Annotated in this window: 51 protein-coding genes and 1 pseudogene (1 of these 52 only partly in view); 26 read left to right on the top strand and 26 right to left on the bottom strand. The window is 71.5% G+C overall.

Features of this window, described 5'->3' with window-relative positions:
* Both AB0F88_RS41885 and AB0F88_RS41880 read right to left on the bottom strand, forming a co-directional pair.
* A protein-coding gene (locus AB0F88_RS41885; RefSeq protein WP_362697347.1) for a helix-turn-helix transcriptional regulator crosses the window boundary here: on the bottom strand, positions 1-809 show its 5' portion. Its footprint begins 58 nt before the window's first position; the window shows 809 of its 867 coding nt (coding positions 1-809); the start codon lies at positions 807-809; its stop codon lies beyond the left edge, outside the window.
* Positions 796-1398 carry a hypothetical protein gene (locus AB0F88_RS41880; RefSeq protein ID WP_362697344.1) on the bottom strand — a complete coding sequence of 201 codons (603 nt, stop codon included), beginning with the start codon at positions 1396-1398 and terminating at the stop codon, positions 796-798. The genes AB0F88_RS41885 and AB0F88_RS41880 overlap by 14 nt, the downstream gene beginning before the upstream one ends.
* A 204-nt stretch (positions 1399-1602) precedes the next feature.
* Here AB0F88_RS41880 and AB0F88_RS41875 point away from each other — a divergent pair, with 204 nt between their 5' ends.
* Positions 1603-2436, top strand: coding sequence for an oxidoreductase (locus AB0F88_RS41875; protein ID WP_362697341.1), 834 nt, complete (start codon positions 1603-1605; stop codon positions 2434-2436).
* A 187-nt stretch (positions 2437-2623) separates the two neighbouring features.
* Here the strand turns inward: AB0F88_RS41875 and AB0F88_RS41870 are convergent, their stop codons facing one another.
* The gene (locus AB0F88_RS41870; protein WP_362697338.1) at positions 2624-5401 is read right to left on the bottom strand and encodes an AAA family ATPase; all 2778 of its coding nucleotides are present in this window, start codon (positions 5399-5401) and stop codon (positions 2624-2626) included.
* Between the two features lie 214 nt (positions 5402-5615).
* On the opposite strand from AB0F88_RS41870, the gene AB0F88_RS41865 reads away from it, so the two are divergent.
* The gene (locus AB0F88_RS41865) at positions 5616-6086 is read left to right on the top strand and encodes a VOC family protein (protein WP_362697335.1); all 471 of its coding nucleotides are present in this window, start codon (positions 5616-5618) and stop codon (positions 6084-6086) included.
* Between the two features lie 40 nt (positions 6087-6126).
* On the opposite strand, the gene AB0F88_RS41860 is transcribed toward AB0F88_RS41865, so the two are convergent.
* Together AB0F88_RS41860 and AB0F88_RS41855 are read right to left on the bottom strand one after the other, a co-directional pair.
* Positions 6127-7560 carry an aldehyde dehydrogenase family protein gene (locus AB0F88_RS41860; protein ID WP_362697332.1) on the bottom strand — a complete coding sequence of 478 codons (1434 nt, stop codon included), beginning with the start codon at positions 7558-7560 and terminating at the stop codon, positions 6127-6129.
* Between the two features lie 117 nt (positions 7561-7677).
* Positions 7678-8505: a helix-turn-helix transcriptional regulator gene (locus tag AB0F88_RS41855; protein ID WP_362697329.1), complete on the bottom strand. Its 828-nt coding sequence runs from the start codon at positions 8503-8505 to the stop codon at positions 7678-7680.
* A gap of 120 nt (positions 8506-8625) precedes the next feature.
* Here AB0F88_RS41855 and AB0F88_RS41850 point away from each other — a divergent pair, with 120 nt between their 5' ends.
* On the top strand, positions 8626-9720 hold the full coding sequence (locus AB0F88_RS41850; RefSeq protein WP_362697326.1) for an RDD family protein: 1095 nt from the start codon (positions 8626-8628) through the stop codon (positions 9718-9720).
* The gene (locus AB0F88_RS41845) at positions 9707-10741 is read left to right on the top strand and encodes a TAXI family TRAP transporter solute-binding subunit (RefSeq protein ID WP_362697323.1); all 1035 of its coding nucleotides are present in this window, start codon (positions 9707-9709) and stop codon (positions 10739-10741) included. Before AB0F88_RS41850 ends, AB0F88_RS41845 begins: the two co-directional genes overlap by 14 nt.
* Before the next feature lie 158 nt (positions 10742-10899).
* On the opposite strand, the gene AB0F88_RS41840 is transcribed toward AB0F88_RS41845, so the two are convergent.
* Together AB0F88_RS41840 and AB0F88_RS41835 are read right to left on the bottom strand one after the other, a co-directional pair.
* Positions 10900-12411, bottom strand: a complete 1512-nt coding sequence (locus AB0F88_RS41840) for a HAMP domain-containing sensor histidine kinase (RefSeq protein WP_362697320.1) — start codon at positions 12409-12411, stop codon at positions 10900-10902.
* 6 nt (positions 12412-12417) lie between these two features.
* Positions 12418-13101, bottom strand: a complete 684-nt coding sequence (locus tag AB0F88_RS41835; RefSeq protein WP_362697317.1) for a response regulator transcription factor — start codon at positions 13099-13101, stop codon at positions 12418-12420.
* Positions 13102-13274: 173 nt separating this feature from the next.
* Between AB0F88_RS41835 and AB0F88_RS41830 the strand changes: the two genes are divergently transcribed.
* The 5 genes from AB0F88_RS41830 (at position 13275) to AB0F88_RS41810 (ending at position 18603) form a co-directional block, all read left to right on the top strand.
* Complete coding sequence (locus AB0F88_RS41830; RefSeq protein ID WP_362697314.1) at positions 13275-14312, top strand: tripartite tricarboxylate transporter substrate-binding protein; 1038 nt, start codon at positions 13275-13277, stop codon at positions 14310-14312.
* Position 14313: 1 nt separating this feature from the next.
* Positions 14314-14775, top strand: coding sequence for a tripartite tricarboxylate transporter TctB family protein (locus AB0F88_RS41825; protein WP_362697311.1), 462 nt, complete (start codon positions 14314-14316; stop codon positions 14773-14775).
* Positions 14776-14795: 20 nt separating this feature from the next.
* Positions 14796-16301: a tripartite tricarboxylate transporter permease gene (locus tag AB0F88_RS41820; RefSeq protein ID WP_362697308.1), complete on the top strand. Its 1506-nt coding sequence runs from the start codon at positions 14796-14798 to the stop codon at positions 16299-16301.
* 170 nt (positions 16302-16471) lie between these two features.
* Entirely contained in the window at positions 16472-17005 is a 534-nt protein-coding gene (locus AB0F88_RS41815) for a PH domain-containing protein (RefSeq protein WP_362697305.1), read from the top strand.
* Positions 17002-18603, top strand: coding sequence for a PH domain-containing protein (locus AB0F88_RS41810; protein ID WP_362697302.1), 1602 nt, complete (start codon positions 17002-17004; stop codon positions 18601-18603). The genes AB0F88_RS41815 and AB0F88_RS41810 overlap by 4 nt, the downstream gene beginning before the upstream one ends.
* 10 nt (positions 18604-18613) lie before the next feature.
* On the opposite strand, the gene AB0F88_RS41805 is transcribed toward AB0F88_RS41810, so the two are convergent.
* Positions 18614-19048: an Rrf2 family transcriptional regulator gene (locus tag AB0F88_RS41805; protein ID WP_362697299.1), complete on the bottom strand. Its 435-nt coding sequence runs from the start codon at positions 19046-19048 to the stop codon at positions 18614-18616.
* A 130-nt stretch (positions 19049-19178) separates the two neighbouring features.
* On the opposite strand from AB0F88_RS41805, the gene AB0F88_RS41800 reads away from it, so the two are divergent.
* Both AB0F88_RS41800 and AB0F88_RS41795 read left to right on the top strand, forming a co-directional pair.
* Positions 19179-19928, top strand: a complete 750-nt coding sequence (locus AB0F88_RS41800) for an SDR family oxidoreductase (RefSeq protein ID WP_362697296.1) — start codon at positions 19179-19181, stop codon at positions 19926-19928.
* An 85-nt stretch (positions 19929-20013) separates the two neighbouring features.
* Complete coding sequence (locus AB0F88_RS41795; RefSeq protein WP_362697293.1) at positions 20014-20682, top strand: phosphotransferase; 669 nt, start codon at positions 20014-20016, stop codon at positions 20680-20682.
* A 164-nt stretch (positions 20683-20846) separates the two neighbouring features.
* On the opposite strand, the gene AB0F88_RS41790 is transcribed toward AB0F88_RS41795, so the two are convergent.
* From AB0F88_RS41790 to AB0F88_RS41780, 3 genes are all read right to left on the bottom strand, one after another.
* A complete protein-coding gene (locus tag AB0F88_RS41790; protein ID WP_362697290.1) occupies positions 20847-21818 on the bottom strand; it encodes a hypothetical protein in 972 nt (323 codons plus the stop codon).
* 111 nt (positions 21819-21929) lie between these two features.
* On the bottom strand, positions 21930-22829 hold the full coding sequence (locus AB0F88_RS41785; protein ID WP_362697287.1) for a helix-turn-helix transcriptional regulator: 900 nt from the start codon (positions 22827-22829) through the stop codon (positions 21930-21932).
* A gap of 148 nt (positions 22830-22977) precedes the next feature.
* Positions 22978-25017: a cellulose binding domain-containing protein gene (locus AB0F88_RS41780; protein WP_362697284.1), complete on the bottom strand. Its 2040-nt coding sequence runs from the start codon at positions 25015-25017 to the stop codon at positions 22978-22980.
* A gap of 317 nt (positions 25018-25334) precedes the next feature.
* Between AB0F88_RS41780 and AB0F88_RS41775 the strand changes: the two genes are divergently transcribed.
* Both AB0F88_RS41775 and AB0F88_RS41770 read left to right on the top strand, forming a co-directional pair.
* Positions 25335-26168 carry an alpha/beta hydrolase gene (locus AB0F88_RS41775; RefSeq protein WP_362697281.1) on the top strand — a complete coding sequence of 278 codons (834 nt, stop codon included), beginning with the start codon at positions 25335-25337 and terminating at the stop codon, positions 26166-26168.
* Positions 26161-26751 (top strand): TetR-like C-terminal domain-containing protein, encoded by a 591-nt coding sequence (locus AB0F88_RS41770; RefSeq protein WP_362697278.1) that lies wholly within the window; start codon positions 26161-26163, stop codon positions 26749-26751. The genes AB0F88_RS41775 and AB0F88_RS41770 overlap by 8 nt, the downstream gene beginning before the upstream one ends.
* A 112-nt stretch (positions 26752-26863) precedes the next feature.
* Here AB0F88_RS41770 and AB0F88_RS41765 read toward each other — a convergent pair whose 3' ends face one another.
* A complete protein-coding gene (locus AB0F88_RS41765; RefSeq protein WP_362697275.1) occupies positions 26864-29338 on the bottom strand; it encodes a DUF4132 domain-containing protein in 2475 nt (824 codons plus the stop codon).
* A gap of 1 nt (position 29339) precedes the next feature.
* Positions 29340-29735 carry a hypothetical protein gene (locus tag AB0F88_RS41760; protein ID WP_362697272.1) on the bottom strand — a complete coding sequence of 132 codons (396 nt, stop codon included), beginning with the start codon at positions 29733-29735 and terminating at the stop codon, positions 29340-29342.
* A 324-nt stretch (positions 29736-30059) separates the two neighbouring features.
* On the opposite strand from AB0F88_RS41760, the gene AB0F88_RS41755 reads away from it, so the two are divergent.
* Positions 30060-30866 carry an IclR family transcriptional regulator C-terminal domain-containing protein gene (locus tag AB0F88_RS41755; RefSeq protein ID WP_362697269.1) on the top strand — a complete coding sequence of 269 codons (807 nt, stop codon included), beginning with the start codon at positions 30060-30062 and terminating at the stop codon, positions 30864-30866.
* A gap of 153 nt (positions 30867-31019) precedes the next feature.
* Here AB0F88_RS41755 and AB0F88_RS41750 read toward each other — a convergent pair whose 3' ends face one another.
* The 5 genes from AB0F88_RS41750 to AB0F88_RS41730 form a co-directional block, all read right to left on the bottom strand.
* Positions 31020-31973 carry a zinc-binding alcohol dehydrogenase family protein gene (locus AB0F88_RS41750; protein ID WP_362697266.1) on the bottom strand — a complete coding sequence of 318 codons (954 nt, stop codon included), beginning with the start codon at positions 31971-31973 and terminating at the stop codon, positions 31020-31022.
* A gap of 4 nt (positions 31974-31977) precedes the next feature.
* Positions 31978-32340 (bottom strand): hypothetical protein, encoded by a 363-nt coding sequence (locus tag AB0F88_RS41745; protein ID WP_362697263.1) that lies wholly within the window; start codon positions 32338-32340, stop codon positions 31978-31980.
* Positions 32337-33200: an extradiol ring-cleavage dioxygenase gene (locus AB0F88_RS41740; protein ID WP_362697260.1), complete on the bottom strand. Its 864-nt coding sequence runs from the start codon at positions 33198-33200 to the stop codon at positions 32337-32339. Before AB0F88_RS41740 ends, AB0F88_RS41745 begins: the two co-directional genes overlap by 4 nt.
* 29 nt (positions 33201-33229) lie before the next feature.
* The gene (locus AB0F88_RS41735; RefSeq protein ID WP_362697257.1) at positions 33230-34054 is read right to left on the bottom strand and encodes a citryl-CoA lyase; all 825 of its coding nucleotides are present in this window, start codon (positions 34052-34054) and stop codon (positions 33230-33232) included.
* A gap of 114 nt (positions 34055-34168) precedes the next feature.
* Positions 34169-35353: a CoA transferase gene (locus tag AB0F88_RS41730; RefSeq protein WP_362697254.1), complete on the bottom strand. Its 1185-nt coding sequence runs from the start codon at positions 35351-35353 to the stop codon at positions 34169-34171.
* 205 nt (positions 35354-35558) lie between these two features.
* Between AB0F88_RS41730 and AB0F88_RS41725 the strand changes: the two genes are divergently transcribed.
* A complete protein-coding gene (locus AB0F88_RS41725; RefSeq protein ID WP_362697250.1) occupies positions 35559-37019 on the top strand; it encodes an amidohydrolase family protein in 1461 nt (486 codons plus the stop codon).
* Positions 37020-37065: 46 nt separating this feature from the next.
* On the opposite strand, the gene AB0F88_RS41720 is transcribed toward AB0F88_RS41725, so the two are convergent.
* Entirely contained in the window at positions 37066-37641 is a 576-nt protein-coding gene (locus AB0F88_RS41720; RefSeq protein ID WP_362697247.1) for a hypothetical protein, read from the bottom strand.
* A 385-nt stretch (positions 37642-38026) separates the two neighbouring features.
* Here AB0F88_RS41720 and AB0F88_RS41715 point away from each other — a divergent pair, with 385 nt between their 5' ends.
* Complete coding sequence (locus tag AB0F88_RS41715) at positions 38027-38419, top strand: DUF3592 domain-containing protein (protein ID WP_362697244.1); 393 nt, start codon at positions 38027-38029, stop codon at positions 38417-38419.
* Here AB0F88_RS41715 and AB0F88_RS41710 read toward each other — a convergent pair.
* From AB0F88_RS41710 to AB0F88_RS41695, 4 genes and pseudogenes are all read right to left on the bottom strand, one after another.
* A pseudogene (locus AB0F88_RS41710) lies at positions 38335-38634 on the bottom strand (crosslink repair DNA glycosylase YcaQ family protein); the annotation flags it as partial. The gene AB0F88_RS41715 and the pseudogene AB0F88_RS41710 overlap by 85 nt on opposite strands.
* Before the next feature lie 46 nt (positions 38635-38680).
* Complete coding sequence (locus tag AB0F88_RS41705) at positions 38681-39259, bottom strand: YdeI/OmpD-associated family protein (RefSeq protein WP_362697241.1); 579 nt, start codon at positions 39257-39259, stop codon at positions 38681-38683.
* Positions 39260-39460: 201 nt separating this feature from the next.
* Entirely contained in the window at positions 39461-40042 is a 582-nt protein-coding gene (locus tag AB0F88_RS41700) for a putative glycolipid-binding domain-containing protein (protein ID WP_362697238.1), read from the bottom strand.
* A 62-nt stretch (positions 40043-40104) separates the two neighbouring features.
* Positions 40105-41295, bottom strand: a complete 1191-nt coding sequence (locus AB0F88_RS41695) for an epoxide hydrolase family protein (RefSeq protein WP_362697235.1) — start codon at positions 41293-41295, stop codon at positions 40105-40107.
* Positions 41296-41356: 61 nt separating this feature from the next.
* On the opposite strand from AB0F88_RS41695, the gene AB0F88_RS41690 reads away from it, so the two are divergent.
* From AB0F88_RS41690 to AB0F88_RS41680, 3 genes are all read left to right on the top strand, one after another.
* Positions 41357-42382 (top strand): WYL domain-containing protein, encoded by a 1026-nt coding sequence (locus tag AB0F88_RS41690; protein ID WP_362697232.1) that lies wholly within the window; start codon positions 41357-41359, stop codon positions 42380-42382.
* 309 nt (positions 42383-42691) lie between these two features.
* A complete protein-coding gene (locus AB0F88_RS41685) occupies positions 42692-43702 on the top strand; it encodes a cupin domain-containing protein (protein ID WP_362697229.1) in 1011 nt (336 codons plus the stop codon).
* A 165-nt stretch (positions 43703-43867) separates the two neighbouring features.
* Positions 43868-45007, top strand: a complete 1140-nt coding sequence (locus AB0F88_RS41680; protein WP_362697226.1) for an acyltransferase family protein — start codon at positions 43868-43870, stop codon at positions 45005-45007.
* A 228-nt stretch (positions 45008-45235) separates the two neighbouring features.
* On the opposite strand, the gene AB0F88_RS41675 is transcribed toward AB0F88_RS41680, so the two are convergent.
* Positions 45236-45670, bottom strand: a complete 435-nt coding sequence (locus AB0F88_RS41675) for a MarR family transcriptional regulator (protein ID WP_362697223.1) — start codon at positions 45668-45670, stop codon at positions 45236-45238.
* A gap of 138 nt (positions 45671-45808) precedes the next feature.
* Here AB0F88_RS41675 and AB0F88_RS41670 point away from each other — a divergent pair, with 138 nt between their 5' ends.
* From AB0F88_RS41670 to AB0F88_RS41655, 4 genes are all read left to right on the top strand, one after another.
* Positions 45809-46645 carry an NAD(P)H-binding protein gene (locus tag AB0F88_RS41670; RefSeq protein ID WP_362697220.1) on the top strand — a complete coding sequence of 279 codons (837 nt, stop codon included), beginning with the start codon at positions 45809-45811 and terminating at the stop codon, positions 46643-46645.
* A gap of 12 nt (positions 46646-46657) precedes the next feature.
* Positions 46658-47131, top strand: coding sequence for an anthrone oxygenase family protein (locus tag AB0F88_RS41665; RefSeq protein ID WP_362697217.1), 474 nt, complete (start codon positions 46658-46660; stop codon positions 47129-47131).
* A 124-nt stretch (positions 47132-47255) separates the two neighbouring features.
* The gene (locus AB0F88_RS41660; protein ID WP_362697214.1) at positions 47256-48314 is read left to right on the top strand and encodes a histidine kinase; all 1059 of its coding nucleotides are present in this window, start codon (positions 47256-47258) and stop codon (positions 48312-48314) included.
* Positions 48315-48414: 100 nt separating this feature from the next.
* A complete protein-coding gene (locus tag AB0F88_RS41655) occupies positions 48415-49080 on the top strand; it encodes a response regulator transcription factor (RefSeq protein ID WP_362697211.1) in 666 nt (221 codons plus the stop codon).
* Here the strand turns inward: AB0F88_RS41655 and secY are convergent.
* On the bottom strand, positions 49055-50371 hold the full coding sequence (gene secY, locus AB0F88_RS41650) for a preprotein translocase subunit SecY (RefSeq protein ID WP_362697464.1): 1317 nt from the start codon (positions 50369-50371) through the stop codon (positions 49055-49057). The genes AB0F88_RS41655 and secY overlap by 26 nt on opposite strands.
* 387 nt (positions 50372-50758) lie before the next feature.
* Between secY and AB0F88_RS41645 the strand changes: the two genes are divergently transcribed.
* A complete protein-coding gene (locus tag AB0F88_RS41645) occupies positions 50759-51580 on the top strand; it encodes an alpha/beta hydrolase (RefSeq protein WP_362697208.1) in 822 nt (273 codons plus the stop codon).
* 367 nt (positions 51581-51947) lie between these two features.
* Here AB0F88_RS41645 and AB0F88_RS41640 read toward each other — a convergent pair whose 3' ends face one another.
* On the bottom strand, positions 51948-54212 hold the full coding sequence (locus AB0F88_RS41640) for a DEAD/DEAH box helicase (protein WP_362697205.1): 2265 nt from the start codon (positions 54210-54212) through the stop codon (positions 51948-51950).
* A 282-nt stretch (positions 54213-54494) separates the two neighbouring features.
* Here AB0F88_RS41640 and AB0F88_RS41635 point away from each other — a divergent pair, with 282 nt between their 5' ends.
* Together AB0F88_RS41635 and AB0F88_RS41630 are read left to right on the top strand one after the other, a co-directional pair.
* Positions 54495-55022: a GNAT family N-acetyltransferase gene (locus AB0F88_RS41635; RefSeq protein WP_362697202.1), complete on the top strand. Its 528-nt coding sequence runs from the start codon at positions 54495-54497 to the stop codon at positions 55020-55022.
* Between the two features lie 208 nt (positions 55023-55230).
* On the top strand, positions 55231-55443 hold a 213-nt coding region (locus AB0F88_RS41630), incomplete at its 3' end, for a hypothetical protein (RefSeq protein WP_362697199.1).

Here is a 55443-nt window from a genome sequence, read left to right as displayed (position 1 = left end):
CGGAGTTTCTCCTCGGACGGTGATCCCGTGTCGGCGGTGTAGATGACGATGGTCTGTCCGTGGCTGTCCGGCAGATGCAGCGTCTGGTAGTTGAGCCGCATGTCACCGACGGCCTCGTGGAAGAACCGTTTGACGCCGTGCTGGTGCTCGGAGAGCCGATAGTCGGCCCACATGCTCGCGAACTCCTCAGATCGGGTGCTGAGCTCACCGACGATTCTCGACAGGGTCTCGTCGTCGGTGCCGGGCACCGCGCCGGCCCGCAGGACGGCGACGATGTCGGCGGCGATCTCCGCCCAGTCGCGGTAGACGACGCGGGCGCGCGGGTTCAGGAACATCCATCGGGCGGTGTTGCGTTCCGCGATCGGCATCGAGGAGAAATCGTCCAGCAGCGCCTTGCCGGCGTGGTTGATGCCGAGCACCTCGAGGTGCGGGCCGTGGACGACGGCCGGCACGTCGATGGCGTGGATCATGGACAGCAGGGCGGGCCGTGCCTTGGCCGCGGCGGGCCCGCGGCGAGCGGCGTGCTCGATGCCCGGGTGCAGCAGTGATCGAAGATACCTGCCCTCGACCTCGTCGAGCCGCAGCGCCCGCCCGACCGCGTCGATCACCTGCTCGGAGACGTTGCCGACACGCCCCTGCTCGAGTTTGACGTAGTAGTCGACGCTGACCCCGGCGAGGATCGCGACCTCCTCACGGCGCAGCCCTTTGACCCGGCGGGCTGTGGTGGGGCTGGGCAGTCCCATGTCCTCCGGGGAGAGCGCCGCGCGTCGCGAGGTGAGGAAATCACGCAGTTCGTTACCGGTCGCCATACGAACCAGTATGGTCGGCCAGGCCCTCGGCGAGCGGGCTCTGGGTGGTACTGCCGGGGCCAGGCAGCCCGGCCGCCGCGCGCAGGCGCAGTGCGGAGATCAGGAAGAACGTGCCCCCGACGACGGCGTAGCCGGCGAGGACCGACAGCGTCGGATCCTCGGTCGAGGCGATGAGGACGAAGGCGGTGCCGGCGACGACGGAGCCGCCGCCGCTGAGGATCATCGCCACCTGGCCGCCGGTGCCGCGTCGCAGCACCGCGACGACGAGCTGGAGCAGCCCGGCGACGACGGCCCAGGCTCCCCACACCCGCAGTGCCGCGGGGACGCCGGACAGGGACGCCACCGCCAGGCCCACGGCGGCCAGGGAACCGGCCGCGATGGTGCCGTACACGCCGGAACGGGCGCGAGTGGCAGGAGTGGCGCGTACGTCGACGATCGCGGCGGCGGCATCGACCGCGGGGTACACGACGAGCAGGACGCCCGCGGCGACGCCAAGATCGGGCAGGGTGAGCGCGAGAAGGCCGGCCCAGACCAGGGCGAAACCGAATCGGGCGAGATAGAGCCGGCGGAGTACCGGAACCGGGGTCATGGCTTCCTCATCAGGGGAGAGACGTGTCAGTGGCGCCGACCCTAGTGACCGGGAGAGGCCGAGTCGGCAGTCATTCGACCGGTGTTCGGCCGGCTTCGTGGCTCTGCCGGAGCCAGGACGACGGGTACCGGTCAGCCTCTTCGTTTCGCCTTCCGGCGGGGCCCTAATGGGATGCGTCAGCAACATCCGGCAAGGGAGAACATCGTGTCTGTTTGGTTTGTCACCGGTGCGTCGCGCGGGCTGGGCCTGGAGATCGTGAAGGCCGCGCTGGAGCGCGGCGACTCGGTCGTGGCGACCGCGCGGGATCCTCGGGCCGTCGAGAGAGCACTGCCCGGCCGTCCGGAAAACCTGCTGGTGGTGCCGCTGGACGTCACCGATCAAGGACAGGCGGACGCGGCCGTCAAAGCGGCGGTGTCCCGGTTCGGTGGCATCGACGTCCTGGTGAACAACGCCGGGCGCGGGCTGGTCGGCGCGGTCGAGGAGACCAGCGACGCCGAGGCGCGCGGTGTCTTCGACATCAACGTCTTCGGCCTGCTTACGGTCATCCGGGCGGTCGTGCCGGTGATGCGCGCGGCCGGTCGCGGCAGGATCCTCAACGTGAGCTCGACCGGCGGCGTGGTCGCGTGGGCCGGCTGGGGTGTCTACAGCGCGACGAAGTTCGCGGTCGAGGGCCTCACGGAGGCGCTGGGCCTGGAGCTCGCCCCGCTCGGCATCCAGGTGACCTCGGTGCAGCCCGGCCCGTTGCGCACCGACTTCCTCGGCTCGACGTCGTTGCGGCACGTGGAGCGGATCATCGACGACTATGCCGTCACCGGCGGGGCGTCGCGCGCCTGGGCGGGAGAGAACCACGGGCTGCAGGAGGGTGACCCGGTGAAGGCCGCGGCCGCGATCCTGGCCGTCGCGGATCTCGACGAGATGCCGGCCCGGATCCCGCTGGGCACCTCGACGCTGGCCGACATCCGCGCCAAGCTCGCGGCCGTCGGCGCGGAGCTCGAGACCTGGCGGGAACTGGCCCGCTCGACCGACCACGTCGCCTGAGCCGTACGGAAGGGACCTCCCGCCGGTCCGGCGGGAGGTCCTTTGCGGAGGTTCGCCTCCGGGGTGCCTCGGATGCTTGTTGCGGAGGTCCGCCCCTGGGGTGCCTCGGATGCTTGTTGCGGAGGTCCGCCCCTGGGGCACCTCGGATGCTCCTTGCGGGCGCCCACCCCTCGGGTGCCTCGGATGCTCAGAAACCGGAGGGCAGCCGGTCCGCCGCCGCCGGTTCGGTCAGCGCCAGCAGGGCGTCGCGAAGGCCGGCGCGGCCGCGCAGACCAAGTTTCGGGAACAACTGGTACAGATGCGAACCCACCGTTCGATGCGACAGATGTAACCGCTTGCCGATCTCCTTGTTCGTCAACCCCGCCGCGGCCAGCTCCGCGATCTCCCGCTCCCGCGCCGTCAGCACCGGAGGCCGGCCGTTCGCGCGCGGACGCGACAGCCCCGTCGCGCGCAACTCGTTCTCCGCCCGCTTCGACCACGGCGCCGCCCCCAACCGGCGGAGGACGTCCGCCGCACCGAGCAACTCCGCCCGCGCCTCCCCCACCGCACCCATCCGGCGGAGCCGCTCACCGAAGGCCAGCCGCACCCGCGCCTGGTCGAAGGGCCACCGTGCGGCGTCCGGCGACGACAACGCCCGGCCGAACGCCGTACGTACCTCGTCGTCCTCGGCCACCAGCGCCGTCGCGCCGGCCGCGATCAGGCCCAGCCGCGAGGACAGTCGCGTCGCTCCGGCCCTGCGCAGCGCCGCGGCGTGCGCGACCGCCTCGGCCCGCCGGCCGGTGCGCACGGCCGCCTCGACCAGGTCCGGGGCGACCCAGAGCGCCTGCGGGAGATGGCCCGGCAGCGAGCCGGGCGGCGCGATCGACGTCGCCTCCCGGTAGGCCGCCTCGAAGTCGGCCTGCCCGATGTGGTGCAGCGCCAGCCCGTGCCGGGCGAACATCTCGACACCGCCGGCCTGCCGGGCCATCGCCCATCGGACGAGCTCGTCGTTGATGGATCCGTCCTCGCCGCGGGCGGCGGCGATCAGTCCCTGCTGGCTGCGGAAGATCCAGCGGGGGAAGGGGAATCCACGTTCCGCGCACAGCCGGCCGCCCTCGTCGGCGATCTCGGCGACCGCGTCCCACCGTCCCGCGTGGAACAGTTCCCGGCCCAGCATCGCGAGGGCGGTGATCTGGCGGCGCGTCGGCGCCACGCCGGCCCGGCCCTGCCTGACCACCCGCCACAGGTCGTTCCGCACCGTGCCGAGCTGGTCGAGGTACTGCACCGCGGAGCCGATGCGGACGACGCGGTTCGGGTCCGCCTCCCGGTGCAGGCCGGCCAGCCGGGCCGACAGGTCCGCGATGACCGCCGGGTCCGGGTCGGCGGTGTCGGCGAAAATCCTGGTGACCAGCTCGAGGTCGGGATCGACGGGCGGCTTCAGCCGGTCGAACAGCGCGAGATAGTGCTCCAACGCCTCGGTCGTGCCGGCGTACCGCGTCAGCAGCAGCAGGGTGTGCATCGACTGGGTCAGCGCGTCGTCGCGTCCGTCGTAGCCGTGATCCCCGGTCTCGATCGCCGACGCCAGCAGGCCGTGCGCCGTCGGCACGTCGCCGTCACCGTTGATCAGCAGGGCGGCCGACGCGGTGACGGCGAGCAACGGCGCGCCCCCGGCACGCTCGGCCTCCTCGAGGAACAGGCCGGCGCTACCGGCCTCGCCGACCGATTCGGCCCCGAGGTAGGCCGCGAGGGCCAGCCGCCGCGCCCGGCCGGACGGCTCCGGGCTCAGACCGGCCGCCCGGTTCAGCCGGGCGATCGCGCCGACCGCGTCGCCCCGCGAGTTGGCCAGCTGCGCCGACCGCTCCAGCAACGCCGCCGTCTCCTCGTCCGGACCGGTCGCGGCCTCACCCAGATGCCACGCCCGCCGCTCCGGATGCCCGCTCAGCGCCTCGGCCAGGGCACGGTGCGCACGCTGCCGCTCCGCGGTCGTCGACACACCCACGACAGCCGATCGGATGAGCGGATGGCGGAAGGTGAAGTGCCGCGAGTCCGGCGCGAGCTGGACCAGGCGCTCCCGCTCCGCCGGCGCCAGCAGGTCCAGGCTGCTCTCCCCGGCGGCACGCATCGCGTCCCGCCCGCCGTTGCGGTCCAGAGCGCCGAGCAGCAGCATTTCCCTGCCGGCCGGCGGAACACGCGACACACGCTCGGCGAACAGGCTCTCCAGCCGCTCGGTCAACGGCAGCACCGCGGGCAACTGCGCCGCCGCCCGCCGCTGATCACCGGTCAGCGCCTCGGGCAGCTCCAGCAACGCCAGCGGGTTGCCCGCCGCCTCCGCCACCACCCGCCGCCGGACCGACGGCGCCAACCCCGGGAAACGACGATCGACGATCTCCGACGCCGAGCCGTCGTCCACCGGGCCCAGCTCATGCCGCGGCAGATCCGCGGCTTCGAAGAACCCCGCCGTCCCCGAACGCGCCGCGCCCAGGAAGCCGACCTGGCTGCCGGCCAGACGCCGGCTCACGAAACCCAGCACCGCCGCGCTGACCCGATCCACCCACGGCAGATCGTCGACCACCAGCAACAGCGGCCGATGGATCGCCATCGCCCGTACCAGCGACAACGCCGCGTTGCACACCAGCATCCGGCCCGGCGCCGGACCCGTGCTGAAGCCGAGCGCCGTTCGCAGCGCATCCCGGTGCTCCGGATCGAGAACGTCGAAGCTCTCGTGGATGCCGAACAGCAGCTGGTGCAGGCCGGAATAGCTGACATCGGACTCGAACTGCACGCCCGACGCCCACAGGACCCGAGCGCCCTCGTCCTCGGCGTCGGCCGCGACCCGGCCCAGCACCGCGGTCTTGCCCGCACCGGGATCACCGAGCAACAACGCCGCCCCGCCGCCGATCACGTCGTTCCCGAGGAGGGCGCGAACTCTCGCGAGAGCCTCTTCGCGACCGACGAGGCTCTCGGACGCGGTCGCGGCCGGGTTCACGTGCGTCTTTCACCTCCATATTGGGTAGAACGACCATCCTACGAAACGGTGCGGTCAGCTCCGGGCACGGTCAGCCCCTCTCCGTTCGCGCCATCACGTCCCGGAGCCCTTCGGTCACGGAGACAGTCGTTTGACGGATATCAGATCCGGTTCGTGCAGTTTTACTAACTTTTGACGCCTCTTGAGTAGAGGTGACCATCCGAAGGAGCCCGCAATGCCACTGCCTCCCAGCCCGCCGCACGACAGCGCGTCGCCGTTCGCCTCCATGCGCGGGCACCACACCGGGATCCGCTACCCCGACTTCGAGGAGGCCCGCTCGTTCTGGGTCGACACGATGGGCTGGCGGGTCCTGCAGACCTGGCCGTACGGCGACCTGACCCTCGCCTACATCCTGCCGCCCGCCCAGGACGACTTCCGCCTGGAGATCCTCGGCGGTCCCGGTGCGGCGGCCCAGCCCAGGTTCGGCGACGTCGACGCCAGCCTGTCGGTGAACGGCTACAACCACGTCTGCCTCTCCGTGGACAGCGTCGACGACACCCTCGCCGAGCTCCGCCGGCGCGGCGTGGACATCGTCAACCCGCCGTTCGAGATCGACGACATCAGCGCACGCCTCGCCTTCTTCCGCGACCCGTGGGGGAACATGTTCGAGATCTCCGAACGCATCGGCGACGATCACGCGCACTGATCGCGCCGGATGGCCGGCAGGGTCACCGTGGTCACGGTGGTCACCGCCTGACCGTGACGGTCTGCCGCTCGGTGAACTCGAGCAGTCCGGCCTGACCGCTCTCGACGCCGACGCCGGACTGCTTGAGGCCGCCGAAGGGCACGAGCGGCGACAGGTGCATGATCTCGTTCACCCAGACGGTGCCGGCCTGGAGCCGCTCGGCCACGGCGAGGGCGGCGTCCGGGTCCGCGGACCACACCGAGGCGCCCAGGCCGTACTCGCTCGCGTTGGCGCGGGCGACGGCGTCCTCGACGTCGTGGAATCTCAGCAGCGGCAGCACCGGGCCGAACTGCTCCTCCTGAACGATCCTGGCGTTCTCCGGGGGGTCCCCGATCAGGGTGGGGCGGAGGAACAGTCCGTCCGGCTCGTCCTCGGGCAGCCCGCCGGTGAGGATCTCGTGGCCACGGTCCCGGGAGTCCCTGAGCAGGTCGACGACGGTGTCGTACTGGCGGCGGTTGGAGATCGGGCCGATCAGCACACCCTCGTCCAGGCCGTTGCCGACCGTCACCCGCTCGGCGAGGTCGACCATCCGCGCGGCGATCCGGTCGTACACGTCGGCGTGCAGGTAGAGGCGCTTGGTGGCCAGGCAGATCTGGCCGGCGTTGCCGAACGCGCCCCAGAACAGCTGCTCGGCGACCTGGTCGACGTCGACGTCCGGCAGTACGATCGCCGGGTCGTTGCCGCCGAGTTCCAGTGTGACGCGGGTCAGCGAGGCGCCGGCCCCGGCCATGACGTCGCGCCCGGTCCTGGTCGACCCGGTGAAGCTGATCTTGTCGATGCCCGGATGCCGGGTCACCCACGGGCCCAGTCCGTCCGCGCCGGTGACGACGTTGACGACCCCGGCCGGCAGTACGTCGCGCAGCAGCTCGCCCAGTCGCAGCGCCGACAACGGGGTGAACGTCGACGGCTTCACGATCACGGTGTTGCCGGCCAGCAGGGCGGGGCCGAGCTTGAACGACAGCTGGCCCATCGGGTAGTTCCACGGGGTGATCGCCGCGACCACCCCCAGCGGTACGTGGCGGGTGATCGAACGCCGCTCCGCGTCGTCCTGGTTCACCGTCACGGGAAGATCGAGAGCCGCGGTCTCCCGGAGCCAGTGACCCAGCCCGGCGACCTCGCCGGTGGCGGCGGCCAGGGGCTTGCCCTGCTCCAGGGTGACGAGACGGGCGAGTTCCCCGGCGTTCGCGTCGATCACCTCGGCGATCGTGCGCAGGTACCGCCGGCGGTCCGCCACGGGGAGGACCGCCCAGCCCGGCTGAGCACGGCGGGCGGCGGCGACGGCGGCGTCCAGTTGCTCGCGGGTGCAGTCCGGCGCCTCCCCGACGACCCGGCACGTGGCCGGATCGATCACGGGGTAGGTCGACGCCGCCGGGACGGCCACGCCGTCGATGGTCATCGAGTACGCCGTGGCTGCGGTCTGTGTCGTGGTTGACATGTGCGTCTGCTCCTTGGGAACCCGGTCACGGCGAGGTCTCCCGCCGTCGTACCGATGCTCCGTGGCCGGCGCCCCGGCCGGAAGGCAGCCGCTGCCTGGGTGCCGCGCTCCTAGGAATCAGCTCGCCGGGGTGAGGGAGGCCAGGTGGACCAGCGCTTCCTCGCTTCGGGAGCCCGGCCGCGGGGTGCCGACGAGGAGCTGCTGCCCGGCGGCGTCATGCACGTCGAAGGTCTGGTACGTCAGCTCGATCCGGCCCGCCACCGGGTGCACGAAGACCTTGAAGGCCCGCGTCAGCCTGCCGACCTCGTGACCGTTCCAGAGTTCCCTGAACTCGGGCGACGTCTCGGACAGCTCCTCCACCAGCCCTCCGATGGCGGCGTCGCCGGGGAAGCGCCCGGCGTTGAGCCGAAGCGCGTGGACGGTGCTGCGGCGCAGCAGCTCACAGTCGACGAACACGGTCCTCGCCTCCGGGTGCGTGAAGAGGACGCGCGGCATGTTGCGCTCCTCCCCGAAGGGCGCGAGCAGGGCGTCGGCGATCGGGTTGGCGGCGAGCACGTCGAACGCCGGGCCGAGCACGTAGGCCGCCGAGGACGGGAAGGCGTTCAGCAGCTCCAGCAGCGAGGGGTGTACGAGGTCCCGAGGGCTTTCCCGGACGAGGCGCGGGTTGAGGCCGGCGAGCCGGAACATGTGCTCGAGGGCTTCGGTGGACAGCCGCAGAGCGCGGCCGATGGCATCGACGACCTGTGCCGACGGGTTGCGCTCCCGGCCCTGCTCGAGCCGGGCGTAGTAGTCGGCGCTCACGCCGGCGAGGACCGCGACCTCTTCCCTGCGCAGGCCCTGGACCCGGCGGCCCAGGGTGCCGCCGGCCAGACCGGCGTCACCCGGTTCGATCCGGGACCGGCTCGCACGAAGAAAACTCCTGAGCTCGTTGTCACGTGCTGTCATGTTTTCATGGTAAAAGCCCAGGTGACGGACCGGCGACGCGCGCTGCCCGGCTTGGCCGTCGGGTCCGTGTCGCGTGCCGGGGCAGCGTAGGGTGTCGCTCCCCGGCCGAAAAGGATCATTGTGCCGCAGTTCTCCCGGTTGTCGCGGTCAGCGCTGTCGGCGTGGGCGGCGGCCGCGGCCGCCGCCGCCTGGCCGACCTGGGAGTCGTGGCGCGAGCGACTTGATCGTGAGGAGTCCACCGGGACCCCCGGGGACATCTACGGGTTGGTGTGCCGGTACAACGGTGGAACGACGCTGTCACCGCTTGCCCCGCTGCGCCGTGATCTCGAAGCGGTCATGGAGATCACGGAGAACTGGGCGTTTCCGGTCCTCGTGGTCCTTCTCGGCCTTCTCGCGTGTCTCGGCCGCAGGGATCCCGGGGTGACAGGTCGGCGGGTGGCGTGGCTCCTCGTCCTGATCGCGCTCGTCGAACCGCTCGCCTCGTTGCACAGCGATCGGAATGGCTGCGACGAGACCCCTCTGTTCAGCGCCGGCTGGTTCGCAGGGGTGGCCGGCGGATGGGGGATCACCCAGCTGTGTCTCCTGGTGGCCGCGTCGCTGGTGTTCGCCGTGTCGCGGGAGAGGTGGTCCGTCACCGCGGACGGGCCGGGTGGGTCACCGGCGGGGATGGTGTGGCGCCGGCCTGCGGCGGCCCTGGCCGACTATTTGATCGTTGTCACGGCCCTCAGCGCTGTCATGGGGGCGGCCTGGCCCCTGATCGACATGGGCTTCAAGGTCCATATGGGAGCCGGGCTTCTGGAGCGGGCCGACGCGTACGTGTTCCGGAGCAACGTGAGGCCGGCGGAACTGGCCGTCCTGGGCGGGCTTTTCCTCTACTTCTGGGTGCAGCACGCCCTGTGGGGACGGACGCTCGGCAAGCGGTTGCTGGGTGTCCGGGTCGTCGCCGCGCGGACGGGCGGACGGCTGGGCACGGGCAGGACCGCGCTCCGCACGCTGGCCTTCCCCCTCCTCGCCGTCGTTCCCGAGGTCGGGCTGTGGTGTCTCCTCGCGGACGGGTTGTGGATGCTCCTCGATCCCGAAGGCCGGGTTCTTCATGATCGCTGGCTGGGTGCCGCGGTGGTACGCGACCGGGTCACGAAGACGGCGGTAGGCGGCTTGGGCGGGGTTGACGCCGAGGAGGCCTTGCCGGAGGGTGGCGCGGATGCGGTGTGTTGACGAGACGCCGATGTCGTCGGCGACCGATGGTCGCCGTCCGTACCATCCCGGCACGGTGCCGGACCGGGGTCCACGGCTCAGCCGGCGGGCGGCGCTCCTGGCCGCCGGGGGACTGCTCGCCGGTTGCTCCCGGCAGCCAGAGGTCGACAAGGTCCACCTGCGGCTGGCCACCGGGCCGGCGGGGGCGGTGTACCGGCGCATCGGCGGCGCGCTGGCCGAACACGTCTCCGAGCAGGTGCCGGGTGCCACCCTGGTCACCGTGCCGAGCGGGGCGTCCACCGACAACATCCGGATGCTGCGGGCCGGCGAGGTGCACCTCGGGCTGACGAGCCTGGACGCGCTGATCATCACCGACGGCAGCGCGCCCGAGGGACTCTCGGCGATATGCCGGCTCTATGACAGTCACCTGCATCTCGTGGTCATGGCCGGTTCGGCGATCGACCGGTTCCGGGACCTGGAGGGCAGGCGCGTGTCCCTCGGCGCCCGCGACTCGGGCACCGAGTTCACGTCGCTGCGGGTCCTGGAGCTCGGCCGGGTGAACGCCGACGGCCGGTACCTCAGCCAGGCCGAATCGGCGGCGGCACTGCGCGACGGCGAGATCGACGCGATGTTCTCCCTGACCGGCGTCCCGACCCCCGCCGTCACGGAGCTGGCGCAGCGGCACCCGATTCGGCTGATCCCGCTGGACGCGCAGGCAGACGCGCTCTTCACGGCGTTCCCCGGTCCCTACACTCCGGCCATGATCCCCGCGACCGCCTACGCCGGCGTCCCGGCCACCCGTACCGTTGCCGTGCCGAACGTGCTTCTCGTGCGCAACGACCTGCCCGACGACCTGGTCCACGCCATCACCGACACGATCTTCACGCACACCGGCACGATCATCTCCGCCAGTCGCGACGCCGAGGCCGTTCCCGAGGCCGTTCCGGAAACGTGGCAGATCAACGTGCGTACCGGTATCTCCACCGCGTCGATCCCGCTCCATCCGGGCGCGGCGGCCTGGTTCCGCGACCGCAAGCGCTGACCCGGGACAGCGACGGGCCGGTGACGGCGACAGATCTGCGACGGTGACGGGCCTGCGACAAGTGACGGGCCTGCGACGGTGACGGACCGGTGACAGGGCTCGGGGGCTCGGACCGGCGAGGGAGCCCGGGGCCTCGGACCTGTGACGGGCACAGGCTCTCAGACCTGTGACGGAGCCGGGTCGCCGGCCGGCGACGCCACCCGCGGAACGACCGGCAACGCGACCACCGCGGCGAATCCGTGCCCGGACCCGTCCGGACGCGGCAGGCCCTCCTCCAGCCGCAGCTCGCCCCCGGCCGCCCCGACCAGGTCGGCGCAGATCGCCAGCCCCAGGCCGGTCCCGGGCACGTTCTGGTGCCGCGGCGACCGCCAGAACCGCCGTAGCGCCTGGGCTCGCTCGGACGCGTCGATTCCCTGGCCGTCGTCACGGACGGCGATCGTGACCACGTCTCCGGCCGCGGAGGCGTCGCCGGGTCCGGCGCTCGCGCCACCGCGGGCGACCCGGCCGGTGCCCGCGCCACCGGGGGCGACCCGGGCGGTCACCTCCACCACCCGCGCGTCCGACAGCCGTAACGCGTTGCTGATCAGCTCGTCCAGGACGCTGCCCAGCCCGCCCGGCGGCTCCAGCAACCGCAGCCCCGGCGGCACGTCGACCGCCAGCGTCTGCCCCGCCGTCGCCGTCAACGCCTGCCACCGGTCCACCCGGGTCGCCAGCACCGCGTCGAGATCCACCGGCGACGCCGTCCGTATGCTCTCCATCCGCGCGCTGGCCTGCAGCGAGTTCAGCATCCGCTGCATCGCCTTCAGCTCGTCGACGGCGACGTCGTAGACCTGCCGCCCGTCGCCGGACGCGCGCAGGTGCGGTTCCAGGCTCTCCACGGCGAGCCGGAGGCTGGTCAGCGGGTTGCGCAACTGGTGCGACGCGTCGGACACGAACGCCCGCTGCCGCTGCACGGCGTTCTCGACCGCGTCCATCATGGTGTTGAACGACTCCGCGAGCCGCCGCAGCTCGACCGGGCCGGCCTCGGCGTCCGCCCGGATGGTGAGGTCGCCCCGCGAGATCCGGGAGCTCGCCGCGTCCAGCTCCCGCACCGGACGCAGCACCCACGCCGACACCGGCCAGGCGACGGCCACCAGCGCGATCAACGGCAGCAGCCCGAGCCCGGCGAGCTGGGCCCATCGCACGAGGATGCGATGGCGCGTCCTCGACAGGTCGGAGATCGTGACGACGGTGCCGACGACCTCGCTGTCGCGGCCCACCGGCTCCGCGACCACGAGCGCGGAGTCGTCCCACGGCGCCCACTCCCAGGACGGTTCGGACCTCGCGCCGGCCAGCGCCGCGGTCACGATCCGGGGCAACGCCGGCTCGGCCCGCGCCGCCTCCTGGTACGCGCCGGCCGGTCCGAGCAGCACCGTGCCCGACATGTCGATCACCGCGACCGGGATGCCGTACAGCCTGTGGTAGTGCGTCAGCTCCTGGTGGAGCGCCTCGGTCCGCCCGGTCGACAGCGCGGTCTCGGCCAGCGACGCGAACCGGCCGACGTCGTTGAGCCGGTCGACGTAGGTCTCCTGCATCTCCCGCTCGGCCACGGTGACGCTGAGCGGCACCCCGAGCGCCGCGACGAGCAGCACCGCGAGGGGCACCAGGACGGCGAGCAGGCGACGGTGCACGGCGCGTCAGCCGATCAGCTCCGGCTGGTCGGCCAGGAGCCGATAGCCGACTCCGTGGATCGTGCGGATGAGCACGACAGGCCCGAGCTTGTGCCGCAACGCCGCGATGTGGGTGTCCAGGGTGCGACTCGAGGACTCCCAGGTCGCGCCCCAGATCTGGTCGAGGATGACGTCGCGGCTCACCACGTTCGGCGCCCGCCGGGCCAGCAGCAGGAGCAGCTCGAACTCCTTGCGGGTCAGCGTCACGAGCGTGCCGTCGACGGTGACCTCGCGGGTGCCGACGCCGATCCGCATCGGGCCGAGGACGAGCGGCTCGTCCGGGTGGCTCAGGGCACGGGCCACCCGGGTGCGCCGCAGGACGGCGTCGATGCGGGCCAGCAACTCCGGGATGCCGAACGGCTTCACGATGTAGTCGTCCGCGCCGGCGCGCAGGCCACGGACCCGCTCGTGCTCCTCCGACCGCGCCGTCACGGCGATGACGGCGGTCTCCGGGCGGTCACGCAGCCTGCGGATCACGTCGAGCCCGTCGCCGTCGGGCAGGCCCAGGTCGACGAGGACCACATCGGACGGGGCGGCGCGCACCGCCTCCGCGGCGGTGGCGACGCGGTGGACCTCGAAGCCCGCCTGGGCCAGGACGGTCACCAGAGCCCGCGCCACGCGGTCGTCATCCTCGATGATGGTGATCCGCATACCGGCGGATTGTACGGCCCGGATCGGCGTTTGGTCAGCCCTCCAGTTTTGCGATTTCTCCGGCTTCCGGCGCATTCTTGGGATTTCTCTGACACCATCCGCGTCCCCGCCAGCCGAGACTGAGGCCGCGCGCTTACCGACAAACGCGCGTGCGCCGACGAGGAGGCCGCGATATGAGAACGACCAGCAGATACCGGGCCGTCGCGCGGATGAGCGTCGCGATCGGCGTCCTCTCGCTCGTCGCCGCCTGTGCCGGCAGCGGGGGCGCCCCCGGCGGAGGCACCACCGGCGCGAGCGGCGCCGGGGGCTATCCGGACAAGAACATCACGTTCGTCGTGCCGTTCAGCGCGGGCGGCCCCACGGACACCGTCACCCGCATGATCGCCGAGCCGATGGCCGCCAAGCTCGGCGCCAAGGTCGTCGTCCAGAACGCCGAGGGCGCGGGCGGCACGGTCGGCGCCGGCGAGGTCGCGCGGGCCGATCCCGACGGCTACACCGTGCTCATGCACCACATCGGCATGTCGACGGCGCCCGCCCTGTACAAGGACCTGGGCTACAAGCCGCTGGAGAACTTCGAGATGGTCGGGCTCGTCACCGAGGTGCCGATGACGGTCGTCGCCCGCAAGGACTTCGCGCCCGCGACGCTCCAGGACCTCGTGACCTACGTGAAGGCGAACGCCGGCAAGGTCACGCTGGCCAACGCCGGCATCGGCGCCGCGTCCCACCTGTGCGGCCTGCTGTTCCAGTCCGCCACCGGGGTCAAGCTCCAGGAGGTCCCGTACGAGGGCACCGGCCCCGCGCTGACCGACCTCGTCGGCGGCCAGGTCGACTTCATGTGCGACCAGACGACCAACACCAGCGGCCAGATCTCCGCGGGCGAGGTGAAGGCGTACGCGGTCACCACGCCGGAGCGGGTGAAGAGCCTGCCCGACCTGCCCACCACGACCGAGGCCGGGCTGCCCCAGCTGCAGGTCAGCGTCTGGCACGGTCTCTACGTCCCGAAGGGCACGCCGCAGGACGTCGTCCAGAAGCTGTCCGAGGCGCTGAAGACGGCACTCGCCGACAAGGGCGTCGTCGACCAGATGGCCAAGCTCGGTACCGCGCCGGTCGCGGCCGAGGACGCGACCCCGCAGGCGCACCGGGCCAAGCTCGAAGAGCAGCTCGGCACCTGGGCGAAGGTCATCGCCGACGCCGGCGTCAAGGCCTCCTGAGGTGGAGCGCCGCCGGTCCCTCCCGGACGTCCTCGCCGGGGGAGTCTTCGTCCTGATCGGTGGCGCGTTCGCGGTGGGGGCGCTCGGCTACGAGCTGGGCACCCCGCTGCGGATGGGCCCCGGCGCCTTCCCGCTGCTGGTCGGCGCGACCGTGGCCGCCATGGGCCTGGCGATCGTCGTCAAGGGGCTCGTCGCCGGCGAGATGATCTCGTTCGGGCCGGTCCCCTGGCGCGCGGTCGCCCTCATCGTGCTCGCGGTCCTGTTCTTCGGGCTCACCGTCCGGGGCCTCGGGTTCGTACCGACGTCGGCGGTGACCGCCCTGCTCACCGCGCTGGCAAGCACGCGCGTACGGCTGCTCACGGCCGTCGCCGTGGCCGCCGGGCTCACCGTGGCCGCCACGCTCATCTTCGTCGTCGGACTTCAGCTGCGGATCCCGCTACTGGGCCCGTGGCTGGGGTTCTGACGCGGCATCCGGATTGAGGCATGGAACTTCTCGACAACCTCGCGCTGGGCTTCTCGACCGCCCTCATGGTCCAGAACGTCCTCTACTGCTTCGTGGGAGTGCTGCTCGGGACGGCGGTCGGCGTGCTGCCCGGCATCGGGCCGACGGCGACGGTGGCGATGCTGCTGCCGATCACCTTCAGCTTCGAGCCGGTGACGGCGCTGATCATGCTGGCCGGCATCTACTACGGCGCGCAGTACGGCGGCTCGACGACCGCCATCCTGATCAACCTGCCCGGTGAGTCGTCGGCGGCGGTCACCGCGCTGGACGGGCACGAGATGGCCCGCCAGGGCCGGGCCGGCCCTGCCCTGGCCGCCGCCGCGATCGGCTCCTTCGTCGCGGGTACGGTGGCCACCGTCGTGCTGGCCGTCGCGGCCCCGCCGCTGGCCCGCGTCGCGTTGAAGTTCGGCCCCGCCGAGTACTTCTCGCTGGTGCTGCTCGGCCTGATCGTGTCGATCGCGCTGGCGCGCGGCACGGCGCTCAAGGCACTGGCGATGATCGCGCTCGGCGTCCTGTTCGGCACGGTCGGCCAGGACCTCTACACCGGCACGCCCCGGTTCGTGTTCGGCCAGCGCGAGCTGTACGGCGGCATCGACTTCGTGTCGGTCGCCGTCGGCATGTTCGGGCTGGCCGAGATCCTGCGCAACCTGGAGAACGAGCAGACCCGCACGGCGATCGTCGGCAAGGTGAGGAACCTCTGGCCGACCCGCGAGGACCGGCGCCGGATCGTCGGCCCGATCCTGCGGGGTACCGGTCTCGGCGCCGCGCTCGGCGTCCTGCCCGGCGGCGGCCACGTGCTGGCCTCGTTCACCTCGTACGCCGTCGAGAAGCGGATCTCGAAGCGGCGGCAGGAGTTCGGGCGCGGCGCGATCGAGGGCGTCGCCGGCCCCGAGTCGGCGAACAACGCCGCCGCGCAGACGTCGTTCATCCCGCTGCTCACCCTGGGGCTGCCCGCCCACCCGGTGATGGCGCTGATGGTCGGCGCGTTCATCGTCCACGGCATCACCCCCGGCCCGAACGTCATCACCGACGAGCCGGCGCTGTTCTGGGGGCTGATCGCGTCGATGTGGATCGGCAACGTGCTGCTCGTGCTGCTGAACCTGCCGCTGATCGGACTCTGGGTGCGCATGCTGCGCATCCCGTACCAGGTGCTGTTCCCGATGATCATCCTGTTCGCCGCGATCGGCACGTACTCCCTGGAGTTCAACGCGTACGACGTCTACGCGATCGTGTTCTTCGGGATCCTGGGCTACATCCTGATCAAGTGCGGCTGCGAGCCGGCGCCGCTGCTGCTCGGCTTCGTCCTCGGCCCCCTGCTCGAGGAGAACATGCGGCGGGCGCTCATCATCTCCCGCGGCGACGCGTCGGTCTTCCTGACCCGGCCGATCTCCGCGGTGCTCCTCGCCCTGGCCGTGGCGGCGCTCGTCGTCGCCGTCCTCCCGGCGATCCGCAGGCGCCGCGAGGTCGTGTTCACCGAGGAGGAGTAGGAGCCGGCGGCCCGCAGGTTCGCGTCGGCGGTTGTCCATCGATCGGTGGACAACCGGGTCGACCGGCCGGTCGACCCGCGCGAAGTGGTCGTCGGCCTACCGTGGAACGGGGAATCTCCCGGTGGCGGAAGGGGGATCGAAGAACCCGTCGAGGCCAGGGGGTGAGCGGAATGAACACGGTGAACCCGATCGCCGCCACGAGCCGGGAATTCTCCCCGGAAACGAGACTGCGGCCACCCCGCAACCGGTTGGAGCGCAGGGCGGTCGGCTGGTGGACGGTGAACGCGCTGCTCTTCGCCCTGCCGCCGGTGGTGGTGTCCGGGGCGCTGACCCTGTTCATCCCGCCGGCCCGGTTCGTCTTCGGCCCGGCCACGGTCGTGATGGCGGTACTGGGTCTCGCCTACGTGCTGATCATGCCGGCGTGGCGTTACCGGGTGCACCGGTGGGAGGTGACCGAGGATGCGGTCTACACCCTCAGCGGCTGGCTGTGGCAGAGGTGGCGCGTCGCGCCGCTGTCTCGGGTGCAGACCGTCGACTCGCTGCGCGGGCCGGTGCAGCAGATGTTCGGCCTGACCGGCATCACGCTGACCACCGCATCGGCGGCGGGCGCGATCAAGATCAAGGGCTTGGACCACCGGCTGGCCGAGCGGCTGGTGGAGGAGCTGACCCAGGTCGTCCAGCGGCACCGGGGTGACGCGACGTGAGCGGGCCGAACGACGGCTGGCAGCGGCTGCACCCACGGTTGATCATCGTCGGCGCGAGTTGGTTCCTCGGTCCGCCGGCGACCATGGCGGTGTCCGTGGTGTTTGTGGTGTCGGCGGGCGGAAAGGTGCCGCCGTCCGCCGCGATCACGTTGTCCACGTTCCTGGCGGTGTTTCTGGTGATGGCGTGCATCCTGCTGTCGCGCTGGATCGGCACCCGGTACCGCATCACGAGCACCGCCGTGGAGATCCACTCCGGACTGGTGTTCCGCCGCCGCCGTTCCATCGCCGTCGATCGCATCCGCAGCGTCGACGTCACCGCCAACCCGGTGCACCGGCTGTTCGGTCTGGCCACCGTGCGGATCGGCACGGGGGCGCAGGCCGACTCCTCCGACAGCACCCGGCGGCTCGCGCTGGACGGTGTGACCCGCGCGCAGGCCGACGAACTGCGCACGCGGCTGCTGCGCCGGGCCTCCGCGGCGCGGGGCGGCGATCTCGACGCGGTGACGATGGCGGAGATCGACTGGGCGTGGCTGAAGTACGGCCCGCTGACCATCTGGTCCATCGCCGGTGTGGGCGTCGCGCTGGGCGGTCTGTACCGGCTGCTGGAGTCGTTCGGGCTCAAGCCGTACGAGCTGGGCCTCATCAAGGACGTCTACGGGTTCTTCGCGGGCATGTCGCCGTGGGCGGCGGTCCCGCTGCTGGTCGCCATCGTCATCGGCCTCGGCTCGATCGGCTCCACCGCGTTGTTCGTCGAGTCCTGGTGGGGTTTCCGGCTGTCGCGAGAGGACGAGACGTCGTTCCGGGTGCGGCGCGGCCTGCTGACCACCCGGTCGCTGACCGTCGAGCGGTCCCGGATGCGGGGCGCGCAGATCGCCGAGCCGCTCGCGCTGCGGCTGGTCGGCGCGGCGCGGACCAACGCCATGGCCGTCGGCCTGGGCACGCGCGAGGACCGGTCGACGTCGCCGAAGTCGGCGCTGCTGCCGCCCGCGCCGATCGGCCTGGCCCACTCCGTGGCCGCCCAGGTGCTGGGCCTGGACCGGTCGCCGCAGGAGGACGTCCACTGGCGCGAGCACCCGCGGGTGGCACTGCGGCGGCGGCTGCTCCGGGTGCCGCAGGTCGTGCTGCCGCCGGTGGCCGCGGTGTGGTCGCTCGGCCTGTGGCTGACCCCGGTGCTGGTGCACCTGGCGTGGATCGCGGGCGCGGCCTGCCTGCTCGCGGGCGCCTGGTCGGCGTACGACGCCTACCGGAACCTGGGCCACGGCCTGTCCGGCGACTTCCTGGTCATCCGGTCGGGTACGTTCGTCCGCCGCGCGATCGCGCTGCGCCGGGACGGCGTCATCGGGTGGGAGGTCTCGCAGTCGCCGTTCCAGCGGCTCTCCGGGATCATCACGCTGTCGGCGGCGACGGCCGCCGGACGCAACGTCTACCGGGTGCGCGATGTCGCCCGGGCCAAGGGACTGGAGTTCGCGGAGCGGGCCGTGCCCGGCCTGCTGGCAGGGTTGCTCGACGATCGTGAGAAGGGTGCTCAGGAGGCCGGGCCCGCCGTCGCGCGGTATCGCGCCCACCGCGCCGGGACCCCGCCCGAATCGACCGCCTGAGGAGTCCGGGCTAGCGAGGTGCCGCGAGGACGTCCCGGAGGACGTCCTCCAGCGTGACCCGGGCCAGCTCGCGCCTCAGGGTCTCCTCGATGCCCTCGTAGATGCCCTGCATCGCCGGCTGGATGCCGTAACCCACCACGCACCCCTGGTCCGGGGTGGCGCGGTGCATCGCGAACAGCGGGCCGGGTTCCACCGCCTCGTACACGTCGAGCAGGGTCATCGACTCCAGATCGCGCGCCAGCGACCAGCCCGCGCCCACGCCCCGCCGGGACTCCACGAGCCCCGCCCTGCGCAGCTCGCCGAGCAGCCGCCTGATCACCACGGGATTGGTGTTCGCGCTGCCCGCGATCTGCTCGGACGTGGCGACCTCGTGGCCCTGGCGCTGGTAGAGGCTGATCCAGGCCAGCGCGTGGGCGGCGATGGTCAACTTGCTGTTGGCGCTCATGAACCCTCATCTCTCGGCCGCGACACCGTATGGTACGACCGCCCAGTCGTAACAACAAATGTTGCGACCACTCCGTCGTAACCATTAGTGTTACGACTGTTCGAACGGATCGATCAGTGAGGTGAGAAGAATGGACAAGCCGCTCACGGGCAAGGTCGCCCTGGTCACCGGGGGTTCCCGCGGGCTGGGAGCCGCGACCGTACGGCTGCTGGCCGAGCAGGGCGCCGACGTCGCGTTCACCTACGTCAGCTCCGACGAGCGGGCGCGGGCCGTCGTCGAGGAGGCGCGAGGCAAGGGCGTGAAGGCCGTCGCCATCAGGTCCGACCAGGCGGACACGAGCGGGGCTCCGGCGCTGATCGACGAGGTGGTCGCGTCCTTCGGCGGCCTGGACATCCTCGTCAACAACGCGGCGATCTCGGTGAGCCGCAGGGTGGACGACCCGGACGCCGACACCGCCGCGCTGGACCGGATGCACGCCACCAACTACCTCGGCGTGATCGCCGTCATCCGGGCCGCCTCCCGGGTGCTGCGCGCGGACGGCCGCATCATCACGGTGAGCTCCGGGCTGGGCTCCCGGGTCGGACTCCCGGGCCTCGCCGACTACTCGGCGACCAAGTCGGGGGTCGAGAGGTACACCATGGGCGTCGCGCGGGACCTCGGGCCCCGGGGCATCACGGCCAACGTCGTGGAGGCCGGCCTGATGGAGAGCGGGATGGAACCGCCGGACCCCGAGACCCTCAAGGCCCTGGTCAGCTCGCTGTCCCTGCAGCGCGTGGGCCGTCCCGAGGAGATCGCCGAGGCGATCGCCTTCCTGGCGAGCCCCGGCGCCTCGTACGTCACGGGCGCGGTGCTGGACGCCCACGGCGGCTACAACGCCTGACCCGGACCCCCGCCGCGTGCCCCGGAGGGGCCCGCGTCACCGTGAGGCGGTTGCCGTCCGGGCGGTCGTGCGTGACGCTCTTGGTATGCGCATCGGTCCTCTGCTCGGCTCCGGCCGTACCGCGGATGTGTTCGCGATCGACGACGCGTGGGTGCTGCGCCGGTATCGGGACGGCGGTGACGCGTCCGCCGAGGTGGACGTGATGTCCTACGTCTCCGGCCGGGGGTATCCGGCGCCGCGCGTCGGACCGGCCGCGGGCGGGGACCTGATCATGGAGCGGTTGTCCGGCCCGACCATGGTCGAGGGGCTCACGCAGGGCATGATCACTCTGGAGGAGGCCGGCACGGTCCTGGCGGGGCTGCTGCGCCGCCTGCACGCTCTCCCGGCGCGGGTCTCGGCAGACCCGGCGGATCGCATCCTCCACCTCGACCTGCATCCGGAGAACGTGATGCTCACGCCCGGGGGACCGGTGGTGATCGACTGGGCCAACGCCGAGGAGGGCCCGCCCGCGCTGGACTGGGGCGTGTCCGCCCTGATCCTGGCGGAGGTCGCGGTCGGCCCGCGGACCGAGGCGGCCATGGCCCGCACGACCCTGGCCTCCCTGCTCGCCGAGGTCGACCATGCGATCGACCTCGACGGGGCTCTGGCCATACGGGCCGCCAACCCGACGCTGAGCCGGGCCGAGAAACAACTCCTCGGCGAGGCCGTGGCGCTGGTGGGTTCCCTGCATCTCGCGTCTGGCCCCGGTGCCTGAACCGGTGCCTGAACCGGTGCCTGAACCCGCGACGGCCTCGGCGAAGACGCCGGCGGCCGGGGCCTGCGCCGCTCGGACCACGTGAGCGTGGACGCGGAGCGTCACGGACGCGCGTCGGCCCCCACCGGCCCTGGCCGGGACCGGCCGGTCCTGGCACTCTTCACCTACGGGTGGTCGCGCAGGCGCGCGCGCAGCAGGTTGGGGTCGGTGGCCGTGGTGTAGGCGGCGCTGAGCACGTAGACGTCATCGCCGCGCAGCGCGACGGAGGTGGGGTTCTGCAGGCCGTCGGCGGCGTCCAGAACGGTGGTGCCGGTGCCGTCGGACCGGACGCGCACGACCTTGTTGGGGGCGTTGAGGGCGGCGAGGATCTCGTCACCGCGGCCGGTGAAGGCGAAATCGTCGATACCGACCATGCCCGACGCCCTGACCTGCGGCGTTCCCGCGCGGTTTCCGGAGCGGATCGGGATGCGCAGGAGGGTGCCCCGGTCGAGGTTGGTCACCCACAGCGCGCCACGGTGCACTTTCGCGCCGTTGGCTCCGAGGAAGCCGGCCGGGGCGAGTTCGGGAGCCGTGGACCACGCGACGGGTGTGCCGCCGGTGACGGGGACGGTCCACACGGTGCCGAGCACCGAGTCGGTGATGTAGAGCCGTTTGCCGTGCCCGTCCAGTGCCAGCCCGTTGGGCAGGCTGTTCGCGGGCAGCGCGGCGATGCGCCGCGGGGCCTTCCCGGGGCGCAGCCGCCACAGCCCGGTCAGATCGGCCGTGCCCGTCGCGTACAGCGTGTACACGGTGCCGTCCGAGGTGTGGGCGATACCGGTGGTCAGGGGGAAACCGAGGACCGGCGTGTCGACTCCGCCGTCGGCGGGCGCGGGCAGCGTCGCCAGGACGCGCGTCCTGCCCTGGGGAGTGACCTGGGCCACCTGGCGGCCGGCGGCGAAGGTGACGTTCGCCGTGCCGTCGGGCAGCAGGGAGATGTTCTCCGGCATCTGGCCCGCCGACAGGTCGAAGTGGGTGGCGATCCGCACATCTGTCAGCGGTCCCCCGGCGGCCGTCGCACCGGCCGGCGCGGCCGGCGTCAGGGCGGCCGCGGCCAGCAGGGCGGCCGACATGGTGATCTTGATGCTTCGCTTGGGCATGGTTCCTTCACTGTTTTCCGGCATGCGGCAGCCGCGGTTCGGCGCCGTGGGTCGAGGGATGTCGTGGGGGTGTCGAGGGGATGCCGAGGGGGAGGTCGCGATCCCCTCGGGTCAGGTGGTGCGGGTTCCGGCGCCGTGGCGCGGCCGGGTCGCCTCCCGCGGCGCGGTGACGTGAGAGAGCAGGGTCAGGGCCGTCGCGGAGGGGGAGCCGGGATCGGCCGTGGCCACCACCAGGGCCGGGCCGTTCCCCTGCGGGCTCTGCAGTGTCTGCTGGGTGACCGTCAGCGTCCCGACCAGGGGGTGGCGCATCTCGTAGTCGGCGACATCGCAGGCCAGGACCCGGTGATCGGCCCACATCGAGGCGAACTCCGGACTGCGCATGGTCAGCTCGCCGATCAGCCCGGCCAGCAGCGGATCGTCCGGGTGCCGCCCGGCCGTGAGGCGCAGGTTGCCCACCACGGCCCTGGCCTTGGCGGGCCAGTCGGTGTACAGGTCGCGGGTGTGCGCGTCCAGGAACACCAGCCTGGCCATGTTCGGCCGTCGCTCCGGGACGCCGGGGCCGTCCGGGTCGAGATGGCCGGCGAACAGGCCGTGACCCTGACGGTTCCAGGCCAGGACGTCGCTGCGGCGGCCGATCACGATGGCGGGTGTGCTTCCGAAGGCCGCCAGCAAGGCGCTGGTCGCCGGGGTGACGCGTTCGGGACGCGGCCGGCTCGCGGGCCGGCCGCGTCTCGGCGCGCCGGCCAGGGCGTGCAGATGGGCACGCTCGGGCTCGTCCAGGCGCAGGGCGTTCGCTATGGCGTCGAGCACCTCGCGCGAGGCGTTGCGTGACTGGCCCTGCTCCAGGCGGGTGTAGTAGGGCGCGCTGATGCCCGCGAGCATCGCGAGCTCCTCCCGCCGCAGCCCGGGCACCCGGCGCCGCTCGCCGTAGGTCCGCAACCCGACGTCTTCGGGTCGCAGCAGGCCACGGCGTGCCTGGAGGAAGTCGGCGAGGTGCCCGTGCTCGGTCATGGAGCCAAGTATGCGTACCACCGGCGAATCGCGCCTCACCCCGTCGGGGTAGGGATCCGCGGGGTCCGGCTCCCCGGGCCCCGGGCCCCGGGACCCGCGTGCCGGGCGACGGTCCGTGGGCCGTCGCCCGGTCCGGCGGCGGTAACCGTCACCTCGTCGTGCAGACGGTCCCGTTGAGGGTGAAGACGGCGGGCGGCGTGTTCGGGCCGCTGTAGTTGCCGACGAAGCCGATCGTGGCCGATGCGCCCGTGGGCAGCGAGCCGTTGCCGGAGTCGTTGACGACCCTGACGTCCTGCCCGTTCTGCGTCCAGACGGCGCCCCAGCCGCTGCCCAGGCTCTGCCACGTCCTGGGCCAGCCGAAGTTCAGGGTCCAGCCGTCGATCGGCGCGCCGTGGTTGGTGATCTCGATGGCGCCGACGTAGCCGCTGGCCCAGTCGGACTGGTTGGTCAGGCGTACCGAGCACGAGCTGGAGGCGGGCGTGCCGGTCGTGAACGTCAGCGGCGCGGAGGGCGACGAGACGCCGCCGCCGCCGTCCCGGGCGATCACGTTGACCGTGTGGCGCGTGCCCGGCTTCAGGTTGTCCACGGTCAACGAGGTGCCGGTGGTCTCGCCGATCTGCTCGCTGACGGCTCCGTTCTGGCGGTGGATCTCGTACTTCGCGATCGGGCGCGCGCCGGCGGGGGCGGCGGGCCAGGAGATGGTGGCGGTCCTGTCCGTCACGGCGGAGGCCGTGGGCTGTCCGGGCACGCCGGGCAGGCCGGTCTGGGCGGAGGCGGGACGCAGGACGACCGTGGTCAGCGAGAGCGGTGGCAGCGTCCGGCCGGTCGCGCCGCCCGTGGTCGACGTGGTGATGCTCGTGGCGCCGTTGGTGTGGGTCAGCACGGTGGGAGCCCCGGACGCCGGGCTGAAGCCCGAGTAGCCGATCGTGACGGGGTAGGACGTGTCGGACGAGGTGTTGATCAGCAGGACGGCCAGGTCGCCGTCGGGACGGCGTACGGCGTGCGCGACGACCTTCGCCTGGTCGGTCGCGGCCCGGATGAACCGGTCGCCGGGGCGGGCGAACCTGCTCACCATCTGGAGGGCGTAGTACGGCGCGAAGGGCGTGTTCGCCGCCGGCTCGCAGACGCTGCCGTCGGAGGTGCACGTCCCGCTCGACAGCAGGCCGAAGTCGCCGTAGTCGGTGTGTCCCTCGACCTGCGTGACGTTGCCGATGCCGTTGTGGACGTTCCACCAGTCGACCGTGAACACCCCGTTGGCCAGCAGCGTCGCGTAGGCGTCGGCGGCGGCCAGCGCGCCGGGCTGCGTCGTCGCGCCGTTGCTGTTCGACCCGGTGTTGAACTCGGTCATCGCGATGCCGATCCGCTCGGAGCCGGCGCCCACGTGCTTCTCGATCTGCCGGCGGGTGAGGTGGATCATGTCGGGAACGTGCGCGGTCCTGTCGAAGGCGCCGGGGTACCAGTGCAGGATCACGAAGTCGATCTTCGAGCCTGCGGTCGACAGGACGACGTCGTTCCAGGTCCCGGCGTCGCCCTCGGCGACTATCCCGTCGGGCCAGTTGGCCGGCGTGGTCAGCACCGCGCCGATCTTGATGGTCGGGTCGACGGCCTTCATCGCGTCGGAGTAGGCCACGACGTGGCGCGCGTACTCGGCAGGGCTCTTGTCGGCGTGGTCGTCCGCCTCCCAGGCGGCACCGTAGTGGCCGTTGCCGTAGTTCTCGTTGCCGATCTCCCAGTACTTGACGCCGTAGCCCTTGGTGACGTTGGCGTGCCGCACCCAGGCCGCGGCCTCCTGCGCCGTGCCGGTGCCGTAGTTGGCGGTCACCATCGGCTGCGCGCCGGTGCGTCGCACGCCGCGCATGAAGGTGTCGAAGTCGGTGTCGGGGGCGACGTAGCCGCCGGGGGCGGTGTGGTCGGCCCAGTGGTAGATGTCGGAGTACGAGCCGCCGGGATAGCGCAGCAGCTTCATGCCCGCGTCCTTGAGCAGGTCGGCGGTCTCGTCGGTGCCCAGACGGCTGTCCCAGATCGCGTGGTTGGTACCGATGCCGGTCTCGGGGACGGTGGCGAGCGCGGCGCGGGCGTTGACGGTCACGGAGACCGGGGCGACCTCGTCGGCGTGCGCCGTGGGGACGGTGAGGACGGCCAGCGTCAGCAGAAGGGCGGACGCTGCCCGTAACGGAGTTCTCGGCATCGGTGTACCTCGCAACGGATAGTGACGTTCACTCGACACCCCCTCCCTGACCCGGAGGCAACATGATCGTCAGCGGTCGCCTCCCGTCCGTCAACCGGCCGTGAAACTTTCAGCCGGGGATCGGCGGAGCGGGGTGGTCCGGACGTACGGCGGAGCGGCGTCGGGCCGCCACCCGGACGCGTCCGGGGGTTGCGGGGGTGCTCGGCGGTGGACGCGGAGAACCCGGCATGTGCTCAGGAGGTTGACTCGTTAGCTAAACCTGATAGCTTTTAGCTAACGAGATTAGCAAGACGCTGACGAGCCCCTTGGAGGTAGTCATGACCGAGTTCCTGAACGTCGACGGTGGGACCATCGCTTACGAGGTGACCGGCACCGCCGGCCCGCTGGTGGTGCTCGCCCACGGCATGGGCGACAGCCGCGAGGCCTACCGGTTCCTCGCCCCCGCCCTGGTGGAGGCCGGGTACCGGGTCGCCGCGACGGACCTGCGCGGCCACGGTGAGTCCAGCGTCGGGTGGGCGTCCTACACCCGCACCGCCCTCGCCGGTGACCTGATCGCCCTGGTGCGCCACCTCGGCGGGCCGGCGGTGCTCGTCGGGCACTCCATCTCCGGCGGTGCGGCCACGATCGCCGCGGCCAAGGCCCCGGAGCTGGTCACCGCGCTGGTCGAGCTCGCGCCCTTCACCCGCGAGCAGCAGGTCCGGCTCGGTGACCTGCGGGTGGCCGCCTACCGCCGCGGGATGACCCATCTGATGGGCACCACCATCTTGGGCAGCACCCGGCAGTGGGCCAAGTACCTCGACCTCGCCTACCCCGGCGTCAAGCCGGCCGACTGGGACGTGCGCATGAAGCAGATCACCGCGATGCTGCAGGAGCCGGGCCGGATGAAGGTCCTGCAGGCGATGGGCAAGATCTCACCCGCCGACGCCGGTGAGCAGCTGGGCAACGTCACCTGCCCGACTCTCGTCGTCCAGGGCGGCCTCGACCCCGACTGGACCTCACCTCGCGCCGAGGGCGAGGCGATCGTCGCGGGCCTGCCGGCCGGACTGGGCAGGCTGGAGATGATCGACGGCGCCGGCCACTACCCGCACGTCCAGTACCCCCAGCAGACCCTCGCCGCGATCCTGCGCTTCCTGGACGGCGTCCGTGCCTAGGGCGGGCCTGAACGCGGCCACGATCGCCGCGGCCGGCGCCGCGCTCGCCGACGAGATCGGCTTCACCGAGCTGACCATGGGCCGGCTGGCCGAGCGGGTCGGAGTGCGCACCCCGTCGCTGTACAAACACATCGCCGGCCAGGCCGAACTCAACCGGCAGATCGCGGCGCTCACCCTCACCGAAGCCGCCGACACGCTCGGCACGGCCACCCAGGGCCGCGCCGGACGGGACGCCCTGACCGCCGCGGCCCGCGCGATGCGTGACTTCGTCCTCGCCCACCCCAGCCGTTACGCGGCCACCATCGGCATCACCCCGACCGGCCCGGACGACCCGATCGCGGTCGCCGAGAGGCGAGGACTCGGCCCCTTCGAGGCGGTACTGCGGGGGTACGACATCGCCCCGCAGGAGATACCCCACGCGCTACGCGCGCTGCGCAGCGTCTTCCACGGCTTCGCCACCCTGCAGGCCGCCAACGGATTCCAGTTGCCGGCCGACATCGACGAGAGCTTCGAATGGCTCATCGACTTCGTCGACCGCGGCCTGCGTTCCGCGTCGATCCCCGGCTCCACCGATCACCGGTAGACGGCCCGCTCCGCGAGCCGTCGCCCCCTCCTCCCCGCACCGGCCGGAAGTGGGAACCGCCACGGATCCGGTTACTCGTCATCGGCATCGGCGCCACCTCGCCGAGGCGCGTTCAGACGCCGAGCTGACGGGTGATCGACGGGTCGGTGACGGCGGTGTCGGCGGCGAGCAGGAAGGCCTTGGACAGGATCACCGAGAGCATGCCGCCGTCCTCCTCGAAGGGCAGGAAGACGGACGCGGCGTCGCGGTCGTGCCCGGGGACGACGCACAGGTAGGCGTCGTTGGGCTCCATGAGGATGTTGCCCGACCCCAGGTGGATCTTGTAGGTCCGCAGGTCGCCGCGTACGCGCAGGAACCGGTCGGTCAGCTCCGCCCGGTCGGCGATCCTCAGCCGGGGCAGCAGCCGGGCCAGCGCGTCGCGCCGGGTTCTGGCGGTCTCGGTGAGCTCGCCGAACCCGGAGGAGCGCCAGTAGTCCTCGTGCCCGGCCACCGCCAGCCGGTCGAGGCCCAGGGAGGCGACGCCCACGGCCAGGTCGGCGTCGCGCAGCACCTCCGACAACACCAGCGGGGGCACCTCGGCCAGCGCGACCTGGTCGCCTGCCGGGTCGTGGCCGGAGAGCTCCCCCTGCCCGGCCCGGTGGAAGGTGATCTCCTCGGTGGCGCAGAAGGAGGCGGTGTCCCACCCGTCGGCGGCCGGGTCGCCGACCACGTGCATGCCCCAGCGGGCCCGCCAGCCGGACAGCTCCCTGACCGCCTCGCCCTGGTCGCCGCCGCACTCGTAGTCCCAGTGACCGATGGACAGGCCGGTCCAGCCGCGCTGGTTCAGCAGCGTCTTGGCCTGGCCGTAGCGGAGCACGTGCCCGGAGAAGCGGGCCGAGCGGGTGCGGGCGCGCTCCTCGGCCGGGGTCAGCAGGTAGACCTCGCGGAACACCTGCTTGTACGGCTGGCGGATCCCGTGCTCCAGCAGGTGGTCGCGCCAGGCCCGCACCTCCTCGGCGGCCGCGTGGATCGGATGCCAGAGCCCGGCGGGGGTGTCGGGATCCGGCCGGACGCGGTGCCCTCGCGGGTCGGACAGCTCCCAGCCCGCCTCGGTCCTGACCGGCAGCCCTGCCGAGCCCGGCGAGACCTGCCAGATCAGGGCGCGGGCGTACCGGCCGGTGACCGGATGGTCGAGGAAGAACTCGGTCACCTCCCGCCAGCTCCACCCGCGTTCCCTGATCAGCGCCTGCTCCAGCCGGAACCGCTCGGCCGCGAGCGCCTGCCTGAGTTCCTTCAGGGTGATCCTGAGCTCGGCCAGCGCCGGGTCCTTGCGGATGGCCTGCGGGGCCGACTTGACGGTCCTGCCCGACGGGTTGACGAACCGCAGCGCGGGGCCGTCGGCACACAGCCGTACGAGGTAGTCGCCGATCCGCTCCTCCCTGACCCCGTCCGGGCCGAGGCCGAAGGCCGGCACGGTGCGGTCCACCAGCTGCTCGCGGCTCAGCCCCGCCTGCGCGGCCACCTCGTCCAGGGTGCGCGCCACGTTCTTCAGCACGGATCTGGCACGGACCTTGGCCTGGACGCGGGCCAGCGGCACGATCGCCGCCATCCCGCCGCGGCGGGCCAGCGCGCCGACGGCGGTGTTGGTGAGCCTCTCGCTGCGGCAGGTGGAGCCCATCCCGTTGCTCCCGGTGCCGCAGTTCAGCGCGACGTCACCGAGGAGCGAGGTCACCCACCGCTCCTCGATCACCTCACACGTCCAGATCGCGCCGCGCATCGGCACTGTGGTGCGCTCGTCCAGGAAGACGGTCTCCCTCCACTCGTGATCACCGTCACCTCGGGTGATCTTTCGCTCCCGGTGGGCCGCCAGCCGGATGAGGATCTCCCGGACCAGGGCGGCCGTGCCGGGGGTGAGCAGCGCCCTGGCGGTCCTGAGCCACTTCGCGCTCGGCCTGGTGGACCGGGCGGTGTTCCAGTGGCGCAGCAGCGGCAGGACCGCGGGGTCCGCCAGGCGCGGTCCGTACTCCTCGGCCAGCAGCCGGGCGAAGGGGTCGCACTCCCAGATGACGTTCCGCACCACGCCGGCCGGACCGTGCTCGGCCGGCTCGACCAGCAGCTCGTCGAGCTGCCCGGACAGCGCCTCCCGCACCTGCCCGGCCCGCGCGTCCCACGCCGGCATCCGGAACGGGGGGCGCGGGGGCGGCGCCCACAGCCATCCGATGATCTCGCGGCGCTCCTGGAAGCCGAAGCGCCGCGTCGCCGCGATCGGGAGCCGGAAGATCTCCTCGTAGCGGGTGTGGCCCCAGACGACCATCTGCTGTGCCCTGTGCGCGAGAACGCGCGCGTCCCCGGGTGTCCAGTCGATGTCGCGCTCGGCCACCGAGCGGATCAGCCGCAGGACGCGCTCGTCGTGATCGTGACCTCCGCCCTGTCCCAGGCTCAGCTTCAGCTGCGCCCAGTGCCCGTACTCCCGCCAGTCGACGTCCGGACCGGGTCGCAGGCCCTGCGCGAAGAGCGCCTCGAAGCGGCGGTACCTCTCCACGGTCTCCTCGTCCAGGTATCCGGTCAGGTGGCTGTAGGCGCGGTTGACGTCGTCGATTTCGATCATGTCAGCCGCCGACCAGCGGGACGAGCTTGATGAACGACACCACCGGGTCGGCGGTCAGGTCGATCGTCTCGGACAGGTCGTCGATCTGCCGCTCCCCGACCAGCAGCACGAACCCGTTGCGCCGGAACGCCCGCTCGGCGATGTCCGCCTGCCTCTCCCAGTCGACGCGCCGCCTGACGCCGCCCGTCCGGTAGCCGTTCAGCTCCACCTCGGCGTCCACGGGACGGACCAGGCCGTTGAACCGGGCGGAGGGCTCGGCGTTGAACCGGGCGACCTCCTCGCGGACGCGCAGCCGTACGAGCTCACGCGCCGAGATGCTCTCCGGAAGATCGGGAAGAGCGAACTCGTGCAGCGGTTTTCCCGTTGCCGTCTCGTCGCGAAAGGTGACCGTCGCCATCCCGCAGCTCCATGGATCGGTGGAAACAATGCAGGGCAATCGATATCAGGTAGATCCGACAGATCTCGCCCCATGACCGATCTTGCGGCCGGTGGCCGCGCCGGAGAATGGCTACTTGTCCGCCCAGCGAGCGAAGGCGGGTCGCCGCCGCGACCGCCGATCGGGGCGGGGGCGCGGCGGGACACGGCGGCGTCTCCATCGTGCCGTGCCACATGGGCATATAGGCTGGGCGGTGAATATGACCCATGCTCGATTGATCTGTCCGGATGCCGGTCCGCCAAGAGTGGGCCGCCCCGTGACACCCCTGCCGTGAGGAGCCGGTGAATGCCGCGGGAAGGCGTCGGACCGGATTTCATCGAGGCGCTGGCCCGGGGGTTGGAGGTCGTCACCGCCTTCCAGCCGCGCCGGCCGGTGATGTCGCTGACCCAGGTGGCCACGGCGACCGGTCTGGCCCGGCCGACCACCCGCCGTATCCTGCTCACCCTCCAGGAGCTGGGCTACGTGCGCGCGTGCGAGGGCGGGTTCGCGCTGACCCCCCGGGTGCTGGAGCTGGGCGTGGCCTACGTGCGCTCGATGGGGTTGTGGGACGTCGCCCGCCCGCACCTGGAAAGGCTCGTCGCCCGTACCGGTGAGTCGTGCTCGATCGCCCAGCTCGACGGTTCCGACATCGTCTACGTGGCCAGGGTCGCGGTGCCCAAGATCGTGGGCCTGGCCGTGCAGATCGGCACCCGGTTCCCGGCGCAGGCGACCTCGCTGGGCAAGGTCTGCCTGGCCGCGCTGTCTCCCGAGGAGGTGGACCGCGTGCTGGCCGAGCCGTCCCGCTCCGGCATCGAACCGCGGCGGATCGGCCGCGAGGAGCTGGACGCCGAGCTGCGCGAGGTCCGCGCGCGCGGCTGGGCGTTCACCGACGAGCAGCTCGCGCCCGGCATCCGTTCGGTCGCCGCGCCGCTGCGGGACGGGTCCGGACGAGTGATCGCCGGGGTCAACGTCAACAGCCACGCCGCGGAGACGTCCCTGCAGCGGCTGCTGGAGGAGCACCTTCCGCCGCTGCTCCAGACCGCCGGTGAGATCAGCGCGGACTTCGCCCGGCTGGAGACGGTGCCCCACGTGACCCGGCCGGCCGCGTCCTGACCGGACGACCCGGACCGTCCGTGCCGTCTGGACCGCCCGTGCCGTCTGGACCGCCCGTGCCGCCTGGACCGTCCGCGCCGTCTGGATCATCCGCGCCGTCTGGATCATCCGCGCTGCCTGGATCGTCCGTGCCGCCTGGACCGTCCGCGCCGTTCAGGGAGTGAGGACGATCCGGCCGGTCGCGGTGCCCTCGCGCTGGCGTCGCCACGCCTCCCCGGCGTCCCGCAGCGGCATGCTCTCGCGGGTGACGGACAGGGTGCCGAGCAGGGCCTGTCCGGCGACGAACGCGAGCGAGGCGGCGCGACGCTCCGGGGTCAGCTCGTTGTTGGTGTAACCGAGCAGGCGCAGCGACCTGCCGCGCAGGGTGGCCGAGTCGATCGAGCAGGTCTCGCCCGCCGAGCCACCGAGGTTGACCAGCCTGCCGCCGGGGCGCAGGGTGCGCGCGGCGGCCGCGGCCGGTACGCCGAACAGCGGGTCGAGCACCAGGTCGACCGGCCCGTCGGCGGCGGCGGCGAGGCGCGCCGCCAGTTCGGCGACGTCCCCGGTGTCGAGCGCGACGACGGCGTCGGCGCCGGCCCGCTCGGCCCGGTCCCGGCCGGCGGCGGACCGCGCGCCCGCGATCACCCTGCGGGCACCGGCGACACGGGCGAGCTGGAGGGCCGCCTGGCCGACCACGCCACCGGCGCCGAGCACCAGAACCTGTTCCCCGGCGACCAGCTCGCCGCGCCAGGTCAGCGCCAGGTGCGCGGCGACGGCCGACAGCCCCAGCGCGGCGATCGCCACCGGATCGACTCCGGCGGGAAGCCGCACCACGTCGCCCACCGGCACGCGGGCGACCTCGGCCATGCTCCCGTCCCCCGGCGCCATCCCCGCCGAGGTCGCGAACCACACCGGCTCGCCCCCGACGGTCCCGACCCCCTGCACGCCCGGCACGTACGGGGTCCGCGGCCTGCCGAAGTAGGACGTGCCGCTCGCGCACAGCAGGTCCAGCGGGGTGACGGGGGCGGCCGTGACCGTGACCAGCGTCTCGCCCGGGACGGCCGCGGGCACGTTCCGCTCGACCACCACGGGCGGGCGGCCGGGCTCCTGGATCTCCGTCGCGCGCATGGGCTCAGGTGGCGATGTCGGGATAGGGCAGCGCGAAGTGCGCGAGCCGTTCGGCGTACTGGAGCTGGAAGCCGAGCGGCTCGTCGTGGTCGCGTTCGAACATCGCGATGAAGAGGGTGAGGGTGAGGAACGGATGCGCCCCGAGCTCGAACAGCGTGGGGTAGTCGTGTTCGGCGAGCGCGGCGCGTTCGGTGTCGTCGAAGCGCAGCCAGGTGCTCGACTCGCCGTCGGCGCAGTTGAGGATGCGGTTGGCCCGCTCCCTCTCCCACCACTCCACGGTGCCCCGGGGGTCCTCGCGGTAGCGCTCGACGAGTTCGGGGTCGCGGTCGACGGTGTAGAGGAACTTGTTCAGCAGGTAGTTGCTCACCGGCCGACTCCGTTCGGGTACCAGGTGAAGTAGGCCTCCATGGTGTGGAACAGGTCGTAGGTGTCGACGTAGTCGGCCTTCCTGCCCTCGCCCGCGACGCCCATCATCAGCATGAAGTCCATGAAGCCGTGGGTGGCGTTGCCCGGGGCGTGCAGGCTGTCCAGCGTGACCTCCGACAGGCAGCCCTCGAGGTCGCCGGTGGAGATCCACTCCACGGCGCGCCGGTCGAACTCCGGGTCGGGGCCGTGCGGGCCGAACTGCCGGGGCCCGCCCAGCTCCAGTGACAGGTGCCCGGTGCCGACGACGGCGACCCGCACGTCCTGCGGCCAGGACTCCACCAGCTCACGGATCGTCTTGCCGAGCTGCACGAAGCGCTTGGGCCGCGGCAGCGGCGGGGCGAAGATGTTGGTGTAGACCGGCACGATCGGCAGGTCGTTCTGCGGGCGCAGCGTGATGATCGGGCACGTGATCGAGTGGTCGATCCGCAGCTCGTTGGAGAACGCCAGGTCGAACCCCGCGTCCATGCCCTCGCGCAGCAGGTAGGCCGACAGGTCCTCCCGGCCCTTGAGCAGCATGCGCGGCAGCCCGAACTCGCGTTCCTCGTTGTAGAAGTTGGCGTCGTAGAACGGCGCCTTGCCGATGAGGAACTGCGGCATGTTGTCCAGCCACAGCTGGTGGAAGTGGTCCGAGCCCACCATCACCAGCACGTCGGGGCGGGCCCTGGTCAGGGTCTCGCGGAACGCCTCGACCTTGCGTACCCACTCGTCGGCGAACTCCGGGCGGTCGGCACCCGTCGCGTTGCTCGCCCGGTAGTAGAACGGGTGGTGCGTGGACGCGACCACCGCGACCAGTTCGGCCATCGGATCTCCTTGTAAGACGGTCTGAGGGGTTAGGGGCGGTCTTCCGGGGTGTACGGAACGGGCCCGACGGAGCGGTTGTTGAGGTCCACCGAGAGGAAGATGTCGTTGCCGACCGGGTTGCGTATCTCCTCGGCGAGCTGCCCGATCAGCCCGGCGGTCCTGGCGAGCAGGGCGAACCCGCGCAGCAGCTCCAGCGGCAGGCCCAGGTCGGCCAGCGCGGCGCCGCACACCCCGGCGCCGTTCAGCGGCAGCGTCCGGCCCAGCACCCGCGGGTGCACCCGGCCGATCGCGGCGAACAGCGACAGGTGCGGCCCGAACAGCCCCTCCTCGGTGGCGATCTCCATCAACCGGGGGGTGCGCGGGTCGCCCTCCTTGTGGACGTGATGGCCCAGCCCGGGGACGAACCTCCCGGCCGCGCGCCGATCCTGGACGGTCCTGAGGGCGAGGGCGTCCCAGCCGTCGTCACCGTCCGGCAGGTCGCCGTCCACAGAGGCCAGCACGTCGTGCAGGAAGCGGCCGGTGTCCTCGGTGACGCCCAGGAACCTCGATCCGCCGCCCAGCAGGCCCGCCGCGAGCGCGCCCTGCACCGAGTCGGGCGCCGACAGGTAGGTGAGGCGGGTGACGATCGCGGTCGGGGTGAAACCGTGGTCGGCCAGCGCGGCCAGCACGGCCTCGAACACCCGCACCTCGCCGCGCCCCGGCCGCCGCTGGGTCGCGAGCCAGAACGCCAGCTCGCCGAACCCGACCTCGCCCATGACGTCCGCCGCCAGGTCGTGGCCGAGCAGAGTGATCTTCTTGAGACTGGACGCGCCGAGCGCGGTCGGGTACTCGGGACGGTCGATCCGCTCAGTCACGCTCGTCCTCCTTCGCGGGCCGTTCGCGCGGTTCCATGTGGGGCTCGTCCGGTTCAGTCACGGTCGTCCCTCTCCGCGGGCCGTTCGCGCGGTTCCATGTGGGGCTCGTCCGGTTCAGTCACGGTCGCCGCCCTCCGTGAGCCATTCGCGCAGCTCGGCGCCGTGCTCGTCCAGTTCGGGCGGCGGCAGCCGGTAGCCGGCCGGGGTCCGCGAGAACCTGATCGGATGCCGCGTCGTCGGCACCGCCCGATCGTCCTCACCCACCTCCACGATCGGGTCCAGCTCGAAGCGCTCGGCCATCGCGAACCCGCCGTCGATGGTGTTGATCGGGCCGCTGGGCACACCGGCCCGCACCAGCAGCTCGAACCACTCGACCGCGCCCCGCTCGGCCAGCCGCTCGACGAGGATCGGACGCAGCTCGTCACGGCGCTCGGTGCGGTCGGCGTTGCGGGCGAACCGCGGGTCGTCGGCGATCTCCGGGATGCCCAGGACCTCGCACAGCCTGCGGAACTGGCCGTCGTTGGCGGCGGTGACGATCAGGTCGTTGTCGGCGGTCGGCAGCGGCTCGTACGGGAACACGCTGGGGTGCGCGTTGCCCATCCGGTAGGGCACCACCCCGCCGGCCACGTAGGCGGAACTGTGGTTGACCAGCCCGGTCAGCGCCGACGACAGCAGGTTCACCTCGACGTGCTGTCCCTGGCCGGTCGCGTCCCGGTGGCGCAGTGCCGCGAGGATGCCGATCACGACGTGGTTGCCGGCCATCACGTCGAACACGGAGATCCCCGCGCGGTAGGGCGGCCCGTCCGGGTCCCCGGTCAGGCTCATCAGGCCGGAGATGGCCTGCACCATCAGGTCGTACCCCGGCACGTCGCGTCCCTTGCCCGACCCGAAACCGCTGATCGAGCCGTAGACCACGCCGGGGTTGGCCGCGCGGACGCTGTCGTAGTCGAGGCCGTACTTGGCCAGGCCGCCGGGCTTGAAGTTCTCCACCACCACGTCCGCCCTGCGGGCCAGCTCGCGGGCGAGCCCGGCGTCGGTCTCGTCGCGCAGGTTCAGCGCGATCGAGCGCTTGCCGCGGTTGACGCCCAGGTAGTAGGTCGACACGTCGCCGCGAACCGGCGGCGTCCACGACCGTGTCTCGTCGCCCCCCGGGCTCTCGACCTTCACCACCTGGGCGCCCAGGTCGGCCAGAAGCATGGTGGCGTACGGCCCGGCCAGCACCCGGGAGAAGTCCGCGACCAGCACCCCCGACAGCGGCCCCCCGGAGGCCTCGTCCGGCGACGCAACGCTCACTGACATCCGACTCCCTCGATGGTCCGCTCAGTGGACATGTGTCCGCTGGCTAGATTCTGGCAAACATCGGCCACCCGTCAAGGAAAAGCCGGGCAAAAAAAGATCTATTGACAGCCAGGACGCGAAGCGTGACAGTACGGAGAAACGCGGTGACCGTAAAGCGGACACACGTCCGGTCACGTGATCTGGCATCCGGTGAGGAGTTCTGGTCATGAGCGAACGGGTTCGGTTCGAGGCCGACCGGCCGGTGGTGCTGCGCGGAGGCACGGTGCTGCCGATGGACGACGGGCGCCGGGTGCTCACCGGCACCGACGTCCTGGTCGTCGGCGACCGGATCGCGGACGTCGGGCCCGGGCTGGCCGTGCCGGACGGCACCGCCGAGATCGACGCGACCGACGGCATCGTGATGCCCGGAATGGTCGACACCCATCGGCACATGTGGCAGACCGCCATGCGCGGTTACGGCGCCGACTGGACCCTCACGCAGTACTTCATCTGGTACTACCTGGAACACGGCAAGCTCTTCCGGCCCGAGGACGTCCACGCGGGCAACGTGCTGGCCGCCATCGAGGCGATCGACGCCGGTGTCACGACCGTCGTCGACTGGTCACACGGCCTCCAGACGGTCGACCACGCCGACGCCGCCGTGGACGCGCTGCGGTCGGTGCCCGGCCGGTTCGTGCTGGCCTACGGCAACATCCAGCAGGCGCCCGCCGACTGGACCGCCGCTCCGGAGTTCCGCGACTTCGTCCGGCGGCGGATCACCGGGGACGACATGCTCGGGTTCCAGCTCGCCTTCGACGTCACCGGCGACCCGTCCTTCCCCGAGAGGCCCGCCTTCGAGGTCGCCCGCGATCTCGGCGTCGCGGTCACCACCCACGCCGGCGTGTGGGGCGCCACCGGCGACGACGGCATCCGGCTCATGCACGACCACGGCTTCATGAACCCCGGGACGGTGTACGTCCACGCCGCCTCGCTGTCCGCGGACTCCTACCACCGCATCGCGGCCACCGGCGGCTCCATCTCGATCTCCACCGAGAGCGAGCAGAGCGCCGGCCAGGGCTACCCGCCCACCTGGGCCATCCGGGCCCACGGCATCCCGGTGTCGCTGTCGATGGACACCAGCGTCTGGTGGAGCGGCGACCTCTTCTCCGCGATGCGCACCACGCTCGGCGCCGACCGCTCCCGCGAGCACCTGGAGGCCCACGCCAAGGGCGACACCGTCACGCACAGCGGGCTGCGCGCCGACCAGGTCGTCGACTGGGCCACCCGCGGCGGCGCCCGCGCCCTCGGCCGGGACGGCGAGCTCGGCGCCCTGGAGGCCGGCCGCAAGGCCGACATCGTCCTGATCAAGAACGAGCACTCACCGGTGTCGTTCCCGCTGCTCAACCCCTACGGCCACGTCGCGTTCCAGGCACAGCGCGGCGACGTGCACACCGTCCTGGTCGACGGTCGCGTCGTCAAGCACGAGCACCGCCTGCTCGGCGTCGACCTGGCCGCCGCCCGCAGGGGGGTCGAGCGGACCGTCGAGCACCTGCGGAGCAGGATGGGAGAGGCGGAGTGGCTGAAGGGAATGAACCCCGACATCCCCCAGACCACCCTCCTCGACAACCCGTACACCTACACCGACTACCACAGCGATTCGACGCACACCCGCCGGGAGTCCGAGTAGGGCCGGGCCGTCCGGAGGCTCGCGCGGTCCGGTTCGGGGGGACCGGTCACCAGCCTTCCCACTCCTTGCACCCCCACCAGGGGCCGGTGAGGTGTCTGAAGCCGTACTCGTGACTCTCGGGCCGCGGCCGGCCCTCGGACATCCAGACGAAGCACCTCGTCGAGGCGAAGGGCCAGTCGACCAGATTGAGCCGGACGCCGCGGGGGACGCCCCCGTCCTCGATCACGTCGGGCCGGCAGACTCGGTACAGCCCCGCCCACGCGCAGTCGAGACCGGTGCGCTCGCCGCCGGCGAGGACTTCCTTCGCATACTGCTCCATGCCGGACCGGGAGAGGGCGAACCGCGCGGAGAAGGAGGCGTCCAGGTGGATGGCGGCCCACACGCAGAGGACGACGAACGGCGCGAGCAACCAGCGCGCCGGCGTGGCCCGTGGCGTTCCGGCTCCGCCTGTGAGGGCCTTGATCAGGCGAACAAGCCAATACAAACTTAAAGGAATCCAGACAAAAAACCCGAAAATCGCTGCCTCGGGATACGGGAAGGGCACGCTGGACCAGGAGAGATTGAGGAACGCCGCGATCCCGACGGCGGCGAGGAACCACCGCCCCGGTGGTGTGCCGGTCATCACAGCCTCACCCCAACGACGACACGGGAAGCCTCGTCGCCGTCCGGGACGAGGTGCTCTCGAAAACCGTAACGCTTCCGGAAAGCGCGGCGCCATTGAAAGCACGGCTGACAGCACGGCGCTTTTCGAGAACGCGTGCTTTTCGAAGACGCGGCGCCATTGTCGGGGGGGCTCTTCGGGGAACGACGGACACCGCGTCCCCGTTGAACGATCAGAACGTCGCCTGCACGCGGAGAGGACCTGCATGAGGCGATCCACCAAGCGAAAGCGTGTACCTGGTCCGCGGAACCAGGTGAGATACGTACCGGTTCGGCAGGAGCGTCCGCGTCGTTGGGCCAGCCGATGGCGTGACAGGTCCTGGGCGACGCCGAGAGGCAGGGCGGTGGTGACCCTGCTGGCGGCCCTGGTCATGCTCGTTCTCGGCGGGTGGCAGGTCGCTCATCTCCTCGCGGTGAAGGACATCCTGCGGCACGGGGTCCCGACGGTGGCGACCGTCACCGACGTGCAGCGGCGCCTCAAGTCGCCTCTCGGCGACCGCGTCGTCGTCGAGTTCACCTCTCTCGGCGATCATCGGGTCGTCGCCGAGGTGAGCGAGTTCGGCTGGTCCCCACTCCCGGCACGGGGGGACCAGGTCCAGATCACCTACCGGGCCGGCGATCCGGAGAGTGTGGTGGGGACAGGTGTCGAAACAGATCACCTTCCTTTCCTCGCCGCCCTGACGGGAGCGTTCGCCGTCGTCCTGACGTGGGACGGGATCAGAAGGTGGCTCGGCTCGTAACCCTCCGGCCGGCGAAGGGCCGGCTCGGGGAAGGTCCGGAGCGTGCCGGGATCGGGCAGTTCCGCGTCGGCCGGGTCGATCAGTTCCCTGCCGTCGGGGCCGCGGTAGTGGCGCAGTTCGGCGCGCATGCCGGAGACGATCTCACCGAGGCGGGTCAGCCCGGACCAGGCCTGTACGTCCATGGTCCCGGCCGGGCCGAACGCCGCCGGATAGCGGCGGAAGGCGTTCTGCCAGGGGAGCCTGCGCCTATCCGCATGACCCTTATCCCGATTTTTCGCTCTTTGACAGCATTTCTAGGACTTTGTCGAGCCGGACCTTCCTGTTCTCCGGCGTGAGCGCCTGGAGCAACGGCAGCATCACCAGGTAACGGCCGGTCTTGTCGAGCGCCTCGAACGCCTTGCCGGCCTCCGGGTTCGCGTCGAGCGCCGCCGCGAGATCGGGGGGCACCGTCGCCGTCTTCTGCGACTCGTAGGCCACCGCCCAGCGCCCGTCCTCCTGCGCCTTGCGCACCTCGGCCAGCCCGGGTTCGCGCATCCGCCCGGCGGCGGTCAGCATCGCGACCTTGTCGACGTTCACCTGCGACCACAGGCTCCTGGGCCGGCGCGGCACGTACTTCTGCAGGTAGTACTGCTCGTCGAGGGGAAGCCGTTGCCCGGAGATCCAGCCGTAGCACAGCCCGACGTCGACCAGCTCGTCGGAGGTGACCGTCGGGATGCCGGACTTCTTCTTGGCCAGCTTGATCCACAAGCCCTCGTGGCGCGTGTGGTTCCCGGCGAGCCAGCTCTCGAACGCCTCGGCGTCCGCGAAGGCGATGATCTCCACTCCGTCGCGCTCATCCATACGGATCAGGTTATCCACCCGTCGCGCCGGTGGAGATCATCGGTTGCCGGGCCCTCGAACCGGCGGCGGGCCGGCCAGGCGGTTCCCGATCCTTCCCGCCCGGAGAACCTGCTCGAACGGATCGGGCCGGCCAGGTCCGACGGCCGCCGGGCGAGAGCACCCTCCGCCCGGGCCGCCCCGCCCCCTCGGTTCGTGAGGAGGTCACGCCACGCGTACGGCGATCTCGGGGTAGTCGAGCACGAGGCCGGACTCGTCGTAGACCAGGCGGCACGCGAAGTCGAAGACCTGGGCGCTGTAGTCGTAGCGCTGCCGGGGGCCCTCGTCGGCGACGCGGACGTAGTCCTGCTCGAGCCGTTCGACGGCGAGGTCGGTGGCGCGTACGTAGGCGGCGGGGGCGGCCGACCGGTCGCCGACGCGGAGGCCCATCCGATGCGCGGGGAAGGCGTTGGTCATCGCCGAGGACTCCAGGTCGACGTCCAGGCAGCCGTCCAGGTGGGGGGCGGGTGCGCCGTCGACGCGCCAGTGGCCGGCGCCGTCGGCCTCCAGCACGGTGTGCCGGGTTCCCGAGGCCGAGCGTCCCGTGATCCGCGTGCTTCGCGTGGTCCAGGAGGCGTCCAGCTCGATGGAGTAGCCGACGATCCAGGTCTGCCCCTCCTCGACCGCCGTCGTGCACCCTTCGATGAGAAGGCCGTCGTCCGAAGACCGGAAGTAGGCCACCTCGAAGCCGTCCCGCGCGTCGAGATGCCGCCAGGCGGCGGTCCTCGGCGGTGCTGTGAAAGTCATGACGCGATTCTTCCCGCTTCCCGCTTCCCGCTTCCCGCCGAACGGTGGACCCGCCGCCGGGATCACCGCGCGACGCGGAAGAACTCACGCAGGTCGCCGACGAGCAGGTCGGGTGTCTCCATCGCCGGGAAGTGGCCGCCTCGGTCGAACTCCGACCAGTGGTCGACGGTGTTCGCCGGGTCGGCGAGTGCGCGGATCGTCATGTCCGCCGCGAACACCGCGATCCCCTGGGGCGGCGCCGGCGCGGACGGCCACCCGCCCTGGTCGCCGCCGGACTGCGCGGCGGCGATCTCGCGGTAGGCCCGCATACCCTCGTAGAGGATGTCGGCCGAGGACGCGCCGGAGCCGGTGAACCAATACAGGCTCACGTTGGTGAGCAGCCGGTCGCGGTCCACCGCGTGCTCGGGCAGTTCGGCGGCCGGGTCGGTCCACTCCTTGAACTTCTCCGCGATCCACGCCAGCTGCCCGATCGGCGAGTCGGTCAGCGAGTAGGCGAGGGTCCGCGGCCGGGTGGACTGCAGGTGCAGATAGCCGAGGCCGTCCTGGCGGGCGGCGTTGAACCGCTCGGCGCGCGCCCGGTCCGCGCCGGACAGGCCGTCCGGCTCGATGGGCGGGCCGAACGGGTACGGCGAGGGACCGTTGAGGTGGGTGGCGACCACACGGCCGGGGGCGGCCATGGGCAGCAGCGTGGTCACGCCGCCGCCGATGTCCCCGCCCTGCGCGGCGAACCGCTGGTAGCCGAGCCGGCTCATCAGTTCCCCGAACGCGGCGGCCACCCGGAACAGGTTGCCCCAGCCCGGTTCCCGCACCGGATTGGAGAACCCGAAGCCGGGCAGCGACGGGATCACGACGTGGAAGGCGTCCGCCGGGTCGCCGCCGTGCGCGCGGGGGTCGGTCAGCGGCCCGATCACGTCCAGGAAGTCCACGAACGAGCCCGGCCAGCCGTGGCACAGGATCAGCGGCAGCGCGTCCGGCTCGGGCGAGCGGACGTGCAGGAAGTGGATGTCCTGGCCGTCGATCGTCGTCACGAACTGCGGGTGCTCGTTCAGCGTCTTCTCCTGCGCGCGCCAGTCGAAGTCGTTCGCCCAGTAGTCGGCCAACTCCCTGAGGTAATCGACGGGAACGCCGCGCTCCCAGCCGGTTCCGGAGATCTGCCGGGGCCAGCGGGCGCGGGTGAGGCGATCGCGCAGGTCGTCCAGCTCGGCCTGCGGGATGTCGACGCGGAACGGGCGAATGCCGGTGTTGTTGTCCATGTCGAGAAAGGTAGGGACGATACAGGAAAGCTCCGTTCCTGTATTCGGGGAGACTTGAAACATGCTGGACACGGCACAACGGCTACTGCGGCTGCTCTCCCTGTTGCAGATGCCGCGCGACTGGACAGGGCCGGAACTGGCCGAGCGCCTCGACGTCACCACACGCACCGTGCGCAACGACGTGGAGCGCCTGCGCGACCTCGGCTATCCGGTGCACGGGATCAGGGGCGTCACCGGCGGTTACCGGCTCGGGGCCGGTGCGACGTTGCCGCCGCTGCTGCTCGACGACGAGGAAGCGGTCGCCGTCGCCGTCGGGTTGCGCGTGGGCGCCACACAGGGCGCGGTCACCGGCATCGAGGAGGCGGCGCTGCGCGCCCTCACCAAGCTCGAACAGGTGCTGCCGCCGCGGCTTCGCCGTCGTGTCAACGGCCTGCGCGCGTACCTCGTCCCGCTTCCGCAGGCCGGCCCCAGCGTGGACGCCGCCACGCTCACCGCGATCGCGGCGGCCTCCCGCGACCACGAGCGGCTCCGGTTCGACTACACCGGCCACGACGGGTCGGCCGGCCGCCGCGAGGTCGAGCCGCACCGGCTCGCGCACAGCCGAGGCCGCTGGTACCTGGTCGGGTGGGACGTCGCGAGGTCCGACTGGCGCACGTTCCGGGTGGACCGGATGCGGTTGCGGACACCGAACGGTCCCCGGTTCACCCCGCGCGAGGACCCCGGCGGTGACCTCGTCGGCCACGTCGCCACCGGCCTGGCCACCGCGCCCTGGCAGTGCCGGGCGCGGGTGACGGTGCACGCACCGGCCGAGCACGTGCGCGCCCGGCTGCCGCCCGGCGTTCCGGTGGAACCTGTGGGCGACGACGCCTGCGTGGCCGAGGTCGGCTCGGACACGCCGCAGATGCTGGCCGGATACCTCGGCATGCTCGACGCCGACTTCGAGGTCACCGAGCCGCCCGAACTCGTCGCGCGGATCCGCGTGCTGGCCGACCGCTACCGGCGGGCGGTTCCGGCGGAGACATCGTGCGGTACGTCGCCGCGTGGCGTGCCCGGCGTCGAGCCGCCCGGCCAGGCCGGTGAAGCTTGAGCGGTCACCGCACTAGCGAGGCCTGACGTGGACGAGGCGGCGCCCGGAGGTGCTCCAAGGCGCCCGGAGGTGCTCCGAGGGCAGGTCGGCGAACGTGAGATCGAGCGGCTCCCGGATGTGTGAGCGATGTCGGCGACACGCCGCGACAGGACCCGGCACAGGGGGCACCTGATGCTTAACCTGCAGAAACAGGCGTACACCACCGGCGGATCCAGGCTGTGAAGGCGGCGTGCGCTCTTCGACCGCGACCGCGCGGGTCGCGACCACGAAAGGGACGTCATGACCGGCACCTCACGCCATGTCACATCCTTGGCGACCGCGTCGCCCGCGTTCGAGAGCGAGCTCGGATCGGTCACCCTGGTCGACGCCGGCGCGATGCCCATCCTCAGCGGGCTCTCGATCAAACACGTCACCCTGGAACCCGGCGCGATCCGCGAGCCGCAGTGGAACGTCAACGCCAACCAGATCGGCTACTGCCTCTCCGGCACGGTGCTGGTGTCGATCCTGGGGAACGCCGACGCCTTCTCCTCGTTCATCGTCGCCGCAGGTCAGATGTACCACGTCGAGTCGGGCGCGATTTACCACATCGAGAACGTCGGTGACGACCGTGCCGAGTTCGTCCTCGCGCTGCGCGACGAGCGTCCCCGGCACTTCTCGCTGCACGACAGTTTCAACGCCATGACCGACGCGGTGCTCGGGAACACCTACGACCTGCCCGCCTCGGCGTTCGCCGCCCTCGACCGGTCTCCGGCCCAGCAGATCGTCCGCCGCACCGGCGCCGCCGACATCCCGTCCACGGCCGGGCTGCCCAACGCCCACCTGTTCGACCTCGAGGGCCAGCACCCGCCGCTGTCCTACGCCTACGGCAGCGCCCGCCTCGCCCGTAGCCAGTACTGGGCAGCCCTGGAGGACATCTCCATGTACTCCCTGCGCATCAAGGAGAGCGGGATGCGCGAACCGCACTGGCATCCCGTCACCGCCGAGATGGGGTACGTGGAGAAGGGGCACGCCCGCATGCGTGTCCTGGACCCCGACGGCACCCTCGACGAGTACGTGCTCGGCCCCGGTGACGTCTACTTCGTGCCACGCGCCTTCCCGCACCACATCGAGGTCCTCGGCGAGGACGACATCCACTTCCTGATCTTCTTCGACCAGGCCATGCCCGCCGACATCGGCTACCGGGCCAGCGCGTCGGCGTTCTCCCGCGAGGTTCTCGCCGCGAGCTTCGGCATGTCCGAGCGTGACCTCCCCCGGTTCCCCTTCACGCCGGTCGACCCGCTCTTCGTCGCCCGGGCCAATCCCCGCGACCCGGTCCGCTGAGGACGTCGTCCGGCCGCCCCCCTTGGTTCCGGTGATCTCGCGGGCCAGGTGGCGGGTGGGTGCGGGGTTGCGGCGAGGTCGCGGGCCAGGTGATGTCGTAGGTCAGGCGATGTCGCGGTCCAGGTGATATCCGGGCAACCGTGCCTATCGTCTAAAGTCGGGCGAATGGCCCCGATCCCCTCGCGGCTGGCCTGGTTGGACGCCCTGCGCGGACCCGCCGCGCTCGCCGTCGCGCTGCACCACTCCGGCTGGACCTTCATCCCGGGCCTCTGGGCCGAGGTGGACCGCAGGATCGACGTCGGCACCTGGGGCGTCTTCGTGTTCTTCCTGGTCAGCGGCTATATCATCCCCGCCTCCCTGGAGCGGCGCGGTGACCTGCGGGCCTTCTGGATCGGCCGGGCCTTCCGTCTCCTCCCCCTGCTGCTCGCCGCTCTCGGCCTGGCGCTCCTTCTCGCGTACGCCGGAGCGTTCGCCCTTCACCCGGGCCTGGGCACACGCCCCTTTCCCCTGGTCGTCCTCGGGAACGTGACGATGCTGCAGGAGCTGCTCGGCGTTCCCGCCGTCATCGACGTGATGTGGACGCTCTCGTACGAGATGGCGTTCTACCTGCTGACGGTCGGGCTGTTCGCCACGGGGCGGGCGCGACGGTCGGCGACGACCGCGATCGTCCTGGCGCTGTCGGCCGTCCTGCTGGGCCTCCTGCTGCCGGGACCGGTCATCGGTGGCCGCGCCGACCTGGTCGCGGCGCTTCTCGGGGTCGCGGTGGTCGCGGTCGTCGTGGTGTCGGCGCGGGCGGGAGGCGGGACGCGTACGGCCGCCGCGGTGGCGGGCGGTCTCCTCGGGCCGGCGCTGGTGGTCCTGGGCAGCCGGATCGGCGCGTGGCAGGGCCTGATCATCCTGGCCATGATGTTCGCCGGTACGGCCGTGTACCGCGCCGAGCAGGGGACCATCCGGTGGCGTACCGCCGTCGCCGCCGTGCTGACGGTCCTGGCCTGCGGGGTCCTCGCCAAGGACGACCCCGGCTGGGCGCCGGCGATCCTGCTGGCCGCGGGTTTCTTCGCGGCCGGGTTCGCGCTGCGGCGCAGGTCGTTTCCCCGGTGGCTCGCCCACCTCGGGGTGATCAGCTTCTCCCTCTACCTGCTGCACCCGCTCCTGCTGCGGATCAGCCCGAACCTCCCGCTGTTCTTCCTCGCGCTGGTGCCGCTCTGCTACCTGACCCACCGCCTGATCGAGGCCCCCGCGCAACGTCTCGGCAGGCGACTGGCCAGGTCTTCGGTGAGGGAGCCCGCGGAGAGCGGGTCCTAAGGGCCGGTACGGAGCCGGGAGTGGGGGATTCGCCCGCGCGCCGGCCTGCGGTCCTGGTAGGTCGTCGTCATGGCGGGTGGAGGGCTCCCAAGGAGTGGCGCGGTCCGGCCTTCCGCTTCGACGGGACTCCCCGGAGCCACGTCGCCGAGCCTTCACCCGCGGGAGCCGGCTTGTGAATCCGAAGCCTTCGCCCAGCTGAGAATCCGAATCGCGTACAGGCGCTGAGCCTCACTCCGCGGTCAGGCTCTCGGTCGCGGTCCGGCCGGCTTCGGCGGCCCGGCCGAGGAAGTCGGCGAGGAGTTCGAGGTCGGCGTCCTCGTAGCCGGCACAGATGTGCTCCAGTGAGGTGTTCATTCCCGCGAAGAGACCAAGGAGTTCCGCGTTGCGGTCGCGGCGGGTGCTGATCTGGACGGCGCGCCGGTCGGAGGGGTCGCGGTCGCGGGAGATCCAGCCGCCGCGTTCGAGCCGGTCGAGGATCCCGGTCATCGTGGCGGGGTGCAGACCGGTCCGCCGTGCCAGGGCGCTCGGGGTGAGCGGGCCGTGCGCGTTGATGAGGTCGAGACAGTCCAGATCGACGTCTTTGAGCTCCAGGCGGACGCTGACCTGCCGGTTGAGCAGCGACAGTTGCACGCTCAGCTCGCGCAGCGCTCCCCTGATCGCCACGGTGGTCTGCCGGCGTCGGCGAGCCCCATCTCCAGATGTTACGGGAGTCATATTTTCCCCTTCGTGAAGCAATATGCTACGTTTCTCGTATCTTATGAAATTCGTACATTCCGACATCCTGCGGCTAGGGGAATCGACATGATCGTTGTTACCGGAGCCACCGGCACCGTCGGCCGTCGCGTCATCGACCTGCTTCTGCAGATCGGCCAGAAGGTTACGGCCATCACCCGCAACCCGGCCACCGCGGCGCTGCCCAATGGTGTCCAGGTCGTGTATGGCGACCCGTCCAGGCCGGAAACGCTGAGGCCGGCGCTGGACGGAGTCGAGGCCGTACTGCTCAGCCCGCGTGCAGTCGGGAACGCCACCACCCGATTGCTGGCGCTCGTCGCGGATCTTCGTCGCGTGGTCGTGCTGTCAGCCGCCACGGTCGAGTTCCCGGTCGGGCATCCTCGGTTCCACGCTCATTTCCGAGCGGTTGAAGACGCCGTCAGGACCGCCGGCCCGCAGTGGACCTTCCTGCGCTGCGCCGACTTCGCCGCCAACGCCCTCGCCTGGGCACCGCAGATTCGTGCGACCGGCATCGTCCGCGGCGCTTACGGTGCCGCGGCCACCTCGCCCGTCCACCAGCGTGACATCGCGGAGGTCGCCGTCCGGGCTTTGCTCGACGCCGAACACGCCGGGCACTCCTATGTGCTCACCGGCCCCCAGTCGCTCACCCAGGGCGACAAGGTCCGCGTCATCGGCTCGGCCATCGGCCAGGAACTGACCTTCCAGGAGATCTCTCCCGAACAAGTTCGCCGGGGCATGCTCGCCCAAGGCCTTCCCGAGGAGATTCCCGACCGCCTCCTCGGCTCGCTGGCCGATTACGCCGTGCGGGCGGGCCCGACCACGGACACCGTGGAACGGCTCCTCGGCCGCCCCGCCCTCACCTTCGCCGACTGGGCCGCTGACCACGCCGCCGCCTTCCGGGCCTGATAGGAGGCCGCTGTGTATCTCTCCCGGATCGCACGAATCTCCGGCCTCCTGTTCGCCGGCCTGTTCGCGGGCTTCCTCATCACGGTCCTCGTTCTCGAACTGTCCCTGCGGCGGTCCGGCGCCTCGGTCTACACCCAGGTCCGCATGGTCGAACTCGACGCCCTCGACAAGCTCGCCGCCGCCACCCTCATCCCGGCGTTGATCGCCACCCTGACCGTCGTCGTCCTCGCCTTCAGGTCCAAGGCCCGCATCCCAAGGTCGCACCTGACGGCACTGGTCCTTCTGACGCTGGTCCTCGTCATGACGATCACGATCAACATGCCGATCAACGCCGACCAGCTCACGTGGAACATCGAAACGCCCCCGGCGGGCTGGATGACCGTCCGCGACCACTGGCAGATCGCCCACACACTGCGAACCGTCGCGGCCGTAGTGGCGTTCGGTTGCCTGGCCACGGCGGCTCACCTCAGGGCCGGTGGATCTTGACACGGGACGTTTCTCGTGGGCCTCGCGTTCGAGCTTTCCGGGGATCGCGAGCTTTCCGGGCACGGACGGGGCCGCCGCGCACTGGCTAGGATCGGTTCATACGAGTCTGTTCTGATGGAGGACGGTGACCGAGTCCAGGCATCCGGACGGCCGTCCGCGCGACTCCATCGCGGCGGCCGCGATGGCGCTTTCCCGCCTTGGACGCCTGGGCCGCCCGCGTGACCTGCCGGTCATCCTCATGCTGGCGTGGGTGGGCTGGCTCGCCATCCCGTGGCCGTCCAGCGGTCTCGTCCACGCTCGCAGCGCGGCCACCCAGCCCCAGGACGGGCGCGCGGGTGCCACGGCCGGGTCCCCGTCTCCGGGCACCGGTCTCCCCTCCGACCCCCTTGTCCCCACGGCTGTCTCCACGGCGCGGGTCCTCGGCGCGGAGCCTTCGAGCGGTGGGACCTCGGGTACGGACGTCCCGGCGAGCTGGAGTCTGAACGCGGCGCCGGCCCGTCCCGCGCTGCTCGTGAAGCCGGCGAGACCGCCGGCGACGGCGACGGGCGCGGAGACCGCGACCCGGTCAGAACCGGCCGGTAAGACGGCGCGGGAGCTGATCGCCCTGGAACGGGCGCGCATCGCGGGGGAGGTGCACGATGTCGCGGGGCACGGCCTCGCGACCATCGCCATGCAGGCCGGGGTCGCCCTGCTCGTGTTCGACGAGCGGCCCGACCAGGTCCGCGAGTCACTGGAGGCGATCCGCTCGACCAGCGTGCGGGCGCTCGGCCAGCTGCGTTCCGCACTCGATCTCATCGACCCCGGGACCTCTGTCGACCATGACCTGTCCCGGCTGGTCGACGGGGTGCGCGCGGCGGGGGTGCCCGTCGACGTCGAGCCGGCCGCGCCGGACGTTCCCGCGCACCTCGAAGGCGTGGTCTACCGCGTCGTACGCGAGTCGCTGACCAACGTCCTGCGCCACGCCGGTCCGACCAGGGCGCTGGTCCGCGTCACCGGCGACCCGCACGCGTTCGTCCTGGAGGTCGCCGACAGGGGGAGCGGTCCTTCGGGAACGGCCGCCGAGGGCCGGGGGCTGGCCGGGATGCGGGCACGGGTGACGGAGGTAGGCGGTGCCTTCGACGCGGGCCCCCGCGAGGGCGGCGGGTTCCGCGTCGTGGCCCGTTTCCCCAGGGGGACCACGTGACTTCCCCAGGGAGACCTTGTGACGTCTCCGGCCGTGGTCCGTTTCCCTTGGGGGACCTTGTGACGTCTCCGGCCGTGATTCGTTTCCCCAGGGAGACCGCGTGACGTCTCCGGCGGGTCCGATCCGGGTGGCGCTCGCCGACGACCAGGCCGTCGTCCGCATGGGGCTCAGGGCGCTCATCGACCGCGAGCCCGATCTGGAGTTCGCCGGTGAGGCCGCCGACGGCACCGCCGCGCTGCGGCTGCTGCGCGAGACCCGTCCCGACGTCCTGCTGCTCGACATCCGGATGCCCGGCATGGACGGTATCGACACGTTGCGGGCCATCGCCGCCGATCCCGCGCTTCATGCCACCCGGGTGGTCGTCGTCACCACCTTCGAGGTCGACCGGTACGTCTTCGCCGCCCTCCAGGCCGGGGCCGGCGGGTTCGTCCTCAAGGACAGCGCCCCCGAGGAGATCACCCGCGCGATCAGGGTCGTCGCCTCGGGCGAGGCCCTGCTCTCCCCGTCCGTCACCAGGAAGGTGATCGGGCTGTTCGGCCGGCACGACGTCACCCCGGTGGAGGGCCTCGACACCCTCACCCCCAGGGAGCGGGAGATGGTCGCCTGGGTGGCCACCGGCCGCTCGAACGACGAGATCGCCGCGGAGCTGGTCATCAGCCCCGACACGGTCCGTACCCATGTCAGCCGCGCCATGGTGAAGCTGCGCGCCCGTGACCGGGCACAGCTGGTCGTCTTCGCGCTCAGGTCCGGGGTGACGATCCCCTGAGGAAGCCCCGGTAGTCGCGCTGGTCCAGTTGCGCCTCGATCTGCTTCACCGTGTCGAGCCCCACCCCGACCATGATGAGGACGCTCGTCCCGCCGAACGGGAAGTTCTGCTGGGTCCCCGGGTCGCGCAGCAGCATGAACGCGATGATCGGGATCAGCGACAGGGTGGCGAGGTAGGCCGCTCCCGGTGCCGTCAGCCGCGAGAGCACGTACCGCAGATACTCCGCGGTGGGCCGTCCCGGCCGGATGCCGGGGACGAACCCGTTGAACCGCCGCATTGTGTCGGCCACCTCCTCCGGGTCGAAGGTGATGGACACGTAGAAGTAGGTGAAGGCCACGATCAGCAGGAGGTACGCCGTGATGTAGACCGGATGGTCGCCCGAGACGAGATAGCGCGCGATCCACGTGGACACCGGTCCCGTGCCGCCCGTCAGTTGCATCGCCAGCTGCGGCAGGAAGAGCAGGGACGAGGTGAAGATGACGGGGACGATCCCGGCCTGGTTCACCTTCAGGGGGAGGTAGGTCGAGGTCCCGCCGTACATCCTGCGCCCGACCATCCGCTTGGCGTACTGGACCGGGATCCGTCGCTGCGCCTGTTCGACGAACACCACCGCCGCCACCAGGAAGACGCCCGAGACCAGCATCGTCGCCAGGGCGAGCGGGTTGAGCAGGAAGATGTTCGACATGTAGGAGGGGAACACGGCGATCACCTGCGTGAAGATCAGGATGGACATGCCGTTCCCGATCCCCCGGTCGGTGATCAGCTCGCCCAGCCACATGACCACGCACGTCCCGGCCACCAGGGTGACCACGACCACCGCGATCGTCATGGGGCTCCGGTCGTGCAGCAACTGCCGGTCGCAGTTGGGGAAGATCCGGCCCGCGCGGGCCATCGCCACGACGGTGGCGGCGTTGAGCACGGCCAGCGCCACCGTCAGGTATCTCGTGTACTGCGTGATCTTCGCCTGCCCCTGCCGCCCCTCCTTCCTGAGCGCCTCCAGGCGCGGGACCATCACGGTGAGCAGCTGGACCACGATCCCGGCGGTGATGTACGGCATGATCCCGAGGGCGAACACCGACATTTTCAGCATCGCCCCGCCGCTGAACAGCTGCAGCATGTCGACGAGCCCGCCGCGGGTGCCCCCGTTCAGGCACTCCCGCACCGCGACCACGTTCACGCCGGGCGCGGGCAGCGTCTGCCCGAGCCTGAACAGCGTGATCATCGCCAGCGTGAAGAGCAGTTTCCCGCGGAGGTCGGGCACGCGGAAGGCACGGATGAGCATGGTGGGCATGGTGGGCATGCGCCGAGTCTGGGCGCGCGAGCGTGGCGCGGCGTCCGCTCATCCGAGGCTTCGCCGTACGCGAATCCGCGTACTCCCCGGCTGGATCCCCGCGATTTCCGGCTGAACCCCTGAACCCCTGAACCCCTGAACCCCCGGGCCTCGGCCGGATCCGCGGTCACCTTCGCCGGGTGTCCCCCAGGCCGGGCGTCACCTCGCACCCGGCCCTACGCGACGCGCTCGAAGCTCTCGGAAACCACCGAATCCCCTCATGAACCCATGACTTCGTCAATGCAGCATGAAGTTCGCGCGATGCGCTCATCTGGCCGAGGGCGGGTGCCGTCCGCTGACCTAACTTCGAGGTATGTCCAGCTCGCACACCACCTTGAGGAACCGGCCATGGCCTTTGTCACCACCGCCGACGGTACTGAGATCTTCTACAAGGACTGGGGCGGCGGGCAGCCGGTCGTCTTCAGCCACGGCTGGCCGCTCAACGCCGACGTCTGGGACGACCAGCTGAAGCTGGTCGCGGACAACGGTTTCCGGGCCGTCGCGCACGACCGCAGGGGGCACGGCCGTTCCGGCCAGCCCTGGAACGGCAACGACATGGACACCTACGCCGACGACCTGGCCCGGCTGATCGAAACCCTCGACCTGCGCGAGGTGATCCTGGTCGGTCATTCCACCGGCGGCGGCGAGGTGACCCGCTACATCGGCCGGCACGGCACCTCCCGCGTCGCCAAGGCCGTCCTGCTGGGCGCGGTCCCGCCGCTCATGCTGAAGACCGGCGCCAATCCCGAGGGCCTGCCGATCGAGGTGTTCGACGGCATCCGCGCGGGGGTCGCGGGCGACCGCTCGCAGTTCTACAGGGACCTCAGCATGCCCTTCTACGGCTTCAACCGGCCCGGCGCGGAGGTGTCGGAGGGGGCGAGGGACGCCTTCTGGATGTGGAGCATGCAGGTGGGCCTCAAGGGGGCGTACGACTGCGTCAAGGCCTTCTCCGAGACCGACTTCACCGAGGACCTCCGGCGCTTCGACATCCCGACCCTCATCGCGCACGGCGACGCCGACCAGATCGTGCCCATCGTCGCCGCCGGCCCGAAGTCGGCCGAACTGGTCAAGGGCGCCACCCTGAAGGTCTACCCGGGCAGGCCGCACGGCCTGGTCGGCGCCTACAAGGACGAGTTCAACGCCGACCTGCTGGCCTTCGCCAGGTCCTGAGATGGTCCGGTTCCTGGGACGGTCCGGTTCCTGGGACGGTCCGGTTCCTGGGACGGTCCGGTTCCTGGGACGGTCCGGTTCCTGGGACGGTCCGGTTCCTGGGACGGTCCGGTCCTGGGAAGGTCCGGTCCTGGGAAGGTCCGATGCCTCGGAAGGGTGCGGCGTCGCCTCACCACGATCGCGAACGTTCGAGGTTCGAAATCGTTCGGGAGCGCACGATTCTCTTTTCACGCCGTACGGTTCGCGTTTCACGCCGTACGGTTCGCGTTCCGCACCGATGGCTCTCGTTTCGCGTCGCAGGGGCCGGCCGTTCCGATGTCCGGCGGGGCCATGACCCATCAAGCGTTCGACGGCCGCGACCCCCCTCTCAGGCGTGCGACGGCCGCGACGTCGCGAGGCGTCGCTGCTCCTCCTCGACGATCTGGCGGGCCAGGGTCTGTTCCGAGATGTCGACCGCGTCGGGGGTGGACTCGGCCAGGTCGCTGCGGCGGGCGTAGGTGTCGAAGAGCCCGACCTTGCCGCGGAGGATGTCGAGCATACGCTGGTCGACGCTGTCGGCCGTCAGGAGGCGGTGCACCTGGACCTTGCGGACCTGCCCCATGCGGTGGGCGCGGGCCACGGCCTGGCTCTCCATGGTCGGCTTGACCTGGGGCTCGCAGATGATCACCACCGAGGCGGCCTGCAGGTTGACGCCGATCCCACCGGCCTGGATCTGGCTGAGCAGCACGGCGTGGCCGGGGGCCGCCGTGAACTCGTCGATGACCTGCTGGCGGCGGGCGGTGCCGAGGTCGCCCGAGATCGGCCCGTGGACCCGGCCGCCGGGGTCGCCGGAACCGTCACCGGGGGATCCCGGGGCGCCGGTGCCCCCGAGAGCCCTGTGGACGGCGGCCATGACGTCGCGGAAGTAGGAGAAGACCACGACCTTGAGATCGTTGCCCGCCGCCTCGTCGACGAGTTCCAGCAGCCTCTGAAGCTTGGCCGACGTCTCCGGCACGGCGTAGGCGGCACGGCGCATCGCCATGAAGTTCCCGTCGGCCACGGCCTTCCGGTAGGCGGCGAGGTCCGCCGGGCTGAACTCCTCCCACTCGTCCACGTGCACGAGGTCGGGCAGCTCGGTGAGCACGTCCTCCTGGTTGCGGCGCAGGTAGACCGGTGCCACGGCCCTGCGGAAGGACTGCCCTCTCGCGGCCCCCGTCCCCGCCACCGTCGCCAGCGCCGCGGCGTCGCCGTTGCGGATGCCCGGGAGCAGGTCGGGCCTGAGGTAGCCGATCAGGTTGCGGAACTCCTCGACGCGGTTCTCCATCGGGGTCCCGGTCATGAAGAGCACCCGGTCGGTACGGCCGCACCAGCGGGCGACGGCCTGGGAACGCCGGGCGGCGGGGTTCTTGACGTAGTGCGCCTCGTCGACCACGAGCATCCCGAGCGTGACGTCGCCGGGGATCTCCAGCCGGTGCAGGGTGTCGATGGTGGTCACGGCGACACCGCCGGTGCGGACCCATTCCGCCAGGGCCGCGGTCCGGTCGCCGCCGCGCGGGGAGTAGGCCGGCAGCGTGCTGCGGGTCTCGATCTCGCGTACCCAGTTGATCTGAACGCTGGCCGGGCAGGCCACCAGGAAGTGCCTCTCGCCGCGCGCCCAGAGGTGCGCGAGCACGGCGATGGCCTCGATGGTCTTGCCCAGGCCCATCTCGTCACCCAGGATCACCCGGCGCTGGGCGAGGGCGAAGCGGGCGCCGAACGACTGGTAGCCGCGCAGGGAGACCCGGCGGTGGGTGTCGTCGAGGTCCTGGGCCTTGACCCGCGCGGAGATGTCGTCGGGCAGGAAACCCTCCGAGGCGACGCGGTCGGGTTCCGTGGCCGCGATCTCGGCGAGCAGGTTGTAGTACTCGGACGCGCGAAGCTCGAAGTCGACCCATGCCTCGATGTCGGAGACCGGCGGGCGCAGCAGGTCCACGGAGGCCTGGCTGAAGAGCAGCGCCGTCTCGGACGCGTTCGCCTCCGCGATCACGTCCTCGATCCGCGCGACGGCCTCCTGCGCACGGCGACGGCCTCCCTGGCCCGCGAGCAGCATCCGCAACCATCCGCGGGCGGGTTGCGCGGCGGGCAGGAGCGAGGCCAGCCTCTTCTCGATCCTCCGCGCGGCGCCGCCCGCGCGCGGCAGGTCGGGGCCCGCGTTCACCAGCCGGTTCAGCGCGACCAGCAGCTCCGTAGTCTCCTCGTCCTGCCGGTCGACGTCGATCCGCAGCGCCACCGTCTCCTCCACCGCCTTGGCGATCTGCCCGGCGGCGGCGTGCGCCTGTCTCGCGTTCCACGCCCCGACCCCGGGGTGCAGCTGGAGCGCGTACGGCGTGGTGTCCAGGATGTCGAGGATCGTCTGGTAGCCGGCCTGTTCGAGGGCCCTGATCCGGAGCCGCCCCACGGTGACGTCCTTCAGGCGCGTCAGGGGAATCTCCGCCAGCTCCTCGCGTGCCAGGCGCGTGCGTACGGAGGCCAGCGCCCGCCGGGCGTCGGCGCGCGCCCGCGCGTCATCGGCGAGCAGCGTGCGCGCGTGGGACCGGAGGCGACCCGCCCTCTGGAGGAGGGCCCTGACCTGCCTGGGGGTGGATGCCGGGTCTTCTCGCTCGACGTCGCCCAAGCTCTCGTCCCTCCCGTCACGGCCCGATCGCGGTAGTTCACCGTCGCCAACCACCCGGCCGGTTGTCAACGACCGGCCAGGCCGGACACGGCGTCACAGCCCTTTGCCCGCCGTCGAACGGCCCGGCCGGGCCGGGGCCGCGATCCCGCCGCGATCCCGCCGTGGTTCCGCTGCCCACCGCGACCCCACTGCCCACCGGGCACGCGCCGGAACCGATTGTCGGTGTCTCCTGGCAGAATCCGCGTGTTCTTGACCCGAATGGCCGAAAGTGGAGTGAGACAGATGCCAGAGCGAGGGAACGCACCGCTGGTACGGCTCGACCCGTGGGCGGAGACCGATCTCGACCTGTTGCGTCGCATCAACGCGCCGGAGATGACCGAGCACCTGGGAGGCCCGGAGACCGAGGAGAAACTCCTCGACCGGCACAGACGGTATGTCGACATCGCCGGGAAGGAGACCGGCCGGATGTTCGCCGTCGTCCTGCTCCCCGAGCTCCAGCGGGTCGGCAGCATCGGATACTGGGAACGCGTCTGGCGGGACGAGACCGTGTACGAGACCGGCTGGAGCGTCCTGCCGGAGTTCCAGGGCAGGGGCATCGCCGTCGCGGCGGCCCTGGCCGTTGTCGCCAGGGCGAGGGCGGAGCGCAGGCACCGCTACGTTCACGCGTACCCCTCCACCGACCATCCCGCGTCGAACGCGGTCTGCAGGAAGGCCGGGTTCCGGTTCGTCGCCGAGTGCGACTTCGAGTACCCGCAGGGAAACGCCATACGGTGCAACGACTGGCGCGTGGACCTCGCCGCGGAGACGTGAGACGTTCCGCCCGGACGGGGCCGGAGGCGGCGCGGGGGGCGTCTCTCCCGGTCGTACGGTGAGCCGCCCCTCCCGCAGGCGCGAGTCCGTAATAGTGCACTTTGGGGGCTGAGTGTGCATTCCTGCGCAGAAGGAAGTCTCGACTGTTTCTAGTGTCCGTGGTGTCCGAACGGCACGACCCCTCCACCACCCGCACAGGAGCATGACGATGAGCACCACGCGCACCCTTCTCGCCGGAGCGGCCCTGGCCGGTTCCCTGCTGGCCGGCATCGCCGCGGCCCCCGCCGCCTCCGCCGACACCTCCACCGGCACCGCCGCCACGGCCGCGGCCGCCACGCAGCAGGCGCAGACCTCCGGCAAGCACTTCTTCGGCCCCTACTACTCCGGCTACGGCCGCGGCGAGGACTTCGCCCACCGCTCC

Source organism: Streptosporangium sp. NPDC023963, from assembly GCF_040639135.1.
Taxonomy (GTDB): Bacteria; Actinomycetota; Actinomycetes; order Streptosporangiales; family Streptosporangiaceae; genus Streptosporangium.
The sequence above is the reverse complement of the archived record's forward strand: the minus strand, read 5'-3'. Positions and strand labels throughout refer to the sequence as shown.

What these genes read in the sequence shown, in the direction of transcription:
- AB0F88_RS41775 (WP_362697281.1), top strand. Translation starts at nt 25,335, where the DNA reads ATGACCGAGTTCCTGAACGTCGACGGTGGGACCATCGCTTACGAGGTG.
- AB0F88_RS41865 (WP_362697335.1), top strand. Translation starts at nt 5,616, where the DNA reads ATGCCACTGCCTCCCAGCCCGCCGCACGACAGCGCGTCGCCGTTCGCC.
- AB0F88_RS41750 (WP_362697266.1), bottom strand. Translation starts at nt 31,973, where the DNA reads ATGCGCGCGACGGAGATCCAGGAGCCCGGCCGCCCGCCCGTGGTGGTC.
- AB0F88_RS41780 (WP_362697284.1), bottom strand. Translation starts at nt 25,017, where the DNA reads ATGCCGAGAACTCCGTTACGGGCAGCGTCCGCCCTTCTGCTGACGCTG.
- AB0F88_RS41740 (WP_362697260.1), bottom strand. Translation starts at nt 33,200, where the DNA reads ATGGCCGAACTGGTCGCGGTGGTCGCGTCCACGCACCACCCGTTCTAC.
- AB0F88_RS41805 (WP_362697299.1), bottom strand. Translation starts at nt 19,048, where the DNA reads ATGAGCGCCAACAGCAAGTTGACCATCGCCGCCCACGCGCTGGCCTGG.
- AB0F88_RS41835 (WP_362697317.1), bottom strand. Translation starts at nt 13,101, where the DNA reads ATGCGGATCACCATCATCGAGGATGACGACCGCGTGGCGCGGGCTCTG.
- AB0F88_RS41790 (WP_362697290.1), bottom strand. Translation starts at nt 21,818, where the DNA reads ATGCCCAAGCGAAGCATCAAGATCACCATGTCGGCCGCCCTGCTGGCC.
- AB0F88_RS41730 (WP_362697254.1), bottom strand. Translation starts at nt 35,353, where the DNA reads ATGTCAGTGAGCGTTGCGTCGCCGGACGAGGCCTCCGGGGGGCCGCTG.
- AB0F88_RS41720 (WP_362697247.1), bottom strand. Translation starts at nt 37,641, where the DNA reads ATGACCGGCACACCACCGGGGCGGTGGTTCCTCGCCGCCGTCGGGATC.
- AB0F88_RS41700 (WP_362697238.1), bottom strand. Translation starts at nt 40,042, where the DNA reads ATGACTTTCACAGCACCGCCGAGGACCGCCGCCTGGCGGCATCTCGAC.
- AB0F88_RS41635 (WP_362697202.1), top strand. Translation starts at nt 54,495, where the DNA reads ATGCCAGAGCGAGGGAACGCACCGCTGGTACGGCTCGACCCGTGGGCG.
- AB0F88_RS41880 (WP_362697344.1), bottom strand. Translation starts at nt 1,398, where the DNA reads ATGACCCCGGTTCCGGTACTCCGCCGGCTCTATCTCGCCCGATTCGGT.
- AB0F88_RS41765 (WP_362697275.1), bottom strand. Translation starts at nt 29,338, where the DNA reads ATGATCGAAATCGACGACGTCAACCGCGCCTACAGCCACCTGACCGGA.
- AB0F88_RS41815 (WP_362697305.1), top strand. Translation starts at nt 16,472, where the DNA reads ATGAACACGGTGAACCCGATCGCCGCCACGAGCCGGGAATTCTCCCCG.
- AB0F88_RS41795 (WP_362697293.1), top strand. Translation starts at nt 20,014, where the DNA reads ATGCGCATCGGTCCTCTGCTCGGCTCCGGCCGTACCGCGGATGTGTTC.
- AB0F88_RS41695 (WP_362697235.1), bottom strand. Translation starts at nt 41,295, where the DNA reads ATGGACAACAACACCGGCATTCGCCCGTTCCGCGTCGACATCCCGCAG.
- AB0F88_RS41800 (WP_362697296.1), top strand. Translation starts at nt 19,179, where the DNA reads ATGGACAAGCCGCTCACGGGCAAGGTCGCCCTGGTCACCGGGGGTTCC.
- AB0F88_RS41670 (WP_362697220.1), top strand. Translation starts at nt 45,809, where the DNA reads ATGATCGTTGTTACCGGAGCCACCGGCACCGTCGGCCGTCGCGTCATC.
- AB0F88_RS41760 (WP_362697272.1), bottom strand. Translation starts at nt 29,735, where the DNA reads ATGGCGACGGTCACCTTTCGCGACGAGACGGCAACGGGAAAACCGCTG.
- AB0F88_RS41830 (WP_362697314.1), top strand. Translation starts at nt 13,275, where the DNA reads ATGAGAACGACCAGCAGATACCGGGCCGTCGCGCGGATGAGCGTCGCG.
- AB0F88_RS41785 (WP_362697287.1), bottom strand. Translation starts at nt 22,829, where the DNA reads ATGACCGAGCACGGGCACCTCGCCGACTTCCTCCAGGCACGCCGTGGC.
- AB0F88_RS41855 (WP_362697329.1), bottom strand. Translation starts at nt 8,505, where the DNA reads ATGACAGCACGTGACAACGAGCTCAGGAGTTTTCTTCGTGCGAGCCGG.
- AB0F88_RS41755 (WP_362697269.1), top strand. Translation starts at nt 30,060, where the DNA reads ATGCCGCGGGAAGGCGTCGGACCGGATTTCATCGAGGCGCTGGCCCGG.
- AB0F88_RS41680 (WP_362697226.1), top strand. Translation starts at nt 43,868, where the DNA reads ATGGCCCCGATCCCCTCGCGGCTGGCCTGGTTGGACGCCCTGCGCGGA.
- AB0F88_RS41725 (WP_362697250.1), top strand. Translation starts at nt 35,559, where the DNA reads ATGAGCGAACGGGTTCGGTTCGAGGCCGACCGGCCGGTGGTGCTGCGC.
- AB0F88_RS41845 (WP_362697323.1), top strand. Translation starts at nt 9,707, where the DNA reads ATGCGGTGTGTTGACGAGACGCCGATGTCGTCGGCGACCGATGGTCGC.
- AB0F88_RS41705 (WP_362697241.1), bottom strand. Translation starts at nt 39,259, where the DNA reads ATGGATGAGCGCGACGGAGTGGAGATCATCGCCTTCGCGGACGCCGAG.
- AB0F88_RS41860 (WP_362697332.1), bottom strand. Translation starts at nt 7,560, where the DNA reads ATGTCAACCACGACACAGACCGCAGCCACGGCGTACTCGATGACCATC.
- AB0F88_RS41690 (WP_362697232.1), top strand. Translation starts at nt 41,357, where the DNA reads ATGCTGGACACGGCACAACGGCTACTGCGGCTGCTCTCCCTGTTGCAG.
- secY (WP_362697464.1), bottom strand. Translation starts at nt 50,371, where the DNA reads ATGCCCACCATGCTCATCCGTGCCTTCCGCGTGCCCGACCTCCGCGGG.
- AB0F88_RS41645 (WP_362697208.1), top strand. Translation starts at nt 50,759, where the DNA reads ATGGCCTTTGTCACCACCGCCGACGGTACTGAGATCTTCTACAAGGAC.
- AB0F88_RS41820 (WP_362697308.1), top strand. Translation starts at nt 14,796, where the DNA reads ATGGAACTTCTCGACAACCTCGCGCTGGGCTTCTCGACCGCCCTCATG.